This window comes from Jiangella gansuensis DSM 44835 (assembly GCF_000515395.1).
Taxonomy (GTDB): Bacteria; Actinomycetota; Actinomycetes; order Jiangellales; family Jiangellaceae; genus Jiangella; species Jiangella gansuensis.
The window spans coordinates 4,108,064-4,164,981 of record NZ_KI911782.1; the positions used below are offsets into that span (position 1 = coordinate 4,108,064).

The window sequence follows — 56,918 nt, forward strand, 5'->3', positions numbered from 1 at the left end:
CATCTTCGGCCGGTCCAAGCAGGTCCAGCCCAACCTCGACGCGCTGTTCGCACTGCCCACCGCCGCGCTGACGCTCGAGGCGTCCGCGCAGATGCACCCCACCGGCGTGGGTGCGGTGTGCTTCCGGCAGGTCGAGGGTGGCCCGTTCGCCCGGTTGAAGGCCGAGGTCACCACGCTGCTGGGCGGTTCGGAGCCGGAGGAGATCCACGACGACTACGGCTACACCTGGCTCGTGGTGCGGCGGGAGCCGGCGCAGATGTCGGAGCTGTGCACCGACCTGCATTCGGTGAACTCGACGCTCGAGGCGGCCGGTTTCGGACCGTCGCTGTTGTGCACCACCATCGGGCTGCGGTCGGACTCCGGGCGCGGGCTGGCGCTGGTGTACCTCTACAAGCGCGGCACGTTCTACCCGTTCGCGCCGGTCGACCCCCGGTCGCAGCAGCGGGACAACGCCCTGGAGCTGCAGGTTCGCGCGCTCGTCGGCGGCGACCTGCCCATCGAGTCCGACGTCAGCCGCTGGTTCCCCGTCTGGGGCGCTCCCGGCGTCTGACCCGTCCGATCCACCCCTCGGCCTGTACCCGCGGTCCCCGTTGATCTTGGAGTAATGGCGGTATCTCCGGGCGATTTGTCCGATTGATACCGCCAAAACTCCAAGATCAACTCGGTGGGCAGCTCCGAAGCGGCGGCCCAGGCGGCCCCGTCCGGGCGAGGCGGCGCTAGTTCTTGATCGCACCGCTGCCGGGCAGGGCGAGCATCCGGTCCAGCGCCACCCGGGCCCAGTGCGCGGTGTCGTCGTCGACGACGATGCGGTTGACCACCCGGCCGTCGACCAGGCTCTCCAGCGCCCACACCAGGTGCGGCAGGTCGATGCGGTTCATGGTGGCGCAGAAGCACACCGTCTTGTCCAGGAACACGACCGTCTTGTCGGGGTGCTCTGCGGCCAGCCGCTTCACCAGGTTGAGCTCGGTGCCGACCGCCCAGGCCGATCCGGCCGGCGCCGCGGAGATCATCTTGATGATGTACTCGGTGGAGCCCACGTAGTCGGCCGCGGTGACGACCTCGTGCTTGCACTCCGGGTGCACCAGCACGTTGACGCCGGGAATGCGCTCGCGGACGTCGGCCACGGAGTCGGCCGAGAAGCGGCCGTGCACCGAGCAGTGGCCCTTCCACAGCAGCATGGTGGCCGAGCGCAGCTCGTCGTCGGTGACGCCGAAGTCCGGCTTGTGCGGGTCGATGACCACGCAGTCGTCCAGCGACATGCCCAGCTGCAGGACCGCGGTGTTGCGGCCGAGGTGCTGGTCGGGCAGGAACAGCACCTTCTTGCCGCCGGCGCCCTCGGGCGAGAACGCCCAGTCCAGCGCCTGCCGGGCGTTGCTGGACGTGCAGACGGCGCCACCGTTGCGGCCGCAGAACGCCTTGATGTCGGCGGAGGAGTTCATGTACGTGATGGGGACGGTGTCCTCGGCGACGCCCGCGGCGGCGAGCCTGGCCCAGGCGTCCTCGACCTGCAGCAACCGCGCCATGTCGGCCATGGAGCAGCCGGCGGCGAGGTCGGGGAGAACCACCTGCTGGTGGTCGCCGGTCAGGATGTCCGCGGACTCGGCCATGAAGTGCACGCCGCAGAAGACGATGAACTCGGCATCCGGCCGGGCGGCGGCGTCGCGGGCGAGCTTGAAGGAGTCGCCGGTGACGTCCGCGAACTGGATGACCTCGTCACGCTGGTAGTGGTGGCCCAGGACGAACACGCGCTCGCCGAGGGCGTCGCGCGCCGCCCGGGCACGCTCGACCAGGTCGGGGTCGCTGGCGGCCGGGAGGTCGCCCGGACACTCGACTCCGCGTTCGCTGGTGGGGTCGGCGCCGCGGCCCAGCAGGAGCAGCGGCACGGGCGTCGACGGATTGTCGGTCACGGTCACGGCTGGTCAGCCCTTCCTCCGGCGCCCGGCGCACCCAACCCCGTCGTGGGCGTACGGTCGCGTCACCTCGGCGTAGTGTGCAACACACGCCATACCCACAATCGTCCCACGCCGTTAACCGAACGAGACGGACGGAATGTACGGTTCCGGCGGCCGCATGTGGCGCAGCGCCAGGTAGGCGTCCTGTCCGAGGCGGAGACCAGCGGCGAGACCGACGTCGATGGCCCACTCCTGGCCCGATGTGAGATTGCGCACGTCGATCGGCCGGCCCGGCTCCACCCGGGCGAGCGCGGCCCACAGCAGCCGCTGCGCCACCGCGCGGTTGGTGGCCGCCAGCGGCGCGACGCCCCACGGCATCAGGTAGGCGTAGCCGCTGCCGGTCAGCACGTCGCACACCAGCAGTGTCCCGAACTCCATCTGCAGCGCGTTGTCGGGACGGTGGGTGGCGCCGCGGACCCGCCGGTCGACGGAGTCGACGAGGTCCAGATCGGCGGCGGTGCCCGCGCGGACACCGTCGACGACCGGCAGCGCGGACCGGTCGACGGTTCCGTGCAGGCACATGGTCGGGTGTAGTGAGAAGCCGGCCCGGCGGTAGCGGCGCAGCGCGCCGTAATGCGGCCGCGAGGTCAGCATGCCGCGCAGGCAGCCGGCCCCGTAGCCGATCGCGGCGTCCAGCAGTGCCTGACCGATGCCGCGGCCCTGCTGACCGGGGTGGACGGCGTACGTGCTGAGCAGCCAGAGCAGGTCGCGACGCATGGAGACGGCGACGCCGACGACATCCGTGCCGCCGTCGTCGTCGGCCACCCAGCATCCGCCCGGGTCGGTGTCGATGACGTGCGCGATCTGCCGGCACCAGCGACGGCGGTGGTCCGCGGCCCGTTCGGTCTCGAAGGCGAGCGCGGTGAGCCGTTCGGCGGCCTCGACGTCGTCCGGTCGCATCGGGCGGATCCGCATGGGACTACTGCACCAGCATTCCGTGCACCACGCCAGGCCGGCGCCGGCCGGACCGGGATACGGCACACTCTGGGCCATGCGGATTCTGGTTGCCCCCGACAAGTTCGCCGGAACTCTCACCGCGGTCGAGGCCGCCGACGCCATCGCCGAAGGGTGGCGACGCAGCGCCCCGGCCGACGACGTCGTCACGGTCCCGATGGCCGATGGCGGGCCCGGTTTCGTCGATGTCCTGCACTCGTGCCTGGGCGGTGAACTGCTGGCCGCGACCGTCCACGGGCCTCTCGATGAGCCGGCGCCGGCGACGTTCCTGCTGGTGAACGGCACCGCATACATCGAGTCGGCGCAGGCGTGCGGGCTGGCGCTGCTGCCGGTCGGGCCGGACGGCCGGCTGCCCGAGCCCGGCGCGGCCGAGCGTGCCAGCACCTACGGCGTCGGCGAGCTCGTCGGGCACGCCGTCGACGCCGGCGCCACGCGCGTCGTCGTCGGTCTCGGCGGCTCCGGCACCAACGACGGCGGCGCCGGCCTGCTTGCGGCGCTGGGTGCGGTCGCGTCGCCGGACGGCGCACTCACCGGCGGCCCGCGGGCGTTGGCGCAGCTGACCGAACTCGACCTCGAACCGGCACGGCAGCGCACCGCCGGCGTGGAACTGGTGGCCGCCACCGACGTGGACAACCCGCTGCTCGGGCTGCGCGGCGCCACCAACTTGTTCGGACCGCAGAAGGGCATCGTCGCCGATGACGACCGTCTCGCCGCCGACGCGGCCCTGACCCGCTACGCCGAACTGGCCGACCGCCGCGTCGCCGACCACAAGGGCGCCGGGGCGGCCGGCGGGCTCGGCTACGCCCTGCTGTTGCTCGGCGGGCGGCGCGAGCTGGGATTCAGCACCGTCGCGGATGCCGTCGGACTGCCGCGCCTGGTCGCGGATGCCGACCTCGTCATCACGGGGGAGGGGAAGCTGGACTGGCAGTCCATGAGCGGCAAGGTCGTCTCCGGGCTGGCCGGGCTCGCCGGTCCCGCCCTGCGCCCGTGCATCGCCATGGCCGGCGCCGTGCAGGTGGGCAACCGCGAACTGCGCGCCAACGGTATCGAGGCCGCGTATGCGATGGTGGACATCGTGGGCACCGAGGAGTCCTTCGGCCGCCCGCGCGAGAGCCTCGCCGCCGTCGCCGAGCGGGTGGCCCGGACGTGGAGCCGCTGATGGGCGCGAGTGTGTCACCATGGGAGTGCGGGGAATGATGCTCGCAGGGTGCGTGTTGTAGGCACCGAGACGTAGTCGACCTGACGTGGGAGAACGAGATGACGGTTCAGGACCAGGTCACCGACGGTGTCGTGCTGACGGAAGGCGCGGCCTCGAAGGTGAAGGCGCTGCTCGACCAGGAGGGCCGCGACGACCTGCAGCTGCGCATCGCCGTTCAGCCGGGTGGCTGTTCCGGCCTTCGCTACCAGCTCTTCTTCGACGAGCGGTCCCTCGACGGCGACGTCGTCAAGGGCTTCGGTGGCGTGAACGTCGTGGTCGACCGGATGAGCGCGCCTTACCTCGGCGGCGCCACCATCGACTTCGTCGACACCATCGAGAAGCAGGGCTTCACCATCGACAACCCGAACGCCGGCGGTTCGTGCGCCTGCGGCGATTCGTTCCACTGATCTGACGCGTCCCGACGGGGTGCTGGCCAGCGCGGCCGGCACCCCGTCGTCGCGTTCACGGCCGGACTCGGTCGTCAGCGGCGGCGGCGTACCAGGTACGACGGTGCGCCCTCGACGTCGTCGCCGGGGCCGGCGTAATCGTGCCCGCGCATCCGGCACCACGCCGGGACGTCGGACGCGGCGGCGGGGTCGTCGGCCACCACCGCCACCAGCGCGCCCACCTCGACGTCTCCGATGCGGCGGGCCAGCTCGATGATGGGCAGCGGGCAGCGCATCCCGCGGCAGTCCAGCACCAGTGTGTTTCCGGTCACAGGTCCGCCAGCTCCGCACGCAGGCGCGTCACGACGTCGGCCGCGGCCGTCAGGAACCGGTCCACGTCGTCGCGGGTGGCCCCTCGGGTCAGCGACACCCGTACGTTGCCGTGGGTGAGCGCGCCCATCGCGGCCAGCACATGGCTGGGCCGCAGCGTGCTGGCCGTGCACGACGACCCGCTGGAGATCGCGAACCCGGCCCGGTCCAGCTCGGTGACCAGCGCCTCGCCCTCCACGTACAGGCACGAGAACGTCAGCAGGTGCGGCAGCCGCAGGGTGGGGTGGCCGACCACGTCGACGTCGGGGATCAGCTGCGGCACCCGGGCCCGGATGTGATCGACCAGCTCACCGTGGTGCGCCGCGAGCGTCGCGGACTCCTCCCAGCGCGCCCGCAGTGCGGCCGCGGCCGCCAGGATGCCCGGGACGTTCTCGAACCCCGGCGCCCTGCCACCCTCACGCTCGTCCTCCGGCAGCGGCGAGCGCCACCGCACACCCTTGCGCACGGCGAGCACGCCGACACCGGCCGGGCCGCCCCACTTGTGCGCGCTGGCCGTCAGCAGCGACCACCGCCGCGGCAACCCGACCCGGCCGACCGCCTGAGCGGCGTCGACCAGCAGCGGTACGTCGCCGACGTCGACCTCGTCGACCGGCTGCAGCGTTCCCACCTCGTGGTTGGCGGCCTGCAGGCACGCCAGCACGGCGCCGTCGCGCGCGGCCCGGCCGAACTCGACCGGATCGACCCTCCCGTGGCGGTCGACGCCCACCTGGCGGGTGGGCGCCGATCCCTCGCGCTCGAGGTGCGCCGCGGAATGCAACACCGAGGAGTGCTCGACAGCGGAGACGACGACGCGCGCGGGCCGTCCCGTGGCGGCCCGGACGGCTCCGAGCACACCGAGCTGGACGGCCTGGGTGCCGCTGGCGGTGAACGACACCTCGTCCGGCCGGCAGCCGATCACCGCGGCCACGATCTCGCGGGCGTTGTCGAGCAGCATCCTGGCCCGGCGGGCCGAGCCGTACAATCGCGCCGGGTCGGCCCAGCCTTCGTCCACCGCGGTGAGGAGCACCTCGCGTGCGGCGGGATGCAGCGGCTCGGTGGACGCGGCGTCGAAATAGCCGGTCGGCGGCGCACCCGGCGCCCCGTCCGGCGGGCCTTCCTCCAGGCCCTCTGGCAGGCCTCCAGGCTGCGGCGACACGCCGCGTGTGGTCATCGAGTACCTCCTGGAAGAACGGCGAAGGGCAACCGCTAGGGTTGTGCGCGACAGGAGAAGTTTGCTCTCGATGCCGCGCGGGTTGCCAATGGCCGGCCGCCCGGATGGGGAGCGGCCTAGGAGAAGGGCGCCTCGTGAGTCAGTCTGGCAGGGTCCGTCCGGCGCGTCGCCGGGCCAGGGCTGCCGCCGTTCTTCTCGGCGCGACGGTCGTGCTGAGTGGTTGCTCGGCCGAGCAGCGTGACGAGTGGTCGCGGCTGGCGCTACCGGAGCCGGCCGCCGCGGAGTCACCGCTGGTCGGCAACCTGTGGATCGGCGCGTGGATCGCGGCGTTCGCGGTCGGTGCGCTGGTCTGGGGGCTGATCCTGTGGGCGGTCATCGCCTACCGCAAGCGCAACGACGAACTGCCGAAACAGACCCGCTTCAACATCCCGATCGAGTTCCTCTACACGGTCGCGCCGCTGTTCGTCCTCGCCCCGCTCTTCTACTTCACCGCCGACCACCAGCAGCAGCTCACCGACACCTCGTCGGAGCCCGACATCGTCGTCAACGTCATCGGCCAGCAGTGGTCCTGGACGTTCAACTACGTCGACGAGGACGTCCACGAGATCGGCACCATCAACGAGCGCCCGACGCTGTACCTGCCGGTGGACCAGACGGTCCGGTTCGACCTGGAGTCGCCGGACGTCATCCACTCGTTCTGGATCCCGTCCTTCTACATGAAGCAGGACGTGATCCCGGGGCACCCGAACTCCTTCCAAGTGACACCCGACCGTGAGGGCACCTACGCCGGCCGATGTGCCGAGCTGTGCGGCGCGTACCACGCGTCGATGCTGTTCACCGTCGAGGTGGTGTCCGAAGAGGAATACCAGGACCAGATGGACCAACTGCGTGACGCGGGCCAGACCGGTCTCATCGACGCGCCTCTCCGCGGTGCTTACAGCGATGCGCCGCTCAACCAGACCGAGGGAGGCGAGCAGTGACCACGTATCTCGAGCGGACCACCGCCGCCACTCGCGTCGTCGCCCGGCCGAAGCGCAAGGGCAACGTTGTCGTCCGGTGGATGACTTCCACCGACCACAAGGTCATCGGGTACATGTATCTGATCGCCTCGTTCGGGTTCTTCCTGTTCGGCGGCGTGCTGGCACTGTTCATCCGGGCCGAGCTGTTCTCGCCGGGCCGGCAGGTCGTCAGCGACCAGATGTACAACCAGCTGTTCACCATGCACGGCACGATCATGCTGTTGCTGTTCGCAACGCCGTTGTTCATCGGCTTCGGCAACATCATCGTGCCGTTGCAGATCGGCGCGCCGGACGTGGCGTTCCCGCGGCTGAACATGTTCAGCTTCTATCTGTTCCTGTTCGGTGGGCTGATCGTCTGTGCCGGGTTCATCACGCCGGGCGGTGCCGCCGACTTCGGCTGGTTCGCCTACGCGCCGTTGCACGACACCGTCTACAGTCCCAACGTGGGTGGCGACCTGTGGGTCGCCGGCCTGGCGATGAGCGGTTTCGGCACCATCTTCGGCGCGGTCAACTTCATCACCACCATCGTGTGCATGCGCGCGCCGGGCATCACCATGTTCCGGATGCCGATCTTCACCTGGAACATCCTGGTCACCAGCATCCTGGTGCTGATCGCGTTCCCGCTGCTGGCCGCTGCCCTGTTCGGCATGCTGGCCGACCGCACCCTCGGAGCGCACATCTACGACCCGAGCGCCGGTGGTGCGGTCCTCTGGCAACACCTCTTCTGGTTCTTCGGCCATCCAGAGGTGTACATCATCGCCTTGCCCTTCTTCGGCATCATCACCGAGGTCATCCCGGTGTTCAGCCGCAAGCCGATCTTCGGCTACAAGGGCCTGGTGTTCGCGACGCTGGCCATCGCGGGCCTGTCGGTGGCGGTGTGGGCGCACCACATGTTCGTCACCGGAGCGGTGAACCTGCCGTTCTTCGCGGCCATGACCATGCTCATCGCCATTCCGACCGGGTTGAAGTTCTTCGCCTGGATCGGCACCATGTGGCGCGGCTCGCTGACGTTCGAGACCCCGATGCTGTTCGCCATCGGGTTCCTGGTGACCTTCCTGTTCGGTGGCCTGACCGGCATCATCCTGGCCTCGCCGCCGCTGGACTTCCACGTCTCGGACACGTACTTCGTGGTGGCGCACTTCCACTACGTCGTGTTCGGCACGGTCGTGTTCGCCATGTTCGCCGGCTTCTATTTCTGGTGGCCGAAGTTCACCGGGCGGATGCTGAACGAACGCATGGGCAAGATCCACTTCTGGCTGCTGTTCCTCGGCTTCCACGGCACGTTCATGGTGCAGCACTGGCTGGGTGTCGAGGGCTTCCCGCGGCGCTACTCCGACTACTACCCGGAGGACGGGTTCACCACGCTGAACCAGTTCTCGTCGGTGTTCGCCTTCGTGCTGGCCGCGTCCACGCTGCCGTTCCTGTGGAACGTGTGGCAGACCCGGCTGGCTCCGAAGGTCGAGGTCGACGACCCCTGGGGCTTCGGCGCATCGCTGGAGTGGGCCACGTCCTGCCCGCCGCCGCGGCACAACTTCACCTCGCTGCCACGGGTGCGCAGTGAGCGCCCGGCGTTCGACCTCAAGTACCCGGAGACAGCGGCCGTGGCCGAGGGCAAACCCGCGGACGCCGGTCCGCTCACCGAGACACTGGGTCCGCCGGACGTCCAGGAGGGCAAGCAGCAGTGAAGATCGAAGCCTTCATCTTCGCGATCGTCATGGTCTTCTGCGCGATCGTGACACCGATCTACTGGTTCATGTCCGAGGACCCGACCGGCACCACCGCGCTGGCGATGACCTTCGGTCTCGCGGCCATGGTCGCTTTCTACTTCTACCTGGTCGCCAGGCGCACCGGCCCGCGTCCGGAAGACCGCGGCGACGGCGAGATCGAGGAGCTCGCCGGCGAGTACGGCTTCTACAGCCCGCACTCCTGGTGGCCGCTGGCCGCCGCCGGGGCCGCGTCGGTGGTCTTCCTCGGCCTGGTGTTCGCCTGGTTCATCTTCATCATCGGTGTGGCCCTGGCCACGATCGCCGCTGTGGGCTGGGTCTTCGAGTACTACCGGGGCGAGTTCGCGCACTGACGCCGGGTTTCGCGTGAACGCGGCGGGCGGTTCGCCTCGGGGAGCCGCCCGCCGCGTCGTATGTCGACGTGTCGCGGCGATCTCGGCCCGAACGGGTTTCGGCCGACCCGGAGCGGGAACCGTCATGATGTGAGCTGCTCCCGATCTCGGCAGGAGGTCGCACCATGACTCAGCCGCCGAAAGGGCCGCTGAAGGCCAAGATCCGACGCGTCGACGACACACTTCACCGACTCGTCGAACGCCGCGACGAATGCGAGGATCCGGTGGAGGTCCTGCGCACGTCGGAATCGATCGACCGCTGGCTGGATGAGCGGATCGTCCTCATGAAGAACCGCGACGGCGACCTCGAGCTGGCCGGCAACGGCCCGAGCAACGGCTGACGCTCGGTTCTCGGTGGGCGAGCGTCAGGGTTCGCCTACCGGCCGGGCGATGTCATCGCACGTGACGTCGAGCGGGTCGCGACGAGCCGCCGCCTGGCCGGGTTCCTCCGGCCCGCGGTCGCGGTCGCGTGAGGTGGCGAGCACCGAGCCGACCAGGATCAGCCCGAACCCGACCGCCGTGACGGCGGTGACCCGCTCGTCGAGCACCATGACACCGAGCAGCAGTGCGACAGCCGGGTTGATGTACGTGATGACGGTGGCGCGGCTCGGGCCGACCTCCGCGATCAGCGCGAAGAACACCACGAACGCCGCGGCCGTACAGACCACGCCGAGGCCGAGCAGGCTGAGCAGCGCTTCCTCCGACGGTGTCTCGTCCGGCCATTGGAGGGTGCCGATAGGTGCGTACAGGAGGGCGGCCATGGTGAGCGACGCCGCCATGACCCCGAGCCCGGGCAGGTGGGAGAGCCAGCGGGACAGGATGATCGGCCCGACTGCGTAGCAGACGGCCACCCCCGCCACGGCCAGCACCGGTGCCGGGCTGCCGGCTTGCACGTCGAAGCCGACCAGCGCTGCCACCCCGGCGAAGCCGACCAGGAGGCCGGCGACTCGGCGCGGGCCGGGCCGCTCGGCACCGGTGCTCCACACCAGCACCGCGCCGACCAGCGGAACCGCCGCGATGAGCAGGCCGGTCAGAGAACTGGACAGATCCTGTTCGGCGTAGCCGAGGAGCAGCCAGGGAATGCACACCTCGATGAGCGTGAAGGCGAGCAGGGGCCGCCAGTGGGGGAGCAGCGGCCGCAGGTAGCCGCGCTTGGCGGCGAGGGGCAGGAGCAGCGCGGCGCCGACTGCGCATCGTGCCAGCACGATGGTCGAGGGCGACATCTCGTCGACCGCGACCTTGATCAGCATGTATGGGATGCCCCAGATGGCTCCCATGGCCAGGAAGAGGGTCCACCCTCGACGCGACAAGGCGCCTCCTCGATGTCAGGGCGCCGTGGCCGGCGCGTTGTGCACAGCTCCCGTTGACCGCCGACATTATCCACATTCGGGCGATCGGCGGTTGAGCCGGCACGTCGAGCGGGGGAGGGTCGCTTCCATGAACCTTCGTGAATCCTTCGTCCCCGCTGTCACCGCCACCAGCCCGGCTCAGGTGTTGTCCGCCGTGCCGTACCTGCTCGGGTTCCATCCGCGACAGAGCCTCGTCGTGCTCTGCCTGGACGCCGTGAACTCGTGGGTGCGCATGACGATGCGGATGGACCTACCCGACCCGTCATGGCATCGGAGGCTGGCCGACGAGGTCGCCATCCGTGTCGCCCGTGAGGGTCCGGGCTCCATCATCCTGCTCTGCTATGACGACAGCGGGCCCCCTGACGGCCAGGACGTCCACGACTGCCCCCTGCCGAGGCAGGATCTCGTCGACGCCATCGCGGAGAGGCTGGCCGACGGCCCGGTCGGGGTGCTCGACGCGGTGCTCGTGCGCGCCGGGCGCTGGTGGTCGTATCTGTGTGCCGACCCTGTCTGCTGCCCGCCGGACGGCGCCGCGCTCCCGGGCCCGGAGGACGGGTTGGCCGGCTGGCTGGCGGCTGAGGCCGCCGTGGGCGGGCGCCGGACGCTCGCGGCCAGAGAGGAGCTCGTGGCAGGCGTCGCCGGCCCCGTGGGGCCGTCCCTCGCGTCCGCCCGGGCGGCCTTCGCTCGCGCGGCCGCGCAGCTGATGGCCGATGCCGGCGGTCCGGAGACGACCCTTGCCGCAACCCTGGCCACGGTCGATTCGGTCGCCCAGCGGTATCTCGCCCAGGGCCACGAGATCGCGGACGACGAGGTGGCCCGCATCTGCCTCGGCCTGGCGGAGCCGCGCACCCGGGACGCCGTGATGAGTCTTCCTGTCGCCGAGCACCCCGGCTGGCCGGCGCTGCTGATCGACCTGGCCCGGCGCACCCCGGACGAGGACGCCGTCGCCATCTGCACGGTGTTGGCCTGGGCGGCGGCGGAGCGCGGCGACGGCGCTCTCGCGAATGTCGCGCTGGATCGCGCCCTCGCGGCCGATCCCGGCCATCTGCTGGCGCGGCTGCTGCGCTGCGGGCTGGACGCCCAACTGAGCCCCGAGGGCATCCGTTCGCTGTCGTCCCGCCGAGAGGGCTGGATGCCGCCCTGAGACCCTCCCAGGCGGCCGCTAGGGGCCGTAGAGTCGGAACGGTGAGGGAACGCCGCTACGCGCTCGGGTCCACATGGCGGGTAGCGGCACCGCTCGAGCGGACCTGGTCCTTCCTCACCGATCCTGGTCAGCGGTGGAGCGACTGGTGGCCCAGCCTCGAGTCCATCGAGGTGCGGCGAACACCGACACTGGCCGGAAGTACGGCCGCATGCCGGTGGCGCAGCCCCGTCGGTTACGCGCTGACCTTCAGCCTGACGCTCACCGGCGTCGATCCCAAGCGCCGGGTCGTTCTCGACATCGACGGCGACCTGTCCGGCCGGAGCGAGGTGCGCTTCGGGCCGGAGGGCACGGGGAGCCGTCTCGACATCGACCTACACGTCCGCACCACCCGGCCGTGGATGAACGTCGCCGGGGTGATGCTGCATCCGGTGTTCCGCTTGGGCCACGGGGTGGTGATGCGCCGCGGGGAGCGTGGCCTGGGTCGCGTCCTCGGCGTGCTCGTCGGCGGCGCCGCCCCGGACGCCCGGTCAGCCTGAGCCGCGTGCAGGGGGGCGGCTGGTCCGTGCCGGCCCGAGCGGGGTCCGCTCGCGCCCGTCGGAGCGAACGGGCAGGTGCACAGCGAAAACGCCCGGCTCAGGCAGCTCTATCGCTGCCGGAGCCGGGCGCTCAAGCCGGGGCCGTGAGTCCGGGTCAGTGCTGGCCGCCGCTGGTGATCTCGTCGCGGTGTCCGGCCTCGACGGCCTCGTGGTGACCGTTGTGGTGCGCCGCCTCGAGCTCTTCGCGCGTCGGCTTCTGGACGACGTCACCGAAGTAGAAGCGAGAGAGCTTCGCCTGGACGCGCTTGCTCCGGTAGTTCGGGTTCGGGATGCCGTTGGCGTCCGTCGCCGGGCCGGGGTCGGACGGCAACTGCCGCTCGTGCCAGGTGAGCTGGTAGGCGTCCCCGGGCGACAGCGGCGCGTGCAGTTCCGAGAACTCGCCGTCCGGGCTGACCATGACGATGCCCGTCTCGCGGCCGTGCATGACCTTGTCGCGGTCGCGCCGCTGCAATCCCAGGCAGATCCGCTTGGTCAGGATGAAGGCCAACGGTGGCAGCACGATGACGCCGACCTGGATGAACCGGGTGATCCAGTTGACCGGGATCTCCAGAACCGTGGCGAAGAAGTCGTTACCGCCGGCGATCCACAGCAGGATATAGAAGACGATGAACGCCACACCGATGCCGGTGCGCACCGGCACGTTGCGCGGCCGGTCCAGGACGTGGTGCTCCCGCCGGTCGCCGGTGGCCTTCTGCTCCAGCCACGGGTACAGCGCAAGCGGTGTCAGGATCAGGCCGGGCAGGATGATCGCTGGGATCAGCACGCTCATCGTGATCGGGTGACCGAAGACGTAGAACTCCCACGGTGGCATCACGCGCAGCGCACCGTCGAGGAATCCGACGTACCAGTCCGGCTGGGTACCGGCGCTCACCACCGACGGGTCGTACGGCCCCCAGAACCAGACCGGGTTGATCTGGATGGTGGCGGCCAGCAGGACGATGACGCCCATGACGATGAACTGGAAGCCACCGGCCTTCGCCACGTAGATCGGGAAGAACGGTGCGCCGGCGACGTTGGAGTTCGTCTTGCCCGGGCCGCCCCAGTGGGTGTGCTTCTGGTACCAGAGGATCATCAGGTGCGCGGTGACCAGCGCCAGGATGAGGCCCGGGATCAGCAGGATGTGCATCGGGTAGAGCCGCGCCACGATGTCGTCGCCGGGGTACTCGCCGCCGAACAGGAACGACGACAGGTACGTGCCGACGATCGGGATCGCCAGCATGCCGCCCTCGATGATGCGCAGCCCGGTACCGGACAGCAGGTCGTCGGGGAGCGAGTACCCGGTGAAGCCGGCGGCGACGCCGAGAAGCAGCAGAGTCACGCCGATCAGCCAGTTGATCTCACGCGGCTTGCGGAACGCGCCGGTGAAGAACACCCGCAGCATGTGCGCGGACATGGCGGCCAGGAAGACCAGTGCGCCCCAGTGGTGCACCTGACGCATCAACAGGCCGCCGCGAACCTCGAAGGAGATCTCGAGCGTGGATGCGTACGCCTCGGACATGCCGACACCCCGCAGCGGAATGTAGGCGCCCTCGTACGCGATGTGCGCCATCGATGGCTTGAACCACAGGGTCAGGAACACGCCGGACAGCAGGATGATGATGAAGCTGAACAGCGCGATCTCGCCGAGCAGGAACGACCAGTGGTCGGGGAAGACCTTGCGGATGTTCCGTTTCAGCCAGTTCGAGGCGGTGATCCGCTGGTCGACGAAGTCGACGACCTTGCCGGCACCGTTGACGATGGTGCTCATCGCGTGCGCTCCCAGTAGCTCGGCCCCACGGGCTCGGTGAAGTCGCTCTGCGCGATCAGGTAGCCCTCGTCGTCGACCGCGATCGGCAGCTGCGGCAGGGCACGCGTGGCCGGGCCGAAGATGACCTTGCCGTTGTCGGCGAGGTCGAAGGTCGACTGGTGGCACGGGCAGAGCATGTGGTGCGTCGTCTGCTCGTACAGGCTGATCGGGCAACCGACGTGGGTGCAGATCTTCGAGTAGGCGAGGATGCCGTCGACATGCCAGTTCTCCCGGCCTTCATCGACGTGGATCTCGTCGGGCAGCATCCGGACCAGCATGACCGGCGACTTGGCGCGCTCGTTGATGCGCTCCGGCCCGTGGTCGGGCAGGTCCTCGAAGGTGGCCGGCATGGCGTTGACCAGCTGGCCGATCTCCAGGTCCGAGGCCCGGATGGGCTGGAACGTCACGTCGGTGAGGATGCGCACCCCCTCGGCCCAAATGGTGTGCTCCTTGCGCTCGGCCGGGGTGCCTCCGGTGTTGGGGCCGAGGTCGCGCAGCAGGATGACCGCCGGCAGCGGCAGCAGCGCCAGGGCACCGAGCATCGAGTTGCGGATCATCTTGCGGCGGCCGAAGCCGGTCTCCTCGACGCCGGTGTTCCAGTCGTTCAGCGCAGCTTCGCGGATGTCGTCGTCCGGGCGCATGACGTGGCGCTCGTGGACGACCTCCGGCGAGGTCATGAGCGACCGGGCCCACTGCACCGCGCCGGCGCCCACGAGGAACAACGCCAGGCCCAGCGTGAGGCCCAGCGTCAGGTTCGACAGCTGGAGGTCGCCGACGTCGATACCGGCGTGAGGGTCGTCCGGGTGAATGCCGACCGCCACGTACGCGACGATGAATCCGACCATCAGGAGCGACGCCAGCGTGAACATGCCCGCGACCTGCCGCTCGGCGCGTTTGGCGGCCTTCGGGTCGACGTCGGTGAACCGCTCCGGCTCATGGTGGAGCCCGGGGTCGGGGAGCGGGTCGCCCGCTCCGGTGACGTCGGCGACCTCGTCCGACGCGCGCGGTGCGATGGCCTCGGACTCGCTGGGACCGTTCGTGTGCTCGTAGTTCGCGCTCATGCCTTCGACGACCTCGTCACGATCCAGGTGGCCATGCCGATCAGAAGCCCGATACCGACCAGCCAGGCCCACAAGCCCTCCGCGACCGGGCCGGCGCGGCCGATGCCGAGGCCGCCCGGGTCGGGCTCGTTCTCGATGGAGTCGAGGAAAGCGATGATGTCGCGCTTGTCCTCGGGCGTGACGGTCCGGTCGTTGAACACCGGCATGGCCTGCGGTCCGGTGAGCATGGCTTCGTAGATGTGCTTGGGCTCGACACCGGTCAGCGCCGGCGCGAACTGGCCCATCGTCAGCGCACCACCCTGCCCGGTGGTGTTGTGGCACTGTGCGCAGTTGGTGCGGAACAGCTCCCCACCGCGGGCGACGTCACCGGCGGACGGGTCGAGGTACTCCTCGTCCGGGACGTCGGGCCCGGGCGCGAGCGACGCGACGTACTCGGCCATCGCGTCGATCTGCTCCTGGCTGTAGGAGACCGGCTTCCGCTCGGCCTGCGCGGCCGGCGCGGCGAGCGGCATGCGGCCGGTGCCCACCTGGAAGTCGACGGAGGCCGCCCCGACGCCGATCAGCGACGGGCCGAGCACGTCGCCGTCGTCGTTGATCTGGCCCTCACCGTTCAGGCCGTGGCACGAGGAGCAACCGACGGCGAACAGCTGCCGGCCCTCCTCGATCTGCGTGCTGGACGCGGCCTGCACGTTCTGCGACGTCGACGGTGCCAGCGCGGCGTAGGCGCCGCCCGTGGTGAACAGGACGGCCACGAGCACGGCGATGGCGGCGAGCGGATGCCGTCGCCGGGTGGACAGCAGCCGCCCGATCCACGAGCCGCGGGACCGGCCGGGCAACGAACTGGGCACGTCTCTCCTCGTCACTTGACCACGTAGATGGTGAGGAACAGGGCGATCCAGACGACGTCGACGAAGTGCCAGTAGTAGGACACGACGATCGTGCTGGTGGCCTGCTCATGGGTGAACCGCCGCGTCATGAACGTCCGCCCGAGCAGGAACAGGAAGGCGATCAGGCCGAGCGTGACGTGCAGCCCGTGGAAGCCGGTGGCGAGGTAGAAGATGGAGCCGTACGGGTCACTGGACAGCGTCAGGCCCTCGTGCATCGCCAGCTCGGCGTACTCGAAGACCTGCCCGCCGATGAAGAACGCGCCCATCAGGAAGGTCAGCACGAACCACTCGCGCATGCCCCACTTGCCGACCTGGAAGATGTTGCCCAGGCGCCCGACCTGACCCCGCTCCGCGCGCAACACACCGAGCTGGCAGGTGACGGACGACAGCACCAGCACGCTCGTGTTGAACAACGCGAACGGCACGTTGAGCAGGGCTGATTGTTCGTCCCAGAGACCAGGGGCGTTGGAGCGGAGCGTGAAGTAGATCGCGAACAGGGCCGCGAAGAACATCAGCTCGCTGGACAGCCACACGATCACCCCGACGGCGACGATGTTGGGTCGCTCGGGTTGCCGCGTGTGGGCAGCGTCGACGGCGGTTGCGGAAGCCACGTAGCCATTATGTCGGTCCGCTCCGACGAGCACGACAGGACCCCGGGGTTCCTGGGCTCGGGCGTGTCAACGATATGGTGATCCATGAGCGGCAGGTAAAGCAAGCCTAACCTTCGAGGGCCCTGCCCCTCCGATGTTGGCAAATGCAAATGAATGATCACGTCCCCCATGGGTGTTCCCGCCCCGCCTTCCCGACGACGGGTCCGAGCCGCCGACGACTGGGCACCGGTACCATCGAGTCGACCACCGACCAGCCGACCCATGCCAGCGAGGTCCGCAAGGATGAGCAGCTCCGAGCAGACGATGACGATCCTCGTCTACAGCGACGACCGCACCACTCGTGAGAAGGTGCGCCTCGCGATCGGCCGCCGGCCCGCCGCCGACCTCCCGAAGGTCGAGTTCGTCGAGGTCGCGACGCACGCCGCCGTCATCAGGAGGCTGGACGCCGGCGGCATCCACATCGCGATCCTGGACGGCGAGGCCGTGCCGTCCGGCGGCATGGGCATCGCGCGCACCATCAAGGAAGAGATCTACGAGGCTCCGCCGGTGCTGGTCCTGATCGGCCGCCCGCAGGACGCGTGGCTGGCCACCTGGTCGCGCGCCGAGGCCGTCGTCTCGCATCCGCTCGACCCCATCGCGGTGGCGTCCGCGGTGGCCGACCTGATGCGCCGGCGCGCGTCCGGCGTCCCCGCGGCCTCATGAGCGAGGTCCGGCTGACCTGGCCAGCGGTGCTGACCACCCTGGTCAGCGGCCAGGACCTGCCCGCCGAGTCCACCGCGTGGGCGATGGGCGAGATCATGAGCGGCGAGGCCACCTCGGTGCAGATCGCCGGTTTTGCGGTCGCACTGCGGGCCAAGGGCGAGACGGTCACCGAGCTCGAGGGCCTGGTCGCCGCGATGTACGAGCACGCCACACCGTTCCCCGACGACGGCCCGTCACTGGACATCGTCGGCACCGGCGGTGACCGTGCGCACACCGTCAACATCTCCACCATGGCCGCCATCACCGCCGCGGGCGCCGGCGCCCGGGTCGTCAAGCACGGCAACCGGGCCGCGTCGTCGACGTGCGGCTCGGCCGATGTGCTGGAGGGGCTGGGTATCCGGCTCGACCTGCCGCCGCAGCGGGTGGTCGAGATCGTCGGCGAGGCGGGCATCACGTTCTGCTTCGCCCCGGCGTTCCACCCGTCGCTCCGCTTCGCGTCCACCGCGCGCAGCGAGCTGGGCATCCAGACCACGTTCAACATGCTGGGCCCCATGGCCAACCCGGCGCGGCCCACGGCGCAGGCGGTCGGAGTGGCCGACCCCCGCATCGCCGGGCTCATCGCCGGTGTCCTGGCCGGCCGCGGCGTGTCCGCACTGGTGTTCCGTGGCGACGACGGCCTGGACGAGCTCACCACGACGACGACCTCCCGGGTCTGGGTGGTGCGCGCCGGCGAGGTCGCCGAGGAGCGGTTCGACCCGGCCGACCTCGGCATCGCACCGGTGCCGCCGGAGGCACTGCGCGGTGGTGACGTCGCCTACAACGCCGATGTCGTGCGCCGGTTCCTCGGCGGGGAGAAAGGGCCGGTCCGTGACGCCGTCCTGCTCAACGCCGCCGCCGGCCTGGCCGCCTACGAGGGGTCGGACGCCCCGTTGACGGACCGCCTGGCCGCCGGGCTGACGAAAGCCGCCGACGCGGTCGACTCCGGCGCGGCCGCGGACCTGCTGGCCCGCTGGGTCGCCGCCGCCTCCACCTGACGCACCGCCCGCGGGGGAGCGGCTACGGGACGGACGGCGTCAGTCCTCGGCGCCGAGGGCGAACGCGGCCTCCAGGTCATGCTTGGAGAACGTGCGGAACGCGATGTGCGTCTCGGTGTTGAGTACGCCGTCGACCTTGTTGAGGCGATCGGCGACGACCTCCGCGATCGCGTCGTGGGTGCGTACCCGCACCAGTGCGACGAGATCGATCTCACCGGTGACCGAGTAGACCTCGCTGACGCCGTCGAGGGCCGCGATCTCCTCCGCGACCTCCGGAATGCGCGCGACGTCGGCCTGAATGAACACGATCGCAGTGATCATGTGATGTCTCCTCGGGGTGGAACCGCTTCGGCGCCGAGACTACCGGGGCGGCCGCGGCCTCTTGGGTCTGGGTGACGTCGTGGGCGTGAGTTCCGCCAGGCGCAGGACAACCGGTTCCGAGCGCGACTCAGACCCAGCACGTGGCGCAGACCCACCGCCCGGGGTCAGCGGAGAGGGCGCAGCGGACGGCGATCGGCGAACGGCCGCGCCGCCGTCTGGTCCTCGTCGCGGGCGTCGACGATGGCCGTGTACCGGGCGGCGGCCGGCCACGGTAGTGCCCACCGGCCGTCGACCCGCACCAGCCGCGTCCCCGAGGTCTCCAGCCACCGCAGCACGCACTCGGTCTCCTCGGCGGTGGCGGCCGGCAGCGGCACCGGAGCCGGCCGGACGGTCTCGGCGGTGGCCACCAGCGCGTCGACATAGGGACGGGGGTCGGCGCCTGGCGGCGACACCTCGGCCCCGGCGAGCCGGCCATGGCGCACCACGTGCAACTCCCAGCCGCCGGTCTCGCGCCGCCTCGCCGCGACCAGCTGAGGAACGGCGGCGAGCGCGGCCATCCGCTGGGAGCGGGCGGCCGAGCGGACCAGCGTGGAGAGGCGGTCGCGGCGGACGGCGGCCTCTTCGTACCGTTCCTGGCCGGCCAGGAGCGCGATGCGTTCCAGCAGTCGCGTCACGAGCGGGCCGGGGTCGCCGGTGAACGCGCGCCGGACCGCGTCGACGTGCACGGCGTACTGGTCGGCACTCTCCGCTCCGGTGCACGGCGCACCGCACCGGCCCATGTCGGCGAGGATGCACGCGGACGAGCGAGGCGTGGCCGACAGCCGCTGGGTGCACTGCCGGATCGGCACCGCCTCGTGCACGGCGGTCATGGCCGCCTCCGCCTGCCGGCGCGACCCGAACGGGCCCAGGTAGGTGGCGTCGTCGTCGCGGACCTGCCGCACCAGTGACAGTCGCGGAAACGCCTCGACGGTGATCTTGAGCCAGCTGCCCCGCTCGGGGAAGCGCGAGCGGCGGTTGTACCGGGGCTTGCGCTCGGCGATGAGCCGCAGCTCGCGAACCTCGGCCTCCAGCGGCGTCGCGCATTCGATCCCGGTGACGCCGGTGGCGATGGAGACCATCTCGGTCATCCGCGGGCGCGTTTCCGACGCGGTGAAATAGGTGCGCACGCGGGTGCGCATGTCCTTGCTCTTGCCGACGTAGAGCACCTCGCCGTCGGGCGCGGTGAACATGTAGACGCCGGGCGCGTGCGGCAGCTGCTCGGACAGGTGGCGCTTCTGCCGCTGTGCCGGGGTGACCTTGCTCTGCCACAGGGACAGTTCCTCGACGGTGTGGACGCCGACGTTGCCCAGCCGCTCGAGCAGGCCGTGCAGGACGTCGACGGTGGCGCGCGCGTCGGCCAGCGCCCGGTGGTTGGGCGTGGTGGTGGCCCGGAACAGCCGGGCCAGCGTGGACAGCTTGCAGTCGCGGGCTTCGTCGCGTGACAGCACCCGGCGGGCCAGCCGGGCGGTGTCGAGGACGTGGAACGACGGCCAACGCGCACCGGTGAGGTCGCACGCCGCCCGCAGGAAGCCGACGTCGAAGGGCGCGTTGTGCGCCACCAGGACGCTGCCGCGGGCGAACTCGAGGAACGACGGGAGGGCCGAGGTGATGCGCGGCGCACTGGCGACCATGAGGTCGGTGATGCCCGTGAGCACCGCGATGAACGGTGGGATCGAGGACCCGGGACGAACCAGAGTGGAGAACTCGCCCAGGACCTCGCCGCCGCGGACCTTCACCGCCCCGATCTCGGTGATCTCCGACCCGCTGGGCGCGCCGCCGGTGGTCTCGAGGTCGACGACGACGAACGTCGTGGACGCCAGGGGCATGCCGATCTCGTCGAGCGTGCCCTGGATCGCCACGGCCGTCATGCCCCACCTCCCGCGCCTCGAGCCGAACCGAGCGGCTGTCCCTGCTCCGCACAGTAGGCACGGCCACCGACAACCTCGGGGAACGACCCGCAGGGCAAGGCCGTGAGCAGCGAGAACGCCAGCGATCGGGAGCGGTGGGCGGCTGAGCGCCTACGCTGGGCACGTCAACGATCCATGCGCGCAGAGGAGGAGCACATGCCCGTTCCCCAGCCGTCCGAGACCACTCGGTGGCGCTGCGCGCAGTGCGGCAACCTGACCCGGTTTGACGTGGTGCGCTCCAGCCGGGTGCGCGAGTTCGTCCATGTCAACCTCGCCGGCGCGGCGAAGATCGAGGAGACCGACGTGCTCGCGGAGTCGGTCGAGCGGGTGGTCTGCCGGTGGTGCGGCGGGGACGGCACCGTGGAGCTCGTCGCGCGGCCAGACTCGGCGTGAACGTCCTGCCCGACGCCGCCCGGGCCCGTGTCGTGACCCTCGCTGCGGACGTGCTCGGCGGGCTACCCGCCGCCGACGTCCCCGGCGTGCTGAAGCGCATCGCGCGGTTCGCCGCCGCGAAGCGAGCCCGGCTCGGCGGCAACGCGATCGCCAGCGCACTCGACACCGATGCCGTCTTCCGCCGGCGCGTGCTCGACGCGGCCACGGCCGCCGATCCCGCGCTGGCCAAAGCCCTGGACGAGGGCACCCCACCGGCCGCCGCCGACCCCGTCGACATCGCCGTCATGGCCTACCTGCTCCGCCCGGAGGGCTGGGAAGGGCTGATCGAGGCCGCGGCCACGACGCTGCGCCGCGACGACGACGACGCCCGGCGGGCCCGTGAGGCCGCCGCGACCGAGCGCATCCGCGAGCAACTCGATGCCGCTCGAGCGTCGGCGCGGGAGATGCGCTCGTCGATGCGCGCCGAGATCGACCGGCTCAAAGCCGAGAACACCACGCTGCGCCGCCGGGTTCAGGAGACTCGCGAGAAGTTGAGCGACGCCCGGCGGCAGGACCGCGACGAGCACGAGACGGCCGTGCGGGAGCTTGCCGAGGCGCGCACGGCACTGCGCGCGGCCGAGGCGGAGACGCGGCGGCTGCGCGGCCGGCTGGCCGACGCGGAGGGCGCCCTCGAGGCGATGCGGCGCAGCGGGCGGGCCGAGCGCAGCCTCGAGACCGCGCGGCTGGCGCTGCTCCTGGACACCCTCGCCGAGGCTGCCGCCGGGTTGCGCCGCGAGCTGGCGCTGCCGGCCTCGACGCTGCAACCGGCCGACACCGTCGACGCCGTCGTGCCGGCCGACCCGGCCACCGGGGGCGGCGCCGTCCGTGCCCGCGGCTCGGACGAGCCGGGATACCTCGACGAGCTGCTGGCGATGCCCCGCGTGCACATGATCGTCGACGGGTACAACGTCACCAAGACCGCCTGGCCGACGATGCCGCTGGAAGCGCAGCGCTCCCGGCTGGTGCAGGGGCTAGCCGCGGTCGCCGCCCGCACCGGAACCGAGGTGACCTGCGTGTTCGACGGCGCCGACGTGACGGTGCCGCCACCGGTGGCGTCCGCGCAAGGCGTCCGCGTCCGCTTCAGCGCCACCGGGCAGACCGCGGACGAGCTCATCCGGCGCATGGTGCGGGCCGAACCGGAAGGGCGGGCGGTGGTCGTGGTGTCGTCGGACCGCGAGGTGGCCGAGGGCGTGCGCCGGCCGGGGGTGCGCAGCGTGGAGGCGGTGGCCCTGGTCGGGTTGTTGTCCCGCTGACGACGATTCCCCTGAGATCCGCCGTCCGCCCCCAGGCGTCTTCCCGCGGCACTTGGCAAGCATGCCTGGTGCGGCGGGTACACCCATGCCGGACGTGATCATTTCCGGTTGGTGCGCGGGACCTTGTCGGACCCTGGCCCTAGCGTCGATGTCGGCGGGCAGGGGGCTCGCCATCGAAGCGTGAGGGGACGGTTGATCATGCACATCGACTGCGACCGCTGTGAGATGCGAGGTCTGGCGTGCACCGACTGCGTCGTGTCCGTGCTGCTCGGGCCGCTCGACACGGAGCTCGGTGGCGAGGAACGCGACGCCATCGGGGTACTCGCCGACGCTGGGCTGGTGCCACCGCTGCGTTTGCTGGTGACCGACGGTGACACCGAGCATGCCGAACGGAAAAACCCGCGAGAAACACCGCCGGGGGATTTGCGGCAGGCACGCTCGGCTGGCTAGGCTCCCGGCCCAGGTGCCTGATTTCCGCCCGAAGGAAGGACCAGAGTGCCTGAGCAAGGTGGTCAGTCGCGTCGCTCTCGTCGTGTGCTCATTGCGCTGTGCACGGCAGCGGTCAGTGTCACCGGAGGTTTGACGCTGACGACGTCGGGGCACGCAGATCCGGAGCCCACCATCGCCGAGGTCCGCGAACAGGTGGACGCGCTCTACCACCAGGCCGAACAGGCCACCGAGCGGTACAACGCCGCCACCGACGAACTCGCCGAGGTGCAGCGGCGCATCGAGCGCGCGGAGGCGTCGCTGGCGCGTCAGGAAGAGGCGGTCGAGGCGGTCCGCTCGCAGGTCGCCGGGTTCGCCGCGGCCAGCTATCGCTCCGGCGGCGGCTTCGACCCGACGCTGCGGGCGCTGCTCGCCGACAGCCCGGAGGACTTCCTCGCCCAGGCTTCCGTCGTCAACGCCTACGCCGGCCAGCAGGCCGACAGCCTCGCCGTCGCGGCCGAGGTGAGCCGCGCCTTCGAGCAGGCGCGGATGCTCGCCGACGAGGAACTGCTCCGCCAGCAGGCCATCGAGGCCACGCTGGACACCGAGCGTGAGACGGTCGAGACCCTCCTGGACGACGCCCAGGCCATCCTCGATCAGCTGGAGGCCGAGGAACTGGCCCGGCTGGAGCAGGAGCGCGAGGAGAACGCCGAGGAGCCGAGCCGCGGCGAGGACGAGGAAGAGGACGAGGACGAGGCGCGCCCCGAGGTCCCCGTGTCCGGTCGCGCCGGTGCCGTGGTCGACTTCGCGATGTCACAGCTGGGCGACCCGTACTGCTGGGGCGGCAACGGTCCGGACTGCTGGGACTGTTCCGGCCTGACCGCCGCGGCATGGGCCGAGGCCGGCGTGAGCCTGCCGCGCTCGTCCGGTTCGCAGATCAACTCCGGCACCAGGGTGTCCAAGAGCCAGCTGCAGCCAGGTGACCTGGTGTTCTACTACAGCCCGATCAGCCACGTCGGTATCTACATCGGTGGCGGGAAGATCGTGCACGCCACGCACCCGGGCGATGTGGTCAGCGTCGACGACGTCGACCTGATGCCGTTCTCCGGCGCCACCCGGCCGGGCTGACCGGCCGCGGGTCCGGCGCATCGAATAGAACGCCCAGGCCCAGCTCACACCGACCGCCCCCCGGGCGGACGGTGTGCGTGACGGTTCTCGGCGGTCGGCACTCGCGGGGCCGGCCGTACGACTGCATCCGTCACGCCAACCGCCCCATGGCCGTCGGCCGAGCTGACTCAGCCGACGCTGATGGCGTTGCTGAGCTGCCAGCTGATGAACCACGTTCCGGCCAGGATGACCGCAACGATGGCCAAGCGCATGAGCGCGCTCTCGACGCGCACGGTATTCCGCTGTCGCAGAACCTCACGCATGGTCGATCACCCCCGGACCCTTCGGATCTGCTGGCAGGTCAGTACCAGCTACCTCAAGCATGAGGTCAGATCACTTCGGGGTCGATGGAGCGAGCGGTTACTTACGTATCATCTGAACGGGGGAGCTCTGTCACACTAGGTGATCGAGCGTCACCCAGTGTCACAGCTGGATACTGCGTGTCACCAGAATCGTCACCGGTGTCACACTACCCCGGTTGGGCGTCCTCACCGCGGCTCAACAGACCAGCTCGTACCGCCGCCATGATGGCCTGGGCGCGGTTGGAGGCGTTGAGCTTGTCGTAGAGCTTCGATACGTGCGTTTTCGTGGTGGATTCGCTGATGTAGAGCTTGCGGGCGATGCTCGAGACGCCGAGGCCGTCGGCCAGCAGGTCCAGCACTTCGCGCTCACGACGGGTGAGCTGCGGCCCGGTCGGGTGTAACCGGCGCTGCATGGCCTCGGCCAGGCCGTCGGCGATGAACGCGGACGGGGTGGCGGCGGCGTGCCGGGCGGCGGCGACGACCTCGTCGCTGGGCGAGCTCTTGGGCACGAACGCCGAGGCGCCGGCATCGAGGGCGCCGAACAGGTGGTCGTCGCCGGCGTACATGGTGAGGATGACCAGGCCGATGTCGGCACGGGCCTGACGCAACTTCTGCGCCAGCTCCAGGCCGCTGCCGTCGGGCAGCCGGACGTCGATGACCGCCACCGCGGGCTGCGTGGTCTCGGCGACCTTGTTCGCCTCGGCGACGGTTGCCGCCTCGCCGACCACGGTGAAGTCCACGTCGCGCTCGAATGCTCGGCGCAGGCCTTGGCGGATGAGCTCGTGGTCGTCCACGAGCATGACCGACATGGGCACGGTTGTTACCCCTCTCCATCGATGGTGCCGAGGGATACGTCGACGACCGTACCGCTCTCGGGTCTGTCTTCGATGACGAGTGTCGCCCCCACCCGTCGGGCCCGCTCGGCCATGATCTCCAGACCGTACCGTCCGCGCGGCTGGTCCCGCATGCCCGTTCCGTCATCGACCACCCGAATCTGGGCGTTGGGCGGACTGACGGACACCGTGACCCAGAGGTTCTTGGCCTTGGCGTGTTTGCGGACGTTGGTGATGGCCTCCTGGCCGATGCGCAGCAACTCGGCTTCGATCTCCGGCCGCAGCCGGTCGTGCTCCTCCTGGTGCACCAGGTGGACCTTGAGGCCGGCCTGAGCGCCGACCTGGCGGGCGTAGGCCGACAGTGACGAGCCGAGCCCGCCGTCGTGGTCGAGATCGCTGCGCAGGTCGAAGATCGAGTGCCGCAGGTTCGACAGGATGCGGGTCAGCTCCTGGCGCAACGTCGTGGACAACGACTTGGCGTCGGCGTCGGTGGTGCGGGCGATGAGGTCGTCGACGAGATACCCCAGCGACGTCAGCTCCTGGGCGATGCCGTCGTGGATCTCGCGGGCCAGCCGCCGGCGCTCCTCGCGGGTGGCCAGTTCGCGTACCTCGTCGAAGAGCAGTGCCGTCTCCAGCCGCAGAGCCCCTTCGTCGGTGGAGCTCACCAGGGTCTGGAGTTCGTCGGAGGACACCTGGTCGGGCACGTCGGCGACGATGACGCCCATGGTGCGCGACCCGACCCGCAGCGGCAGCACCACGCGGTAGCCGCGCCGCCCCAGCGGGGTCCAGGCCGGTGTCTCGCTGCTCCACGCCTCCAGGACGACGGGGTCGCGCTCGGCTCCGAGCAGCCATCCGTCGTCCTCACCGCGATGGGCGAGCGGGAACAGGTTGCCGCCCTCGCGCCGCACCAGCAGCGCCGCCCGGCGCACTGCCAGCGGGCGGGCGATCTGGTCGAGCAGGCCCTCGGCGAGGGTGCCGGGGTCGAGCCCGACCGACAGTCGCCGCGACACCACCCGCAGCTCCGACAGCAGCCGGTACGCGGCGGCGTAGCGGCCGCCGTCGGCGATCTGGATGCTGTCCAGGCGCAGCACCCAGGCACCGATGGCGCCGGTGGCGAAGATGATGACCACCCAGACCGAGACGCTGCCGAAGGTGGGCAGCGCGATGAGGTTGCCGCCGGCGAGGATGTTGCCGATGGCCAGACCGATGGCGCCGGTCAGGGTGGTGATGGCGGTGCCCATGATGCTGCCGGCCAGGCCCGCGGCGAACGCCGGCACCAGCAGGTAGGGGAGCGCGAGGTAGGCCTCGGGCAGGCCGAGTCCGACGATGATGGACGCCAGCGCCATCTCCGCGGCCACCCGCACGCGGGTGCGCGGCAGGATGCGTTCGGAGATGGCCGCGGCCAGGGCCACCAGCGCCAGCGCGCCCAGCCACCACCAGTCGGTGACGACGCTACGGGCAGAGCCGGTCAGGGCGATGACGAGCGCGAGCATGCCGGGCCTGGCGACGGCCACTCCATGCCAATGACGCTGGACGGAATCGGGAGCCCACACACTCACAGGGGGCAGTTTGCCGTAAAAAGTCTTCTGGCGAGTTCTGAAAACGGCCCGTGCCCGCACTTCGAGACGCGGGGTTGATCAACGCCCTGGCCTGGAACCGATTACGGGCAGTGACGGTGGCCGGAACTCACTGTGACGCTGTGACACGGGTCTGGCTTCGGGTCGCGCGCCCGCCCGAAATGCGTTATGAGCGCGGGTCGGTGGCAGTCCGGCAGACCGCCCGGCGGCTCACGGCACGCCACCGTGCGAGGCGCGGCGGAACTGTTCGAGGTACCGGGCGACGGGCCCGGCGGTGAGCACGCCGCTGCCGGCCCCGGCCAGCTCGCGCGCCGCCGGCGCCAGCACCGTGCCGGCGCGCCGGATCAGCGCGGTGTCGCCCACGGCCACCGCGGCGCGGCCCGTGAGGCACCACTTCGCCTCGAAGAGCAGGTCGCGCGGTGGTTCCGGAATCCGGTGCAGCGCGGCCGCGGCGTCGCCGGGCCGGTCGCGTGCCAGCAGGACCAGCGGCCGGGCCCACGGCGCGTACGGACCCCAGTCGGTGTCGTCGTCGACGTCGGCGGGCACGTCGCGCCAGACCCGCAGGCACAACAGGGCGAGCGGCAGGAGACCACGCTCGAGGCCCGGCATCCCGGCTCCCTCGAGTCGCGCCGCCGCGTCGCGATAGGCCGCCTCGGCGTCGTCCAGGGGTGCCCCCGTCGCCACGTGCCGCAGTGCGCGGTACCAGCGCGTGATGACGTCGACGAGCGGGCGCTCCTGCTGCGCGGCGAGCCGGTCGGCCGCCGCCGCGTGCTCGTCGGCCGCGGCGAAGTCGGCGAGCGCGCCGCGGGCCTGCATGCGGATCAGGTGGCCGAGGATCTCGAACGTGGCCAGACCGTGCCGCGCGGCCAGGCCGACCAGTTCGGCGCCGATCCGGTCGCGCTCCGGTGCCAGGCCGGCGCGTTGGAAGGTCTGCATGAACACGCCGTTCAGGGCGAACGCCAGCAGCGCGGGATCGCCCAGGCGGCGGGCGATGCGCTCGGCCTCGGCGGCGGCCCGCGGACCGCGGTCGCCCCGCGTCCCGCGCGACTCCATCGCGATGGTGGCCAGCAACCGGGCACGGGCCGCGTCGTCGGGCCCCGGCGCCAGCGCGGTCAGCGTGCGCTCCGCCGCCGCGACCACGCGCGCCGCCCGCTCCGGGTGGTCCGAGCGGGTCCAGCTGCCCGGTACGTCGTACATCCCGATCACCCGGGCGGTGAGCTCGGGGTCGCCGAGCTGCTCGGCCGCGGCGACGGCGGCCACCCGCTGCTGCTGGGCAGCCGCGAGCCCCTGGCCTCCGGTCAGGGCGAGTATGCGCAACAGGCCCACTGTCGATTCCAGACGGCCGCGTGCGTTCTCCGCCACCGTCTGGTCGTAGGCCGCGGTGGCGTCGGCCCAGACGCGCCCGACGGCGTCGGCCGGCAGGTCGCCGGACTGTCGGAGGATGTCGGTCTCCAGCCGGCGCAGGCGCGGCCCGGGTTCCACTCCGAGCCGTTCGACCAGCAGTCCGCGGGCGCGGCGCAGCACCGCGAGAGCGTCACCCTGGCGCCCGTCGCGGTACAGCGCGAGCGCCAGCAGCCGCCAGGCCTCCTCCCGCCACGGGTGCTCGGCGACGTGGGCGTCCAGGTCCGGAACGGCATCGGCGGCGTGGCCGAGCTCGAGGCGTGCCTCGGCCCGGCGCTCGACGGCGCTCAGCCGCAGCTCTTCCAGCCGCGACCGCTCGGCACGCGCCCACGACGCGTCCTCGAAGTCCGCGTAGGCGGGGCCCCGCCAGCCGGCCAGCGCCTCGTCCAGCCGGTTCAGGGCCCGGGCCGGGGGTTCGGCCGACGCGGCGGCCACCGCGTCTTCGAACCGCCAGGCGTCCACGGAATCCCGCGGCACCCGCAGCGCGTAGCCCGGCCCTTCGGTGACCAGCAGCCTGGCCGGCTGACGCGGCGCGCGGTCCGGCTCCACCGCCCGGCGCAGTGCGGCGACGAAGGTGCGGACGGCGACGACCGCGCCGTCCGGCGGGTCGTCCCAGAGATCGTAGACGAGCCGGCTCACGGGAACGACCCGGCCGCGCGCCACGATCAGCCGGGCCAGCACCTCCCGGTGCCGCGGTCCCTTGAGGTCGACGGCCTGGCCGGCGCCGTTCCAGGCCCGCACCGGCCCGAGTACTCCGAACCGCATCCACCGATCACCCCCGTCCTCAGCACACGGTACGGCGCTCATCGAACGCTCATCCGGTGGTCCCAGGCTGGAACAGAAACAGGCACCTCGAAACAGGAGCATCCATGACACTGTCCATCGACGGCTTCGACCAGCGGCGCATCCCGGTGAACGGCGGTGTCGGGCTCAACGCCGCTGTCGGCGGCGCCGGTCCCGCCGTGGTGCTGCTGCACGGGTTCCCGCAGACCCATCTCATGTGGCGACACGTCGCGGTGGAGCTGGCCGCCGACTTCACCGTGATCTGCCCGGATCTGCGCGGTTACGGCGCGAGTGACAAGCCACCGGAGCGTGACGCCGGCACGTACTCGAAGCGGACCATGGCCTCGGACGTGCTCACGCTCGCCGAGCGGCTCGGTCACGAGCGGGTCGCGGTGGCCGGCCACGACCGCGGCGCGCTGGTGGCGTTCCGCGCCGGCCTGGACTACCCGGACCGCGTCAGCCACCTGGCGGTACTGGACGTCCTGCCTACGGTGGACATGTGGGACGTCCTGCACGGCGCCGACGCGGCCGTCGCCTTTCACCTCTATCTCATGGCGCAGCCACCCGGCCTGCCGGAACGGATGATCGCGGCCAGCGCCGACGCCTTCCACGGCCACTTCCTCGACCTGTGGGCGCGGCGCCCGGACGCCATCCCGGCGGACGTGCGCGCCGAGTACCTGCGGGCCTGCGCGGCGGCCGTCCCGTCGATCGTCGCCGACTACCGGGCCTCCGCGGGCATCGACGTCGAGCACGACCGGGCCGACCGGGCCGCGGGTCGCCGGCTGACCATGCCGGTGGCCGTCGTCCAGCAGGACTGGGGCGCCGCGCTCGGGTACGACGCCGCCGCGTTGTGGCGGCACTGGGCGCCGGACCTGCGGCACACCACGACGTCGGCGGGCCATTTCATGGCCGAGGAGGCGCCGGACGAGGTCGTCACGGAACTGCGCGCCCTGCTGGCCCGCTAGGGGGTCTCGTGGACAGCGGTCAGCCGCGCGGGTCGGTGACCGAGCCGAGGAAGAGGATGGTGCCGGTCTCACGGTCGGAGATGGTGAAGGCGAACGGCCGGTCCACCCGGAACTCCATTCCCGCCGACTGTGCCATCACCCCGCCGGTGACGGCCGCCGCCTCGGTGCCTTTCTCGTCGACCCGCAGATAGGTCTTGTGCGCCACAACGTCCAGCCACGGATTGGACGGTGACATCGGGCGGAAGTCGCCGCCCCCGAACGCCAGGCCCATGCCGAGCGCGGTCAGCGCGTCGTCGAGCGTCGCCTCCCACTCCAGTTCGAAGCGGGGGAGCGCGAGGGTCGAGATCTTCTGCTCGCCGAGGCCGGCGACGGCGTCGGCCCACTCGGCGGCGTCGAGCCGGCTGAGCAGGTCCGGCAGCCCGGCGGGATCGTCAGGCACCAGGATCTCCATGCCGTAGCGCTCGTCCTCGCCGTAGGGCAGCCGCAGCATGCGATACCCGTCGCGGGTGCTCAGCTCCAGGTACGTATCGCTCTGGTGCATGAGCGGAACCGTGACGACCTCGCCGTCGGGCAGGGTGAAGTCGGCGTCGCGGGTCTCGGCCGCATCGAACGGGGTGGTCCAGCCGCCGAGGAAGTAGACGGCGTTCAGCAGCACCAGGACGGCGTTCGCGTTGGGCAACTCGAGCTCCTCGGCGATGCCGTCGATGCGGTCCTCGGTGTGCTCGCGGACCCAGGCGTCGATCTCGTCCGCGGTGTCCTGCGAACCGAGCTCGGCCTCCTCGGCGGTGGCGCCGAACACGTCGCGGACGAACGTCAGGTAGTCCTCCTCGAACGGGTGGTCCTCCTGCGCCCACAGCGCGTTGGCGACCGAGAGCGTGACGTCGTCGGTGTCGGCCAACTGGTCCAGCAGGGCGCCGACCCGCACGTCACGGGCGTCGTCGAGGTGCAGGACGTCGGCCATGGCGGTCGCGGTGTCGCCACCGGCCCCGGCCAACACCATGGCCAGCAGTGCGGCGACGGACACAGGGGAGGTGACGGTGTTCTCGTCGCCGGCGGTGAGCTGGCCGAGCAGGTCGAATCCGAACGCGTTCACGGCGGAGCCGACGGCGCCGGCGTCGGCCGGCGCGAGATCCGAGACGACCTGCACCCGGGCGGTGTCCGGCGATGCGGGGGCGGACGGCGAGCCCTCGCCGTCGACGGCGGCGGTTCCGCAGGCCGCGACCAGCAGGCTGCCGGCGACGGCGGCGGTCCAGCGTGTGAGCGACATGCGTACCCCCAGGTTGGTCGGGCTCAGCCGCGCGGGTCGGTCACCGTCCCGAGGAAGACGACGGTGCCGGTCTCGCGGTCGGAGATGGTGAAGGCGAACGGCCGGTCTGCGCGGAAGCTCTCACCGGCCGACGTACGCGTCATGCCGCCGGTGACGGCGGCGGCCTCGGTGCCGGCCTCGTCGACCCGGATGTAGGTCTTGTGCACGACGGTGTCCAGCGTCTGGCCGTGCGGCGACATGGGCCGGAAGTCGCCGCCCTGGAACGCCGGTCCCATGCCCAGCGCCGTCAGGGCGGCGGTCAGCTCGGCGTCCCACGCCAGTTCGAACCGGGGCAGCACGACGGTGCCGAGCTCCTGCGGCGCCAGGCCGGCGACGGCGTCGGCCCACTCGGCGGCGTCGAGCGTGGCCAGCAGCTGCGGCAGGGTGGAGTCGGCGTCGGGCAGCAGGATCTCCATGCCGTAGCGGCCGTCCTGGCCGTAGGGGAGGCGCAGCATGCGGTACCCGTCGCGCTGGACGAGTTCGAGTTCCTGGTCGCGCAGGTACATGAGCGGGACGTCGGCGGTGCTGTCGTCGGCCAGGGTGAACGCTTCGTCCTGGGTGGCGGCGGGGTCGAACTCGGTGGTCCAGGTGCCGAGGAAATAGACCGCGTTGAGCAGGACGACCGCGGCCTGCGGATCCGGAAGGCCGAGGTCGGCCGCGATGCCGTCGATGCGCTCCTCGGTGTGCTCGCGGACCCAGGCGTCGATGTCGTCCGCGGTGTCCTGCGCGCCGAGGTCCGCCTCCTCGGCCGTCGCCCCGAACGAGTCGCGGACGAACGAGAGGTAGCCGTCCTCGAGCTGGAAGCCCTCACGAGCCCAGATGGCGTTGGCGGTGGAGAGGGTGACGTCGTCGGTGTCGGCCAGCCGGTCGAGCAGCGCGCCGACACGAACGTCGCGGGCGTCGTCGAGGTGCAGGACGCCGGCCATGGCGGCGGCGGTGTCGCCACCGGCGCCCGCGAGCACCATGGCCAGCAGCGACGCCACCGAGACCGGCGACGTGACGGTGTTCTGCGAGCCGTCGGCGAGCTGGCCGAGCAGGTCGAAGCCGAACGCGTTGACCGCGGCGCCGACGCTGCCGGCGTCGGCCGGCGCGAGGTCGGCGACGACGTCGATGCGCGGCGCCGGACCGGCGTCGGCCGGCGGCGTCGTGGTCTCGGGGCCTGCCGTGGCGGTGGAGCCCGCGCCGGGACCGTCGGTGTCGCTGCCGCAGCCGGCCAGCAGCAGACAGCCCGCGAGCAGGGCAGCGGCCAGGCGAGGCAGGGACATGAGCACACCTTCCATCGGCTCCGGCGGTTCCGGCGACGAGTCAACCACGCTCCTACTCCCTTGGACGGGACCGGCGCCCGTTCGGTTGCGCGGATCCGGCGCCCTACGCCACCGGGGCGCGCTCGTCGGACTCCGTCGGCCTGTGGTCGTCGGGCGCCGCCGGGACCCGGACGACGTCGCCGAAGAAGAAGCGGGAGAACCGGGCGCGGCGCCGATCCGCCCGGTACCGCGGGTTCAGCACACCGTTCGCGTCGGCCTCGGCGCCCGGGTCGGTCGGCGCCCACTCCAGGTGCGGCGTCCGCAGCGCCGCCTCCGGCGCGGTGAGCGGCCGGTGCAGTTCGCTGAACCCGCCCTCGGGGCTGACCATGACGACACCGGTCGCGTGCCCGTGCTCCAGCTCGTCGCGGTCGCGGAGCTGCAGGCCCAGGCAGATCCGCTTCGCCGCCCAGAACGCCAGCGGCGGCATGACGACGACAGCCACCTGCAGCGCCCGGGTGAGTCCGTTCAGCGGAACGTGCAGCAGGGTGGCGACGACGTCGTTCCCACCGGCGATCCACAGGATCAGGTAGAAGGCGACGAACGCGGCGACCAGACCGGTGCGCACCGGCAGGTCGCGCGGCCGGTCCAGCACCGCGGGGTCGCGCCGGTCGCCCGTCGCCCACTGCTCGAACCACGGGTAGAGCGCCAGCGTCGCCAGCATCACTCCGGGCAGCACCATGACCGGGATCACCACGCTGAGCGTGAGCTCGTGCCCGAAGACGCCGATCTCCCACGGCGGCATGAGCCGCACGGCACCGTCGAGGAACCCCAGGTACCACGGCGGCCGGCTGCCGGCGGGCGCCTGGGCCGGGTCGAACGGACCCCAGAGCCAGACCGGGTTGACCTGGATCGTGGCGGCCATGAGAACGATGACACCGCTGACCGTCAGCAGCAGGCCGGCCATCCGCGCCGCGTAGGCGGAGACCGGCGGCGCGCCCGCCGTCGTCGCCGGCGCCCTCCCGCGCGGACGCTGCCGGTACATCAGCAGCAGGTACAGGGCGAACAACGCGACGGTGACCGCCGGCAGCAGGTACACGTGCGCGGTGTTCAGCCGCCCGATGATGTCCTCGCCGGGGAAGTCGCCGCCGAACACCACCCACGCCATCCACGTGCCGATCACCGGGGTGGCCAGCAGGTAGCCCTCGGTGACCCGCAACCCGGTTCCCGACTGCAGGTCGTCGGGCAGGGAGTGCCCGAGGTACGCCTCCGCGATGCTCACCACGAGCAGGGCGAGCAGGATCAGCCAGCCGTACCGCCGCGGCCCCCGGAACGCGCCGGCGAGGAAGACCCGGAGCAAATGCGCCGACAACGCGGCGATGAACACCAGCGACGCCCAGTGGTGAATCTGCCGGACCAGCAGACCGCCCTTGACCTCCATCGAGATGTCCAGCGTTGACGCGTACGCCTCGGACATCCGCACGCCTCGCAACGGCGCGTAGTCGCCGTCGTAGACGATCTGCGTCATCGACGGCTGGAACCAGAACGTGAGCACGACGCCGGTCACCAGCACGAGGACGAAACTGCAGACCGCCATGGGGCCGAGCAGGTCCGGCCACCGCGCCGGGGCGGCGACCCCGCGCCGGTCCGGCCGGCGGACTCCGCCACCGCGCCGGTCGGCCAGGTCCGTCAGCCGCGTGGCCAGGCTCGCGACGCGGGCGATCGGTCCGTGGTTCGTCAGGTCAGGCATGTCGCACTCCCGGAATTCGCTCCTGTACTCAAGACCCCGTCCGGGTGGGTGGTTGTGACATGAGATGGGTCACGCTCGCGACCCGGGATGCGGGACTGTCAGCCGTCACCGCGCTCGGAAGAAGGATCAGGTGGACGATCGCGCCGGAGTGCCGCGCCGAGGTCACCTGATCGTTTCGTGTCCACATGCTGGAGACGAGCAGGTGCACAAACCTCGCGTCCCGGGACGCCGTCGTCACCTGATCATCGCCACCCGACCGATCAGGTGGCACATCGACGATCAGGTGACGTCCCGCGAGCACGCGACGCCCGCGGCGGCGGCCAGCATCGGTACCGGCCCCTAGGCTGACCGGGTGACGCCGTCGATCGACCTCATGGACGACACGTTCGTCGTCGCCGACCGCGCCGAGCTGGCCGCGTACTTCCGGGACCCGGACACCTGCCGGGCGTGGTGGCCGCGGCTGCGGCTCACCGTCGACGAGGATCGCGGACTGAAGGGCGTGCGGTGGGTCGTGGCCGGCGAGCTGGCCGGGACCGCGGAGATCTGGCTGGAACGGTGGCGCGACGGCGCCGTCGTGCACTGGTTCCTGCGCGCGGACCCGTCCGGGGCCGCCCGCTCTCCCGGCCGGCTGCGGCTGCGCTACACCCGCGAGTACAAGGCCCGGGTGCACGAGTTGAAGGACCGCCTGGAGCACGGCCGGGCAGCCGGCGTGCCGCGGCTGCCGCCGGCTCGATAGTCTCCGCCCCAGCCGGTGTCTCCGCGCCTGCCGGCGTCACCGCAGCAGCCGGCGCGGAGCCGGCCGCGGGAGATGGCACACTTCAGTCATGGCAGCGCAGACCACGTCGAGCATCGTCGTCGCGGCGAACCCGGCCGACATCATGGCCGTCATCGCCGACCTCGAGTTCTACCCCGAGTGGACCGCGTCGGTACGCGAGGTCGAGGTACTGACGACCGAGCCGGCCAGCGGGCGGCCGGCCACGGCGAAGTTCGTCCTCGACGCCGGCCCGATCAAGGACCGCTACACGCTCTCCTACGAGTGGGACGGCGACGACGAGGTGCGCTGGAACCTGGTCGAGGGCGGCCTGATCAAGCAGCTCGAGGGGTCCTACGCACTGCGCGCCGGTGCCGGCGGCGGCACCGAGGTGACCTACCAACTGACGGTCGACGTGGCCATCCCGATGCTCGGGCTGATGAAACGCAAGGCCGAGAAGGTCATCATCGACACGGCGCTGAAAGAACTGAAGAAGCGGGTCGAGGACGGAGTGGACGAGTGAGCCTGACCATCGGGGTGGACGTCGGCGGCACCAAGATCGCGGCTGGGATCGTCGACGAGAAGGGCGTCATCGGGGCGCGGGCCCGGCGGGAGACGCCGTCGCAGGACCCTGCGGCTATCGTCGAGACGATCATCGAGGTCTCCCGGGAACTGGCCGCCCAGCAGGAGGTCGAGGCCGTGGGCGTCGGCTCGGCCGGCTTCGTCGACTCCGCCCGCTCGCGCGTGTTGTTCGCCCCCAATCTGGCGTGGCGAGACGTCGCGGTCCGCGACCAGGTGGCCGAGGCCACCGGCCTGCCCACGGTCGTCGAGAACGACGCCAATGCGGCGGCCTGGGGCGAGTTCCGCTTCGGCGCGGCCGAGGACGTCGACGACATGATCCTGCTCACCATCGGCACCGGTGTCGGCGGCGGGTTGGTCCTTGACGGGCAGATCTACCGGGGCGCCCACGGTGTGGCCGCCGAGGTGGGCCACATGCGGGTGGTGCCGGACGGCCAGCTGTGCGGGTGCGGCCTGCGCGGCTGCCTGGAGGCCTACGCCAGTGGCACCGCCCTGGTGCGGGAGGCACGGGCCGCGGCCACCCTGCCGTCCGCGGAGCGGCTGCTCGAGATGGCAGCCGGTGACCCGCAGCGCATCACCGGGCCGATGGTCACCGCGGCGGCAGCCGAGGGCGACGAGCTGGCCATCGTGCTGATCGCTCAGCTCGGCCGATGGCTCGGTGAGGCGATGGGCTCCTTCGTCGCGCTCTTCGACCCGGCCGTGTTCGTCATCGGCGGTGGCGTTTCCGAGGCCGGCGACCTGCTGTTGCGCCCGGCCGACGAGGCACTGCGCAAGCAGATCACCGGTGGCGGGCACCGTCCGGAGCCGGAGGTCCGGCTCGCCACGCTCGGCAACGACGCCGGCGTCATCGGCGCGGCCGACCTCGCCCGGGTGTGAGCGGCGCCAGCCCGGCGGTCCCGTTGCGGGTCGTCTCGTACAACGTGCGCGGGTTGCGTGCCGGGGCGCCGGCCGTGGCGCGGGTGCTGCGCGACCTGGACGCCGACGTCGTCCTGCTGCAGGAGATCCCGCGGGTGCTGAACTGGCGCGGCCGGTGCGCCGCGCTGGCGCGCCGGGCGGACCTGCTCTACGCCGCCGGCGGCGGCACCACCGGCGGGACCGCGCTGTTCACGTCGATCCGGGTGGACGTCCGTGACGTCGAGGAACACCGGTTGCGGCCGACGCCGGGGTTGCGCCGCCGTGGCCTGGTGCTGGCCCGGCTGGCCAAGGACGGCGTGGCGTTCGGGGCGGCGTCGATCCACCTGGGCGACGACGCGGGGGAGCGGGCCCGGCACCTGACCGACATCACCGCGCTGGTCAACCGGTTCGGGCTCGCCAGCATGGTGGTCGGCGGCGACGTCAACGAGGAACCCGGCGCGCCGACCTGGACCCGTCTGGCCTCGCACTACGCCGACGCCGGCGCGGCCGTCAGCGCCCCGACGTTCCCGGTGACGGACCCGCGGCGACGCGTCGACGGCGTCTTCGTCCGCGGGCCCGTGGCCGTGGAGTCCTACGGGGTCGCGGACACCGCGCAGGTACAAAAGGCCAGTGACCACCGCCCGGTCGTGGCGGACCTGACGCTCACCCCCTAGAGCACGGCGCCGTCGTCGGGGTCGCCCGGGTGGTGCCCGCGCATCCGGGCGATCAGCGTGACGAAGCCGGTGACGAACGCCGCCACCGCGAACAGCACCATCTCGTCCGGTGGCCGCCACGACATCACGGCAACGATGATCAGCGCGATGGGCGGCGCGATGACGCCGGCCCAGGCCAGCCGGGTGACACGGTCGCCACGCGGGATGGGCGCCGGCGGCGGCGGGACGAAGTGGTCGCTCACCTCGGAGCCGTCGACGGCGACGTCCTCGTTGGGGATCTCGTCATGCCCGGGGCGTCCGCCGGGACCGACGGCGGCCAGCGGCCCGAGCGTCAACGAGGCGTCCCGGTAGTCGCCGGCCGGCGGGCCGTCCGGCTGCTCACCGTCGCCGGGCTGGGCGCTCTCGCCGCCGTCCGGCCCGCCAGCGTCCGGACGGGCGGTCCCGTCGGCTCGCAGCCGCTCCACGAGGTCGTCGGGGAGGTCGTCGAGCTGGTCGTCGGGCCCGAGCTGCTCGGCCGCCGGCCACGGCTGGTCGCCACCGGAGGACGGCGAAGCGTGAAACGTGTCGACCAGGTCGGCCCAGGTCTTGTCGTCGTCGCGGCTCATGGCGTCAGGCCCCGGTTCTTCTTGGCGACTCGTTCGGCGAACGCCGCCGACCCCTCGAGGATGGTCGGTGCGTCGTAGTCGAGGGTGGCGACGTGGTAGCTGCGCTGCAGCAGGACCTCGGTGACGTCGGTGGACGAGACGCCGGAGAGGATGACCGGGGCGCTGGTGGCGTCCACGACGTGATCGTTGACGCTGCGGTACAGCAGCACCGGCTGGGTGATCATGGCGAGGTCGCGGCGCACCAGTTCCCACAGTTTCGTCTGCGAGTACAGGGCCTGCAGCGGCGTGCGGTCGTAGGCCCGCTCGTCCTGCCCGGGCATGGCGATGTCGCCGGACAGCCCGGCCGCCGACGGACGCAGCAGCCGCAGCAACGGCAGCGCCTTCAGCCGTCGGTCCGCGCTCGTCACCACCGGATTGACCAGCACCAAACCCTGTACCAGCGGGCCGTGCTCCTGGGCGAGCCGCAGTGCCAGGCAACCACCCATGGACAGCCCGGCGACGATGACCTGCGGACACCGCTCAGCCAGGTCGAGCAGCGAGCGCTCGACCCGCCGGTACCAGTCGGGCCAGCCGGTGAGGTTGAGGTCCTGCCAGCTGGTGGCGTGGCCGGGCAGCCGGGGGAGTTCGACGCTGTAGTCCAGAGCCGCCAGGTGTTCGGCCCAGGGGCGAAGCGCGGCCGGCGAGCCGGTGAACCCGTGGCACAGCAGAACGCCGACAGGGCCGCCGTCGTGGCGGAACGGTTCCGTCGACCGGATCGTCTCGCCCTCAGAGAGCATCGCGTCCCCTCCCGTCCTCGCCTCGGCCGTCGTGGTCGGCTCGAAGAAGCATCGTCGCATGCGTCCGATCCGTCCGAGTGAGCGAGGGCATCGGGTTCGCAGCCGGCGACCGACTGAGGCGGTAGTGTTCCGACGTGTTCTACTGGCTGATGAAGAGCGTCTTCCTCGGGCCGATCCTGCGGCTGATCTATCGGCCGTGGGCCGAAGGGGTGGAGAACGTTCCAGAGCGCGGCGGCGCCATTCTCGCAGGTAACCACCTCACCGTGGTCGACTCCTTCTTCATGCCGCTGGTGCTCGACCGGAAAGTGAGCTTCCTGGCCAAGAGCGACTATTTCACCGAACGGGGCATCAAGGGGTGGTTCAAGCGCCTCTTCTTCGGCGGCACTGGGCAGGTGCCCATCGACCGCACCGGCGGGCGCGCCAGCGAGCAGGCACTACGCACCGCCACCCGAATCCTGCGGCAGGGTGACCTGCTGGGCATCTACCCCGAGGGCACCCGCTCGCCCGACGGGCGGCTCTACCGCGGCAAGACCGGCGTGGCCCGGATGGCGCTGGAGGCCGGCGTCCCGGTCGTCCCGGTGGCGATGATCGGCACCGCCGAGATGCAGCCGGCCGGGCGCGTCATCCCCAAGGTCATGCGGCCGGGCATCCGGTTCGGCAAACCCCTGGACTTCAGCCGCTACGAGGGCATGGAGAACGACCGGCACGTGCTGCGGTCGGTCACCGACGAGATCATGTACGCGCTGATGGAGCTGTCCGGCCAGGAGTACGTCGACGTGTACGCCGCCAGCGTCAAGGCCGCCAAGCCCGCCGAGCCGCCGTCGGCGTGACGGCACCCGCCCCCGCCCCCCCGGAATGATCACGTCCACCATGGTTCCTCCCGCGTCACCATGCATGCGTGCCTGGTGATGCGGGCGCACCCATGGTGGACGTGATCATTCCGGGGCGGGTCAGCGGTCAGTGGCGGCCGGGGTAGCGCTCCGGCTCCGGCTCGGCCGGCTGGACGCTGTGGCTCGGGAAGTCCTCCAGCGCGCCGGTGGGCTGGTCGTCCCACTCGCTGAACGTCAGCGGGCTGGACAGGTACGCCGTCAGCAACTGTGCGGTGTACCGGATACTGTCCAGGTGGGTGCGCTCGTGGCCGTGGCTGGAATCCACGCCGAACCCGATCAGCGCGGTGCGGCACTCCAGCCCGGACTCCACCGCCGGGGCGGCGTCGGATCGGTAGAAGCGGTAGACGTCGCGGCGGAACGGCAGGTCGTTCTTCTCGCACAGGGCGATGAGCCTGCGGGTCAGGTGGTAGTCGAACGGGCCGGTGGAGTCGAGCATGCCGATGTTGACGGTGTCCTCGCGGGACGCCTGGCCCTCGCTGACCACGCCGTTGTCGACGGCGACCAGTTCCGCGACGTCGTCGTCGAGACCGTGCGTGGCGCCGATGCCGACCTCCTCGCCGATGGTCACCAGCAGGTGGGCGGTCACCGGAAGGCTGCCGCCGTCGTCGATGATCGCCTTGACCGCGGCCAGGCAGGCGGCGAGGCCGGCCTTGTCGTCGAGGTGACGCGCTTTCACGTAGCCGTTCGGGGTGATCTGCGGCGCGGCGTCGAGCGCCACGAAGTCGCCGATGGACACGCCGAGGTCGATGAGGTCCTGTCGGGTCTCGACCGGCTCGTCGAGGCGGACCTCGACCTGGTGCCAGCCGACACCCTGGGTGTCGACGGCGTCGCCGAAGTTGTGGCCGCTGGACATCAGCGGCAGCACGGTGCCGGTGTGGATGCGGGTGAGGTCGTCGGTGAACAACGTCACGTGGGCGCCCTCGGCGAACCGGGCGCTGTGGGTGCCGATCGGGACGACCTCGACGCGGCCGTTGTCCTTCAGCCGCTTCACCATGCAGCCGATGGTGTCGGCGTGGACGACGACGGCGCGGCTGCTGTCCGAGGTGACACCGGCCAGGGTGGCGCGCAGCACACCGCGCCGGGTCAGTCGGATCGGGACCCCGAGTTCTTGCAGGTGATCGCCGATGATCTGCATGACAGCGTCGGTCCGTCCGGACGGGCTCGGCGTACGGAGCAACTCGAGCAGGACGTCACGCAGGTATTCGTCGTCGATGGGCAGGCACGTCATGACCACAGCCTCGCATGGCCACACCCCCGCAGCCGGACCAGGGCACGGTGTCCAAGGTCACCTGTGCCGTTCACCCTGTCTCGGCGCCGGACACCTCCTCCGAGGAACTGGGCGGCGCGGGATTCCAGGCCCGCGGCGGTGTCTTCGTCGCCGGGAAGAGCAGGTCGATGAAGCGCGCGGCGGTGGGCTGCGGCTCGTGGTTGGCCAGGCCCGGCCGCTCGTTCGCCTCGATCAGGACGTACTCGCTCTCCGATGGGCTGGTGACGATCATGTCCAGGCCGGTCACCGGGATGTCGATGGCCTTGCTCGCGGCCACCGCCGCCCGCGCCAGCGCCGGATGCAGCTCGGCCGTGACATCGTGGATGGTGCCGCCCGTGTGCAGGTTGGCGGTCCGGCGAACCCGTAGCGCCACGCCCTCCGGCAGCACGTCGTCCAGTTCGTAGCCCGCCGCCCGGACGGTGTCGATGGTGGTGTCGTCCAGCGGCACCCGCGACTCGCCGCCGGTCGCCGCCGCCCGGCGCCGGCTGTGCGCCTCGATCAGCTGGGCGACGCTGTGCTGTCCGGTGCCGTACACCGTCGCCGGACGACGGACGGCGGCGGCCACCACCTCGTGGCCGATGACGACGATGCGCAGGTCCTCGCCGGTCACGCACTCCTCGATGAGCACCTCGGGGCAGAAGGTCGTGGCGTGCTCGACGGCCCGGGCCAGCGCATCCGGGTCCGTGACCCCGACGGTGATACCGCGGCCCTGCTCGCCCCGGGTGGGCTTGACCACGACCTCGCCGACCTCGGCCAGGAAGGCGTCGTCGCCGGACCTGTCACCGGCCAGCCGGCCGCGGGCGACGGCGAGCCCGGCCCGCTGGAAGATGCGCCGGGTGGCGAGCTTGTCGTCACAGCGGCTCATCGCGACCGCGGTGGTGAGCTCGGACAACGACTCGCGGGTCACGACCCGCCGAGCGCCGTGGGTGAGCCGCAGCTCGCCGCTCTCCACGTCGGTGGTCTCGACCTTGATGCCGCGCCGCCGGGCCTCGTCGGCGATGATGCGCGCGTACGGGTTCAGCTCGGCGAACTCTTGCGGACCCGCCACGTAGAGCGGCTCATTGATGGGGTTCTTGCGCTTGACCGCGAAGACCGGAACGCGGCGGAAGCCCAGCTTCGTGTACAGCCTGATGGCCGGGTCGTTGTCGTGCAGGACCGACAGGTCGAGGTGGTCACGGCCGCGGCCGATGTACCGCTCGACCAGGACCCGCACCAGCGCCTCACCGACACCCGGGATGGTCGACTGCGGGTCCACCGCCAGGCTCCACAGGCTGCAGCCGCTGTCCGGATCGTCGAACGCCACCGCGTGGTCGATGCCGGTGACCGTGCCGACGATCTGCCCGGTGCGCTCGTCCTGCGCCACCAGGTACGTGAACGTCGGCGTGCGCTGATTGGCCCACATCAGCTCGGTGTCTCCGGTGACCATGCCGTGCGCCGCGTAGATGCGGTTGATCTCGTCGGCGTCGGCCAGCTCGCTCATCTTCCGGACGAAGACGCCCGGCACGACGTTGCGTCGCGGCCGGTAGCGGTGCAGCTCGAGCCGGTACGTCAGGGACGGGTCGATGAACAGCTCGTCCGGGGCATGCGACACCAGGACGTGCGGGTCGGCGACGTACATGGCGATGTCGCGTCGGCCGGCTTCCTCCGTCCCCAGCAGGTCGATGATCTCCTGTGGGTCGTCGAAGGTCTGCGCGAACACCAGCCGGCCCCAGCCGCAGTTGAGCGCGACGTTGCGCTTCATGCCGCGGACGAAGTGCTCCGGCGCCTCCTTCCACGGGCGGCTCCACAGCGACTGACCCTGCGCCGGCTGACCGCGGCGGCGCGACTCCGCCCGGGGCGGGACCCGCGGGCCGTCCTCTGCGTGTTCCTCGACCTGATCGGCGTGCTTGCGGTCGCCTTCGGTCACCGGGGTCAGGCCTCCCTGGGCAGGTGAGTCTGCAGCCACAGTTCGAGCAGGCCGAGCTGCCACAGCCGGTTGCCGCGCAGCGGCGTCAGCTCGGCGTTGGGGTCGGCGAGCAGCCGGTCGACGTACTCGGGACGGAACAGCCCGCGGTCGCGAGCGGCGGCCGAGTGCAGGGCGTCGTCGACGAGCTCCAGGTACCGTCCCTGCAGGTACTTCAGCGCCGGCACCGGGAAGTAGCCCTTCGGCCGGTCGATGACGCCGTGCGGGATGACCCGGCGGCCGGCCTCCTTGAGCACGCCCTTGCCCTCCTGGGCGAGCTTCAGCTCCGGCGGGCACTGCGCCGCCAACTCCACCAGCTCGTGGTCGAGGAACGGCACCCGCGCCTCGAGGCCCCACGCCATGGTCATGTTGTCCACCCGCTTGACCGGGTCGTCGGTCAGCATGATCTGGGTGTCCAGCCGCAACGCCGCGTCCACGGCCGTCTCGGCGCCCGGCCGTGTCATGTGTGCCCGGACGAAGTCGAGGCTGGCCGGGTGGCCGGGCAGGTACTCCGGCGAGACCACCTCGGCCATGCCTGCGTGGTCACGGTCGAAGAACGCCTTCGCGTAGGTGTCGACGGCGTCGGCGCGGCCGGCCCCGGCCAGCGGCGGGTACCAGTGGTAGCCGGCGAACACCTCGTCGGCGCCCTGGCCGGACTGCACCACCTTGACGTGCCGGCTGACCTCCTTGCTCAGCAGGAAGAAGCCGACCGCGTCGTGGCTCACCATCGGCTCGCTCATCGCGGCGACGGCGTCCTGCAGCGCCGGGAGCATGAGATCGGCGCCGATCCGGATCTGGTGGTGCTCGGTGGCGAACTCGCGGGCGATGATGTCGGAGTACTTGAACTCGTCGCCCTCCTCGCCGCCGACGGCCTCGAAGCCGATGCTGAACGTGTTGAGGCCGTGCTGGCCCTCCTCGGCGAGCAGACCGACCACCAGGCTCGAGTCCAGGCCGCCGGAGAGCAGGACGCCCACCGGCACGTCGGCCACCAGGCGACGACGGACAGCGACACGGAGGGCTTCCAAGACCGCGTCCTCCCAGTCGGTGGCCGACCAGTCGGCCTTCGCGGGGTCGCGGACGAACGGCGGGTCCCAGAAGACCCGCTCGCGGGTGGCGCCGTCGGGCTCGATGACCCGGATGGTGGCCGGCGGCAGCTTGCGGACGCCGTTGAGGATCGTGTGCGGCGCCGGTACGACGGCGTGCCAGGACAGGTAGTGATGCAGCGCCACCGGGTCGATGCTGGTGTCGACGTCGCCGGAACGCAGCAGCGCCGGCAGCGAGCTGGCGAACCGCAGCCTGCCGGACGTCTCGGCGAGGTAGAGCGGCTTGATGCCGAGGCGGTCGCGGGCCAGGACGAGCCGGCCGGAGTCACGTTCGTGGACGGCGACGGCGAACATGCCGATCAGGTGGTCCACGAAGTCCTCGCCCCAGTGGTGGTACGCCTTGGCGATGACCTCGGTGTCGGAGGTGGAGAAGAACCGGTACCCGTGCCCGGCCAGCTGTTCGCGCAGCTCGCGGTAGTTGTAGATGCAGCCGTTGAAGACGACGGCCAGGCCCAGCTCGGCGTCGATCATGGGCTGGTGGCCGTGCGGGGAGAGGTCGATGATGGACAGGCGCCGGTGACCGAGCGCGAGCGAACCATGGGCGTAGGCGCCGGAGTCATCCGGCCCCCGCGCCACCATGGCGTCGCACATACGACCCACCGCTGCGATGTCGGCGGGCCGATTGTCGAACCTGTATTCGCCGGAGAGACCGCACATACGTTTCGACCCTACACGGGCTGACGCGCTGCTCGGGGATGGTCCGTATCACCTGGTGGACGAGCGCGGTGGTGCAGGCGGGCCTGGCCGCGGCGCGCGCTGCGCCGCGATCGGGTGCTCCACCAGGTGATCTCCCGCCTCAGCAGGCAAGCATTCCCGGTGAAGCGGGTGTAGCCATGCCGAACGTGATCATTTGGGACGGGCGGAACGTGCTTCGGCGGTGGCGCACGTCACGTCGTGCGCCACCGCCGAAGGGTGGATCTATGGTGCTGCGGCCGTCAGCCGCGGGTGCTCACCTCAGACGGCGGAACCCGCGCTGCGCCGGCGAGCGGCGAAGGCCAGACCGGCACCGCCGGCCACGAGCAGCAGGGCCAGCGCGGCGCCGGTCGTGGTGCTCGAGCCGGTGTCGGGCAGCTCCTCGTCACCGTTCTCGTCGCCCGGGTCCTCGGTGGGCTCCTCCGACGGCGTCTCCGTCGGAGTCGGCTCCTCGGTCGGCTCGTCCGTCGGCTCGTCCGTCGGCGTCGGCGTCGGGGTCGGCTCCTCGGTCGGCTCCGCCTCGCCGGCGACCGTGATGGTCACGACGCCGATCTCGGAGTCCGTGTGACCGTCGTTGGCCAGGAACTGGAAGGTGTCCTCGCCCTCGAAGCCCTCGGCCGGCGTGTAGATGACCGTGGCCAGCGTCTCCGGGTCCTCGGTCGTCAGGGTGCCGGTCTCGGCGTCGCTCACCTTGAAGCTCAGCTCGTCGCCCTCGGCGTCGTCCGCGACCAGCGCGATCTCGACCGGGGTGTCGATGGTGGTCTCGACCTCGATGGCCTGCGGGACAGCCGGGGTGTTCTCACCGGTGGCCACGGCCGCGATGCTGTCGGTGAAGGTGCTCAGCTGGGTGTAGATGCCCGGGTAACCGGCCTGGGCGCAGCCCTCGCCCCAGCTGACGATGCCGACCTGGACCAGCTCGCCACCGTCGTCCTCGCGGAAGATCGGGCCACCGGAGTCGCCCTGGCAGGCGTCGATGCCGCCGTCCTCCAGGTCACCGGCGCACAGCTCGGCGTCCGGGGTGAACGAGTCGCCGTAGGCCGCCGCGCAGTCCTCGTCGCTGACGAACGGAACGGTGACCTCGAGCATCACGTCACTGGCCGAGCCGCCCTCGGAGGTGGCGCCCCAGCCGGCGACGGTGAGGTCGCCGTTGTCGTAGGCGTCGTCGGTGACGACCGGCAGCGGGTCGATGCCCTCGACCGGCTCGGTCAGCTTGACCAGCGCCCAGTCGTTCGGGATGCCGCTGATGTTGGCCGAGTACACGTACTCGGACTGGTAGCCGGTCATGTCCGGGCTGTTGATGTCGTTCGACCCGAAGTAGACCGTGATGTTGGTGTCGGGGCCGGTGCCGTTGACGCAGTGCGCCGCGGTCAGCACGAGGTCCTCGGCGTAGAGCGAGCCGCCACAGGCGAAGGTGCCCTCGGGGGTCGCGATCTCGACGAAGCCGATGAACGGGTACTCGCCCTCGGGGACCTCGGTCCCGCCGACGATGCGGGTCTGGTAGTCGCTGGGGGAGTCCTGCGTGATGAGGGCCTGCTGGGGCACCTCTTCGGCGGCGGCGGTGCCAGCGGTGCTGATCACCGTGGCACTGGTCACCATGGCCGCGAGCAGCGCGCCCGCGACGCGGGCCCGCCTGCGGAGGAAGGTGGTCACACTGTCTCCAATTCACATTACGTATGCATCATGAATCCGGACCCCTCGTCCGCCACGGGACCGTGACTTAGAGAGAGGCCCGAAATGCTGAGGATCGTACACGAGGCGGCAATCGACGGGAACCAACAGGAAGCGAACGGCGTCTAAAGCCGCCGGACACCCCGCTGGATCGGCGCTACTCGCTGCTCCGCGGTGCCGGTGCACCCTCCTGCGGGCGTGCATACCCGCAGGTCAGCATGGGTGAGCCGGGCAGGGTGAGCCACCGGGATGATCAGCCCTGCAGGAAGCAGGATGTCATGGATCGTGCCGGTGCCGGGCGTATCGCCGCGACGTGTCCGGGGCGAAAATCGGCGCGAGCCGGCCGGGGGCGCGCCGCTAGGCTCGACCGGGTGACCGACACCATCCGATCAGGGCCTGCCATCCCCGCCAAACCGACCGTCGACGGCCTGGCGGAGGTATGGGCGGCGCGCTGGGAGCGCGACGGTGTCTACCGCTTCGACCGGACCCGGCCGCGCGCCGAGGTCTTCTCCATCGACACCCCGCCGCCGACGGTGAGCGGCTCGCTGCACGTCGGGCACGTCTTCTCCTACACCCACACCGACGTCATCGCCCGGTACCAGCGGATGCGGGGCAAGGCGGTGTTCTACCCGATGGGGTGGGACGACAACGGCCTGCCCACCGAGCGCCGGGTCGAGAACCACTTCGGCGTGCGCTGCGACCCGTCGCTGCCCTACGAGCCTGACTTCCAGCCGCCGTCGCGGCCCGGCAAGCAGCGCGTACCGGTGTCGCGGCGCAACTTCATCGAGCTGTGCGCCGAGCTCACGGTCGAGGACGAGAAGGTGTTCGAGGAGCTGTGGCGGCGGCTCGGTCTGTCCGTCGACTGGTCGCACACCTACCAGACCATCGACGCTGCCGCCCGCCGCGCGTCGCAGCGGGCCTTCCTGCGCAACCTCGCCCGAGGTGAGGCGTACCTGGCCGAAGCCCCGACGCTCTGGGACGTCACCTTCCGCACCGCCGTGGCGCAGGCCGAGCTGGAGGACCGCGACCGTCCGGGGACCTTTCACGACCTCGCCTTCGCGCGGCCAGGCGGCGGCGAGCCCCTGGTGGTCGTCACCACCAGGCCGGAGCTGCTGCCCGCGTGTGTCGCCGTCGTCGTGCATCCGGACGACCATCGGTACGCCGCCCTGGCCGGGTCGACGGTGCGCACGCCGCTGTTCGGCGTCGACGTCCCCGTCGTGACGCATCGTCTGGCCGACCCGGAGAAGAGGACCGGCGCCGCGATGATCTGCACCTTCGGCGACACCACGGACGTCACCTGGTGGCGCGAGCTGGCGCTGCCCACCCGCCCGGTCGTCGGGCGTGACGGCCGGTTCCTGCGTGACGCGCCGCCCTGGCTCGACGCCGCGGCCGGCCGGGCGGCCTACGAGCGGTTGGCCGGTGCCACCGTGCACACCGCGCGCGAGCGGGTGGTCGAACTGCTGCGCGGAACCGGCGAGCTGGTCGGCGAGCCGCGACCCGTCGTGCACCCGGTCAAGTTCTACGAGAAGGGCGACCGGCCGCTGGAGATCGTGACGACCCGGCAGTGGTACATCCGCAACGGCGGCCGCGACGAAGGGCTTCGGGAAGCGCTGCTGGCGCGCGGGAGCGAACTGTCCTGGCACCCGGAGCACATGCGGGTGCGGTACGACAACTGGGTCGGCGGGCTCAACGGCGACTGGCTGATCAGCAGGCAGCGGTACTTCGGCGTCCCGATCCCGGTCTGGTACCCGCTGGACGACTCCGGCCGGCCGCGGTACGACGCGCCCGTTCTGCCGGCCGAGGCGGACCTGCCGGTGGACCCGTCGTCGGACGTCCCGCCCGGGTATTCGGCGTCCCAGCGGGGCGAGCCGGGTGGGTTCGCCGGTGACCCCGACGTCATGGATACCTGGGCGACGTCGTCGCTGTCACCGCAGATCGCCGGCGGATGGGGCCGCGACGACGACCTCTACGGCCGGGTGTACCCGATGGACCTGCGGCCCCAGGCGCACGAGATCATCCGCACCTGGCTGTTCGCGACCGTCGTGCGGGCCCACCTCGAGGACGGTGTGCTGCCGTGGCGGCACGCGGCCATCTCCGGCTGGATCCTCGACCCGGACCGCAAGAAGATGTCGAAGTCGGTGGGGAACGTCGTCACGCCGATGGGACTGCTGGAGCAGTACGGCTCCGACGCGGTGCGTTATTGGGCGGCCAGCGGGCGGCCCGGCGCGGACACCGCCTTCGACACCGGGCAGATGAAGGTCGGCCGGCGGTTGGCCACGAAGATCCTCAACGTCAGTAAGTTCGTCCTCGGGCTCGACGCGGTGGACGACGACGCCCCGGCCACCCGCCCCCTGGACCAGGCGATGCTGGCCGCGCTCGACCGGACGGTGCGGACGGCCACCGGTGCGCTGGACGGCTACGACTACACCCGCGCGCTGGAGGCGACCGAGCGGTTCTTTTGGGACTTCTGCGACGACTACGTCGAGCTGGTGAAGGACCGCGCCTACGGTGCGCCGGACGACCCGGGCGCGGTCTCGGCGCGCGCGGCGTTGCGGCGGGCGCTGACCGCGCAGCTGCGGCTGTTCGCGCCGTTCCTGCCGTTCGTGACCGAGGAGGTGTGGTCGTGGTGGCGCTCCGGGTCGGTGCACCGGGCAGCGTGGCCGGCCGCGGCCGAGGCGTCGGCGGACGGCGACGCGGACCTGTTCGCGACGGCGTCGGCGCTCATCGGTGCGGTGCGCCGGGCCAAGGCCGAGGCCGGGCTGTCGATGCGCACCGAGGTGCCGCGGGCGGTGCTGCGCCTCCGGGCGGACGACACCGACGCGGTCCAGGCCGTGCTCGACGACGTCCGCGCGGCCGGTCGCGTGGTCACCGTCGAGCTCGTCCCCGCCGACACCGCCGACGAGGCGTTCGAGGTGACGCTGGCGTGAGGCGCGTCTGAGGCCGGGTACGTCACCTGATCGCCGATGTGTCACCTGATCGTCCCGCCGCAAACGATCAGGTGAATCGCAGGCGGGAAGCTCCGGGTGCTCGCGGCCGGTGGTCGCCTGATCGCCTCCAGCATGCGGACGGGGAACGATCAGGTGACAGAAGCGCGCCGGACGCCACGGAGGTGACACCTGATCGTCCAGCCGGGTGCGGTAAGCCACGTCCCAGCCGGGAGTGCAGGAATACCCCTGGGGGGTACCCTGGTTGTGTGGTCTGAACCGACGGAGAGGTGAGCGACCATGGAACGGCACGACACCGAACAGAGGCACGGACCCCACGATGACCCCGCCGCACCGGGCGATCACACCGGGAGCCACACGGACCACGCCGGGCACCACCAGCACGACGCCGGGCACCACCAGCAGGCCGCCGGCCACGCCGGACACCACGACAAGCATGCTGGGCACGGCGACGGCAGCATGTTCCGCGACAAGTTCTGGGTGAGCCTGGTCCTGGCCGTACCCGTCGTGGGCTTCAGCGACATGTTCGCCGGCCTGGTCGGCTACGACGTGCCGGGCTGGGGCACGTGGATCCCGCCGGTCCTCGGCACCGTCCTGTTCTTCTACGGCGGCTGGCCCTTCCTGGCCGGAGCGGTCGCGGAGCTGCGCAACCGGCAGCCCGGCATGATGACGCTGATCTCGCTGGCCATCACCGTGGCGTTCGTCGCCAGTGGGCTGACAACGCTGGAGCTCGGCGGGTTCGACCTGGACTTCTGGTGGGAGCTGGCGCTGCTGATCGTGGTCATGCTGCTCGGGCACTGGCTGGAGATGCGCGCGCTCGGGCAGGCGTCGGGCGCGTTGCAGGCGCTGGCCGAACTGTTGCCGGACACCGCGGAGCGGGTCGGTCCGGGCGGTGATCTCCAGGAGGTGTCGCTGGCTGAGCTGGCCGTCGACGACGTCGTCCTGGTGCGTTCGGGTGGCCGGGTGCCGGCCGACGGCGTCGTGGCCGACGGGACTGCGGAGCTGGATGAGTCCACCGTCACGGGTGAGTCGGTGACGGTGTCACGCGGCCCCGGCGACCGTGTCGTGGCCGGAACCGTCGCCACCGACACCGCGATCCGGGTCCGGGTGACTGCGGTCGGCGAGGACACCGCACTGGCCGGCATCCAGCGGCTGGTGGCCGACGCGCAGGCGTCCAGCTCGCGGGCGCAGGTGCTGGCCGACCGGGCCGCGGCGTACCTGTTCTGGTTCGCGTTGGGCGTCGGCGGGCTGACGTTCGTCGTGTGGGTGGCGCTCGGCGAGGCGTCGGCCGCGGTGGAGCGCACCGTGACGGTGCTGGTGATCGCCTGCCCCCATGCTCTGGGGCTCGCCATTCCGCTGGTGATCGCGATCTCGACGGCGATGTCGGCGCGGGCGGGCATCCTGGTGAAGGACCGGCTGGCGCTGGAGCGGATGCGTCAGGTCGACGCCGTGCTGTTCGACAAGACCGGCACGCTCACGATGGGCCGCCCGGCCGTGGCGGGGGTGGCGGCGGTGTCGCCGGCCGGCGACGACGAGCTCCTGGCGCTGGCCGCGGCGGCCGAGCGCGACTCCGAGCACCCGCTGGCCACGGCGATCGTGACGGCCGCGGGGGAGCGCGGCGAGATCCCGGCCGCGTCCGGCTTCCGCTCGCTGACCGGCAAGGGCGTTCGCGCCGTCGTCGACGGGGCCGACGTCGCGGTCGGCGGTCCCGGGCTGTTGCGGGAGCTGGGGCTGGAGTCGCCGGCCGAGCTGGCGACGTCGGTCGACACCTGGACCAAGGCGGGTTCCACCGTCCTGTATGTGATCCGTGACGGCGCCGTGGCCGGCGCGGCGGCGCTGGCCGACGAGATCCGGCCGGAGTCGCGGCACGCGGTCGACGCCCTGCACGCCGAAGGCGTCCACGTGGTGATGATCACCGGTGACGCCCGCAACGTGGCGGACTCCGTCGCCGCGGAGCTGGGTGTCGACGAGGTGTTCGCCGAGGTGCTGCCGGCCGACAAGGACGCCGCGGTGACCACGCTGCAGGAGCGTGGGCTGAAGGTGGCCATGGTCGGCGACGGCGTGAACGACGCGCCCGCGCTGGCCCGCGCCGACGTCGGCCTGGCCATCGGCGCCGGGACGGATGTCGCGGTCGAGTCGGCCGGGGTGGTACTGGCTTCGGACGATCCGCGGGGTGTCATCGCGACGCGGCGGCTGTCGCAGGCCAGCTACCGCAAGATGGTGCAGAACCTGGTGTGGGCGACGGGGTACAACCTGCTGTCGGTGCCGCTGGCCGCCGGTGTGCTGGCGCCGATCGGGTTCGTGCTCCCGCCGGCTGCCGCGGCGGTGGCGATGACGGCGTCGACGGTGATCGTGGCGCTCAACGCGCAGCTGCTGCGCCGCCTGGACCTCCGGCCCGGCGAGCTGGCCCGCTGACGGCCCGCTGACCCCAAAATGATCACGTGGACCATGCGTTCTCCCGCTTCACCGTGCGTGCTTGCCTGGTGAAGCGAACAGACCCATGGTCCACGTGATCATTTCCGGGCCGAAGTGCCCGCGCGGTGCCGGCGGACCGCCGACCGGTTGGCGCACCGGGGCGAGCAGTACCGCTGCCGCCCATTGCGGGTGACGTCGGCGAACGTGCGGGTGCAGTCGTCGGCGGCGCAGCGGGCGAAGCGGTGCAGGCCGCGCTGTGTCAGGAACCATGCCAGCCCGAACGCGGTGATGGCCGCCAGTTGCCGCGCCACGGACACGCCGTCGGGCCGGAAGTGCACGTGCGGCGCGCTGCCGTCGTGTGTGCTGATGCTCGGGTGCGACGTCCCGCGCGCCAGCAGCCGGTTCAGCGCCGCGACCCGCTCGTCGTGGGTCACCGCGTCGACGACCTCGGTGAGCGGCGCCTGCCACTCGTGCAGGCCGGTGACGTCCGCCGGCGACGGACGGCGCTCCAGGAGCACGTCGTGCTCGGCGGCGAGCCGGGCGACGTCGGCGGGGGAGTCCAGTCGCCGGTCCACCAGCGCCGCGGCCAGCTGGGCGCCCTCGTCGCTGTAATGGTTGAAATACACAATGCCATTACAGCACGGTGGACGCATGAGATGGGAAATCATGCGGTCGTGCGGCCGGTGCGAGGCCGCCGCCGGGCAGGTCCAGGTGGTCTCGTGGCACCGCGCCGCCGACGGGTTCGTCGGCTATGCCCGCTGTACATGCGGAGGCTGGCTGATCGTCCGGCCGCGTTGACGCCGGCGTTGCCCGGCCCCTGTGACGTCGCGCCGCTCAGAGCCGCAGGACGTCCACCGCGGCACGGGCGGCACGCCCGATCGCCCGATCCGCTTCCGGCTGACTGCGGGCCGGGACGGTGGACGCGGTGAACGCCGCAACCGCGATGCGGTCCTTCGTCGACGTCTCGACCACGCCCGCCTCGAGCCGCAGGTTGAGGAACGTACCGGTCTTACTGCGCACCGTGACCGCGTCGGAGGCGAGTTCGGAGACCATCCGCTGCCGGTTGACCTGGTGTCCCATCAGCTCGCGCAGGCGACCGGTGGCCGCCGGCACGCTGACCGCGTCGGTCCATACCCGCGCGAGCAGCCCCACCATGCCGGCGGCGGTGCCGCTGGTGGCCGCCGCGACGTCCAGGGTCGGCAGCACGTGCCCGCCGCCCTCGGTGGTGGCGCGGACGGCGAGCTCGAGGGCGAGCACCGGGTCGTCCGGCGCCACCGCGGCGACGGCGTCGTAGAGCCGGCGCATCGGATGCCGCACCACGATGCCCTCGCACCCCCACGCCTGCAGCGTCCGGGTGACCTCCTCGGGCGGGACGAGCTCGAACAGTGCGTCGGCGGCGGCATTGTCGCTGACGGCGAGCGTGAGGTAGAGCAAGTCCTCCAGCGCCACCCGGGTGGGGTGCCGGAACACCGATACGCCGGTCGGCCCTGGGGTCCGCGTCTCCGGTCGCAGTTCGAGCTGCTCCGCCAGGTCCAGCCGGCCGCGTGCCGCCAGGTCCAGGACAACCAGCGCGAGCGGCACCTTGCTGACCGACGCCAGCACGTACGGCACGTGCGCGTCGAAGCCGAGGTCCTCGCCGGTGTCGATGTTGAGCGCGTACAGCGACCCGCGCAGGCCGGTGCCAGCCCAGTCACGCTCGATCTCGTGCGCGGTGCGTACCGCCTCTCCCGAGAAGCCGAACGCCGCCGACGGGGTGGTCACGATGCCTCCGATCTGCTCCGCGGTTCCAGTCCGGCCGCGAGGGCCAGCACCGGCAGCAGGCTGCGGACCAGCTCGCGCGCCGGGTGCGGCCGGCTGGCCACCGTATAGGACCGGCGGACGGCGACCCCGCCGAGGTGGCGCCACCGAAGCTGCCGGGCGGCGGCCCATTCGCGCGTGCACAGCAGCACATCGCCGTATTCGAGGGCACACGTCAGCGCCTCGATGCTGGGAGTGCCGACCCGCACCTGGTGATCGCGCAGGCCGGCGGCCCGGGCGGCCCGATGCACGGGGTCACGCACCCACGGCACGTCGTCCTCGGCGTCGACGTGCAGCTCGCGTGGCCGGCCGTCGTCGCCGGCACTGCGTCGTAGCTGGTCCAGGTGCACCCGCCGGCCGCGCAGGGTGCCGACGGCGACGGCGTCGGGGCCGCCGGCGGCGTCGGGCTCGGCAGTCGCCGCGCCGAGTTCGGTGCCGAGCTCTTCCTCGTCCGGCGGGCACGGCAACAGCGCCACGTCCAAACGGCCCAGCCGGACCAGGCTGGCGCGCTCGGCGCGCGGCTGCTCGGCGAACGTCAGCGTGACGCCGTGGTCGGCGGCGGCCCGGCGGGCGGCGACGAGCGCACGAGGGGACGGCCCGGGCGGGATGCCGACGTTGAGGCCGGCTACCCGCGCGGCCGCGGCCAGGTTGTGGAAATGCCCGGCCCGGGCGACCAGATCGGCGGCGTGCGGCAGGAGGGTCCGGCCGGCGTTGGTCAGCTCGACCCGCCGGGATGTGCGGTGTAGTAGGGCGGTGCCGAGGTGCCGTTCGAGGGCGGAGATGCGGCGGCTCACGACCGGCTGCGGCGTCCCGCACGCCTCGGCCCCCTTGGTGAAGCTGCGTGCCTCCGCGACCGCGACGAACGCTTCGAGGTGCCCGATCAGGTCCACACCAGGGACCATACAGTTTTGGCATCGATCGTTGACGAGTGCGTCTTGGACATTGGTCGGCCTCCGTTGCGAGGGTGAGCGCCAGCCGACAAGAGCACCAGGAGGAGTGATGGACAGGCGATCGACCCCGATCACCGGGCGGCAACCGAGCCGGCGCAACGTGCTGCGGCTGGGTCTGGCGACACCGCTGGCGCTGTCGGGCCTGGCCGCCGCGGCCGCCCCCGCGACGGCGACTGCGCCTGCTACGGCGGCCGCACCCGCCGCGGCGCCGACTCGGACGGCTCGAGCCGTGGGCACGATGTCCGGCAGCGACGACGCCGTGTCGGCGTTGGAGCAGGCCTACGACACGACCATCGGCCTGGCGGCCCGCAACCTCGACACAGGTGCCCGGCTGATCCACCGGGCCGCCGACCGCTTCCCGATGCTGTCGGTGTTCAAGACGCTTGCCGTGGCGGCCGTGCTGCGCGATCACGACGAGCACGGGGAGACCCTGCGCCGCCGCGTGTGGTATCCGCCGGCGGACGTGCTGGAGTACGCCCCCGTCGCCGCCGAGCACGTCGACACCGGCATGACCGTGGCCGAACTGTGCGACGCCACTCTGCGCCTCAGCGACAACACCGCCGCCAACCTGCTGCTGCGGGAGATCGGCGGCCCGCGCGGGCTGACTGCATTCATCCGGTCCATCGGCGACCACGTCACCCGGCTGGACCGCTGGGAACCGGACCTCAACACCGCGGTCCCCGGCGACGAACGCGACACCACGACGCCGGCGGCGATTGCCCGCGCGTACGCCGGACTGCTGACGGGGACCACGCTGTCCCGCCCCGACCGGAACCGGCTCACTTCCTGGATGCTGGACAACCAGACGTCGGACACCCGGTTCCGGGCCGGTCTGCCACGTGGCTGGCGACTGGCCGACAAGACCGGCTCCGGCGCCTACGGCACCAACAACGACGTCGGCGTCGCCTGGAGCCCGGACGGCACGCCTGTCGTCATCGCCGCGCTCAGCCGCCGCGACCGCCCGGACGCGACCGGGAACGACGAGGTCCTCGCCGAGCTGGCTAGGCTCGTCGTCGACCGGATCGGCTGAGCCGGCGGACCTGCCCGAATGACCAGATCACCGGAACGGGGTGCAATGACCAGCAAGGACGTGCTGCGGCGAGCGACGACGGCGGCTCTCGGGGGCGTGCTGGTGGCGGCCGCGGCCGGGTGCAGCTCCACACCGGACGCCGAACCCGTGGCGCAGGCGCTGGCCGAAGCGGTGGCCAGCGGCGACTTCTCCGACGTGCCCTTGAGCGGCACGACGCCCGAGGAGGCCGCCGCAGCGGTGGAGGAGCTGACCGCCGGCATGGGTTCTGCTGCCCGCACGATCGAGGTCGCCGACATCGAGCAGACCGACGACGAGGACAGCCGGCAGGTCACGCTCGACGTCAGCTGGGACCTCGACGCCGTCGCCGCTCCCGAGCAGCCGGAGGAGACCGGCGACGCCACCGCCGACTCGGCCACCCCGGCGGCCGATCCCACCGAGCCGGCCGGGACCGACACCGACGCCGACGCCGACGCCGGGGACTGGACCTACCAGACCACGGCCGTGCTGGTGGCGGCCGACACCGACGCCGGCTGGGAGGTCGAGTGGGCGCCGAGCGTGGTGCACCCGGAACTCACCGACGGCGCCTCGCTCGGGTTGCGCCGTCAGCAGGCCGACCGGGCCGACATCCTCGGCGCGGGCGGTGAGGTCATCGTCACCGAGCGACCCGTGTACCGGGTCGGCATCGACAAGACCCAGGTGGATGCGGCCGCGGCGCCGGCGTCGGCCACCGCACTGGCCGAACTGGTCGGCGTCGACGCCGCCGCGTTCGCCGGCCGGGTCGAAGCGGCAGGCGAGCGGGCGTACGTCGAGGCGATCACACTGCGCGAGGCGGACGCGGCGCCGTTCCTGCCCGGCATCGAGCAGATCGAGGGCGCCGCCGCGCTCAGCGACACCCAGGCGCTCGCGCCGACCCGCGAGTTCGCCCGGCCCATCCTGGGCACCGTCGGCGAAGCCACCGCGGAGATCGTCGAAGAGTCGGCCGGGCGGGTCGTCGCCGGTGACGTGGTCGGGCTGTCCGGGCTCCAGGCGCAGTACGACGCGCAACTGGCGGGGACACCGGGGCTCACGGTCGAGCTGACTCCCGCCGAGGGTGACGCCCAGGTTCTCTTCGAACGCGAAGCGGTCGGGGGGTCGCCGGTCACCACGACCCTCGACCTCGAACTGCAGGCGCGGGCCGAGGGACTTCTCGCCGACGTCGGGCCGGCCAGCGGCATCGTCGCCGTCCAGCCGTCGACGGGGTCGGTGCTCGCCGCGGCCAGCGGCCCCGGCGGAGAGGGCTACTCGACGGCCACGCTGGGCCAGTACGCTCCCGGCTCGACGTTCAAGATCGCGACCGCGCTCGCTCTGCTGCGCGCGGGCCTCACGCCCGACTCCACGGTCACCTGCTCGCCGACCGTGACGGTCGACGGCCGCTCGTTCGAGAACTACAGCGATTACCCGTCCGGCGCGATCGGCGACATCACGCTGCGCTCGGCTATCGCGAACTCCTGCAACACCGCGCTGATCGGCCAGAACCAGACCGTCGACCAGGCTGCGCTGGCCGAAGCGGCCGCGTCGCTCGGGCTCGGAGCCGAGCACGCCACCGGTGCGCCGGCGTTCCTCGGCTCGGTACCCGCCGAGGCGGACGGCACCGCTCACGCCGCGTCCATGATCGGCCAGGGTGAGGTGTTGGCGTCGCCGCTGGCCATGGCGACCATGGCCGCGTCGGTGGTGGCCGGGCAGACGGTGGCGCCGGTACTGGTCGAGGGGGCAGCCGGGGAGGCACCCGCGAGCACGCTGACGCCGGAGGAAGCGCAGACCCTGCGGGACCTCATGCTCGCCGTGGTCGAGGACGGCAGTGGCGCGTTCCTGGGCGACGTCCCGGGCGACCCCGTCGGCGCGAAGACCGGCACCGCGGAGTA

52 protein-coding genes (2 of these 52 running past the window's edge) are annotated in these 56,918 nt (G+C 71.6%); 25 read left to right on the forward strand and 27 right to left on the reverse strand.

What is annotated here, in order from left to right; all coding sequences use genetic code 11:
- Positions 1-550, forward strand: partial view of a PspA-associated protein PspAB gene (gene pspAB, locus JIAGA_RS0119285; RefSeq protein WP_026876936.1) — the 3' portion only. The gene continues 17 nt to the left of window position 1, outside the view; the window shows 550 of its 567 coding nt (coding positions 18-567); its start codon lies off the left edge, out of view; the stop codon is at positions 548-550.
- A 166-nt stretch (positions 551-716) separates the two neighbouring features.
- Here pspAB and nadA read toward each other — a convergent pair whose 3' ends face one another.
- The gene (nadA, locus tag JIAGA_RS0119290; RefSeq protein ID WP_026876937.1) at positions 717-1,913 is read right to left on the reverse strand and encodes a quinolinate synthase NadA; all 1,197 of its coding nucleotides are present in this window, start codon (positions 1,911-1,913) and stop codon (positions 717-719) included.
- 114 nt (positions 1,914-2,027) lie between these two features.
- Positions 2,028-2,867, reverse strand: a complete 840-nt coding sequence (locus JIAGA_RS0119295) for a GNAT family N-acetyltransferase (RefSeq protein WP_026876938.1) — start codon at positions 2,865-2,867, stop codon at positions 2,028-2,030.
- A gap of 76 nt (positions 2,868-2,943) precedes the next feature.
- On the opposite strand from JIAGA_RS0119295, the gene JIAGA_RS0119300 reads away from it, so the two are divergent.
- Together JIAGA_RS0119300 and JIAGA_RS0119305 are read left to right on the forward strand one after the other, a co-directional pair.
- Positions 2,944-4,065: a glycerate kinase family protein gene (locus tag JIAGA_RS0119300; protein ID WP_026876939.1), complete on the forward strand. Its 1,122-nt coding sequence runs from the start codon at positions 2,944-2,946 to the stop codon at positions 4,063-4,065.
- A 98-nt stretch (positions 4,066-4,163) separates the two neighbouring features.
- Positions 4,164-4,511: a HesB/IscA family protein gene (locus JIAGA_RS0119305; protein WP_026876940.1), complete on the forward strand. Its 348-nt coding sequence runs from the start codon at positions 4,164-4,166 to the stop codon at positions 4,509-4,511.
- 74 nt (positions 4,512-4,585) lie between these two features.
- On the opposite strand, the gene JIAGA_RS0119310 is transcribed toward JIAGA_RS0119305, so the two are convergent.
- Positions 4,586-4,786: a sulfurtransferase TusA family protein gene (locus JIAGA_RS0119310; RefSeq protein ID WP_035814697.1), complete on the reverse strand. Its 201-nt coding sequence runs from the start codon at positions 4,784-4,786 to the stop codon at positions 4,586-4,588.
- 32 nt (positions 4,787-4,818) lie between these two features.
- Positions 4,819-6,030, reverse strand: a complete 1,212-nt coding sequence (locus JIAGA_RS30910) for a cysteine desulfurase family protein (protein WP_084469804.1) — start codon at positions 6,028-6,030, stop codon at positions 4,819-4,821.
- A gap of 134 nt (positions 6,031-6,164) precedes the next feature.
- On the opposite strand from JIAGA_RS30910, the gene ctaC reads away from it, so the two are divergent.
- The 4 genes from ctaC to JIAGA_RS0119335 all read left to right on the forward strand — a co-directional run bounded on the left by ctaC (position 6,165) and on the right by JIAGA_RS0119335 (position 9,506).
- The gene (gene ctaC / locus JIAGA_RS30915; protein ID WP_211239736.1) at positions 6,165-7,010 is read left to right on the forward strand and encodes an aa3-type cytochrome oxidase subunit II; all 846 of its coding nucleotides are present in this window, start codon (positions 6,165-6,167) and stop codon (positions 7,008-7,010) included.
- The gene (gene ctaD, locus JIAGA_RS0119325; protein WP_026876943.1) at positions 7,007-8,734 is read left to right on the forward strand and encodes an aa3-type cytochrome oxidase subunit I; all 1,728 of its coding nucleotides are present in this window, start codon (positions 7,007-7,009) and stop codon (positions 8,732-8,734) included. Before ctaC ends, ctaD begins: the two co-directional genes overlap by 4 nt.
- Positions 8,731-9,126, forward strand: coding sequence for a cytochrome c oxidase subunit 4 (locus JIAGA_RS0119330; RefSeq protein WP_026876944.1), 396 nt, complete (start codon positions 8,731-8,733; stop codon positions 9,124-9,126). Before ctaD ends, JIAGA_RS0119330 begins: the two co-directional genes overlap by 4 nt.
- A gap of 164 nt (positions 9,127-9,290) precedes the next feature.
- Positions 9,291-9,506, forward strand: a complete 216-nt coding sequence (locus JIAGA_RS0119335; protein WP_026876945.1) for a hypothetical protein — start codon at positions 9,291-9,293, stop codon at positions 9,504-9,506.
- Between the two features lie 24 nt (positions 9,507-9,530).
- Here JIAGA_RS0119335 and JIAGA_RS30920 read toward each other — a convergent pair whose 3' ends face one another.
- On the reverse strand, positions 9,531-10,475 hold the full coding sequence (locus tag JIAGA_RS30920; RefSeq protein WP_035812723.1) for a DMT family transporter: 945 nt from the start codon (positions 10,473-10,475) through the stop codon (positions 9,531-9,533).
- Between the two features lie 127 nt (positions 10,476-10,602).
- Between JIAGA_RS30920 and JIAGA_RS0119345 the strand changes: the two genes are divergently transcribed.
- Together JIAGA_RS0119345 and JIAGA_RS30925 are read left to right on the forward strand one after the other, a co-directional pair.
- Positions 10,603-11,658 carry a DUF4192 domain-containing protein gene (locus JIAGA_RS0119345; protein ID WP_026876946.1) on the forward strand — a complete coding sequence of 352 codons (1,056 nt, stop codon included), beginning with the start codon at positions 10,603-10,605 and terminating at the stop codon, positions 11,656-11,658.
- 41 nt (positions 11,659-11,699) lie between these two features.
- A complete protein-coding gene (locus JIAGA_RS30925; RefSeq protein WP_051426274.1) occupies positions 11,700-12,194 on the forward strand; it encodes an SRPBCC family protein in 495 nt (164 codons plus the stop codon).
- A gap of 154 nt (positions 12,195-12,348) precedes the next feature.
- On the opposite strand, the gene qcrB (JIAGA_RS0119355) is transcribed toward JIAGA_RS30925, so the two are convergent.
- From qcrB (JIAGA_RS0119355) to ctaE, 4 genes are read right to left on the reverse strand one after another with little or no spacing between them, the layout of a single operon-like run.
- Positions 12,349-14,001, reverse strand: a complete 1,653-nt coding sequence (gene qcrB, locus JIAGA_RS0119355) for a cytochrome bc1 complex cytochrome b subunit (protein ID WP_026876947.1) — start codon at positions 13,999-14,001, stop codon at positions 12,349-12,351.
- Positions 13,998-15,101, reverse strand: a complete 1,104-nt coding sequence (qcrA, locus tag JIAGA_RS0119360; RefSeq protein ID WP_084469807.1) for a cytochrome bc1 complex Rieske iron-sulfur subunit — start codon at positions 15,099-15,101, stop codon at positions 13,998-14,000. Before qcrA ends, qcrB (JIAGA_RS0119355) begins: the two co-directional genes overlap by 4 nt.
- Positions 15,098-15,949 (reverse strand): cytochrome bc1 complex diheme cytochrome c subunit, encoded by an 852-nt coding sequence (gene qcrC, locus JIAGA_RS0119365; protein WP_245597209.1) that lies wholly within the window; start codon positions 15,947-15,949, stop codon positions 15,098-15,100. Before qcrC ends, qcrA begins: the two co-directional genes overlap by 4 nt.
- Before the next feature lie 11 nt (positions 15,950-15,960).
- The gene (gene ctaE, locus JIAGA_RS0119370) at positions 15,961-16,599 is read right to left on the reverse strand and encodes an aa3-type cytochrome oxidase subunit III (protein ID WP_026876950.1); all 639 of its coding nucleotides are present in this window, start codon (positions 16,597-16,599) and stop codon (positions 15,961-15,963) included.
- Between the two features lie 282 nt (positions 16,600-16,881).
- On the opposite strand from ctaE, the gene JIAGA_RS0119375 reads away from it, so the two are divergent.
- Together JIAGA_RS0119375 and trpD are read left to right on the forward strand one after the other, a co-directional pair.
- The gene (locus tag JIAGA_RS0119375) at positions 16,882-17,301 is read left to right on the forward strand and encodes a response regulator (protein ID WP_026876951.1); all 420 of its coding nucleotides are present in this window, start codon (positions 16,882-16,884) and stop codon (positions 17,299-17,301) included.
- Entirely contained in the window at positions 17,298-18,335 is a 1,038-nt protein-coding gene (gene trpD / locus JIAGA_RS0119380) for an anthranilate phosphoribosyltransferase (protein WP_026876952.1), read from the forward strand. Before JIAGA_RS0119375 ends, trpD begins: the two co-directional genes overlap by 4 nt.
- A 39-nt stretch (positions 18,336-18,374) precedes the next feature.
- Here trpD and JIAGA_RS0119385 read toward each other — a convergent pair whose 3' ends face one another.
- Together JIAGA_RS0119385 and JIAGA_RS0119390 are read right to left on the reverse strand one after the other, a co-directional pair.
- Positions 18,375-18,656 carry an Lrp/AsnC family transcriptional regulator gene (locus tag JIAGA_RS0119385; RefSeq protein ID WP_026876953.1) on the reverse strand — a complete coding sequence of 94 codons (282 nt, stop codon included), beginning with the start codon at positions 18,654-18,656 and terminating at the stop codon, positions 18,375-18,377.
- 164 nt (positions 18,657-18,820) lie between these two features.
- Positions 18,821-20,563 carry a DEDD exonuclease domain-containing protein gene (locus JIAGA_RS0119390; RefSeq protein WP_026876954.1) on the reverse strand — a complete coding sequence of 581 codons (1,743 nt, stop codon included), beginning with the start codon at positions 20,561-20,563 and terminating at the stop codon, positions 18,821-18,823.
- A gap of 195 nt (positions 20,564-20,758) precedes the next feature.
- On the opposite strand from JIAGA_RS0119390, the gene JIAGA_RS0119395 reads away from it, so the two are divergent.
- The 4 genes from JIAGA_RS0119395 (at position 20,759) to JIAGA_RS0119410 (ending at position 23,841) form a co-directional block, all read left to right on the forward strand.
- The gene (locus JIAGA_RS0119395; RefSeq protein WP_026876955.1) at positions 20,759-20,995 is read left to right on the forward strand and encodes a hypothetical protein; all 237 of its coding nucleotides are present in this window, start codon (positions 20,759-20,761) and stop codon (positions 20,993-20,995) included.
- Positions 20,992-22,287: an NYN domain-containing protein gene (locus JIAGA_RS0119400; RefSeq protein WP_026876956.1), complete on the forward strand. Its 1,296-nt coding sequence runs from the start codon at positions 20,992-20,994 to the stop codon at positions 22,285-22,287. The genes JIAGA_RS0119395 and JIAGA_RS0119400 overlap by 4 nt, the downstream gene beginning before the upstream one ends.
- A gap of 255 nt (positions 22,288-22,542) precedes the next feature.
- The gene (locus JIAGA_RS30930; RefSeq protein ID WP_169738780.1) at positions 22,543-22,737 is read left to right on the forward strand and encodes a hypothetical protein; all 195 of its coding nucleotides are present in this window, start codon (positions 22,543-22,545) and stop codon (positions 22,735-22,737) included.
- A gap of 129 nt (positions 22,738-22,866) precedes the next feature.
- On the forward strand, positions 22,867-23,841 hold the full coding sequence (locus tag JIAGA_RS0119410; RefSeq protein WP_157553333.1) for a C40 family peptidase: 975 nt from the start codon (positions 22,867-22,869) through the stop codon (positions 23,839-23,841).
- Between the two features lie 167 nt (positions 23,842-24,008).
- On the opposite strand, the gene JIAGA_RS35995 is transcribed toward JIAGA_RS0119410, so the two are convergent.
- The 4 genes from JIAGA_RS35995 to JIAGA_RS0119430 all read right to left on the reverse strand — a co-directional run bounded on the left by JIAGA_RS35995 (position 24,009) and on the right by JIAGA_RS0119430 (position 28,758).
- Positions 24,009-24,143, reverse strand: coding sequence for a hypothetical protein (locus JIAGA_RS35995; protein WP_281172714.1), 135 nt, complete (start codon positions 24,141-24,143; stop codon positions 24,009-24,011).
- A gap of 206 nt (positions 24,144-24,349) precedes the next feature.
- Positions 24,350-24,991: a response regulator transcription factor gene (locus JIAGA_RS36000; protein ID WP_035812728.1), complete on the reverse strand. Its 642-nt coding sequence runs from the start codon at positions 24,989-24,991 to the stop codon at positions 24,350-24,352.
- Positions 24,992-25,002: 11 nt separating this feature from the next.
- Positions 25,003-26,529, reverse strand: a complete 1,527-nt coding sequence (locus tag JIAGA_RS30935) for a GAF domain-containing sensor histidine kinase (protein ID WP_157553335.1) — start codon at positions 26,527-26,529, stop codon at positions 25,003-25,005.
- A gap of 273 nt (positions 26,530-26,802) precedes the next feature.
- A complete protein-coding gene (locus JIAGA_RS0119430; RefSeq protein ID WP_026876959.1) occupies positions 26,803-28,758 on the reverse strand; it encodes an AfsR/SARP family transcriptional regulator in 1,956 nt (651 codons plus the stop codon).
- Between the two features lie 104 nt (positions 28,759-28,862).
- Between JIAGA_RS0119430 and JIAGA_RS0119435 the strand changes: the two genes are divergently transcribed.
- Positions 28,863-29,741 carry an alpha/beta fold hydrolase gene (locus JIAGA_RS0119435; protein ID WP_026876960.1) on the forward strand — a complete coding sequence of 293 codons (879 nt, stop codon included), beginning with the start codon at positions 28,863-28,865 and terminating at the stop codon, positions 29,739-29,741.
- A gap of 19 nt (positions 29,742-29,760) precedes the next feature.
- Here the strand turns inward: JIAGA_RS0119435 and JIAGA_RS0119440 are convergent, their stop codons facing one another.
- From JIAGA_RS0119440 to qcrB (JIAGA_RS0119450), 3 genes are all read right to left on the reverse strand, one after another.
- Positions 29,761-31,008: a serpin family protein gene (locus JIAGA_RS0119440; RefSeq protein ID WP_026876961.1), complete on the reverse strand. Its 1,248-nt coding sequence runs from the start codon at positions 31,006-31,008 to the stop codon at positions 29,761-29,763.
- Positions 31,009-31,031: 23 nt separating this feature from the next.
- Complete coding sequence (locus JIAGA_RS0119445; RefSeq protein ID WP_169738895.1) at positions 31,032-32,312, reverse strand: serpin family protein; 1,281 nt, start codon at positions 32,310-32,312, stop codon at positions 31,032-31,034.
- Positions 32,313-32,415: 103 nt separating this feature from the next.
- The gene (qcrB, locus tag JIAGA_RS0119450) at positions 32,416-34,038 is read right to left on the reverse strand and encodes a cytochrome bc1 complex cytochrome b subunit (RefSeq protein ID WP_026876963.1); all 1,623 of its coding nucleotides are present in this window, start codon (positions 34,036-34,038) and stop codon (positions 32,416-32,418) included.
- Between the two features lie 352 nt (positions 34,039-34,390).
- Here qcrB (JIAGA_RS0119450) and JIAGA_RS0119460 point away from each other — a divergent pair, with 352 nt between their 5' ends.
- The 4 genes from JIAGA_RS0119460 (at position 34,391) to JIAGA_RS0119475 (ending at position 36,936) form a co-directional block, all read left to right on the forward strand.
- Positions 34,391-34,774: a hypothetical protein gene (locus JIAGA_RS0119460; protein ID WP_026876964.1), complete on the forward strand. Its 384-nt coding sequence runs from the start codon at positions 34,391-34,393 to the stop codon at positions 34,772-34,774.
- Between the two features lie 88 nt (positions 34,775-34,862).
- Positions 34,863-35,312: an SRPBCC family protein gene (locus JIAGA_RS0119465; protein WP_026876965.1), complete on the forward strand. Its 450-nt coding sequence runs from the start codon at positions 34,863-34,865 to the stop codon at positions 35,310-35,312.
- Positions 35,309-36,244 carry an ROK family glucokinase gene (locus tag JIAGA_RS0119470; RefSeq protein ID WP_026876966.1) on the forward strand — a complete coding sequence of 312 codons (936 nt, stop codon included), beginning with the start codon at positions 35,309-35,311 and terminating at the stop codon, positions 36,242-36,244. The genes JIAGA_RS0119465 and JIAGA_RS0119470 overlap by 4 nt, the downstream gene beginning before the upstream one ends.
- Positions 36,241-36,936, forward strand: a complete 696-nt coding sequence (locus JIAGA_RS0119475) for an endonuclease/exonuclease/phosphatase family protein (RefSeq protein ID WP_026876967.1) — start codon at positions 36,241-36,243, stop codon at positions 36,934-36,936. Before JIAGA_RS0119470 ends, JIAGA_RS0119475 begins: the two co-directional genes overlap by 4 nt.
- Here the strand turns inward: JIAGA_RS0119475 and JIAGA_RS0119480 are convergent.
- Both JIAGA_RS0119480 and JIAGA_RS0119485 read right to left on the reverse strand, forming a co-directional pair.
- Positions 36,933-37,541, reverse strand: a complete 609-nt coding sequence (locus JIAGA_RS0119480) for a hypothetical protein (RefSeq protein ID WP_026876968.1) — start codon at positions 37,539-37,541, stop codon at positions 36,933-36,935. The genes JIAGA_RS0119475 and JIAGA_RS0119480 overlap by 4 nt on opposite strands.
- Positions 37,538-38,317: an alpha/beta hydrolase gene (locus JIAGA_RS0119485; RefSeq protein ID WP_035812731.1), complete on the reverse strand. Its 780-nt coding sequence runs from the start codon at positions 38,315-38,317 to the stop codon at positions 37,538-37,540. Before JIAGA_RS0119485 ends, JIAGA_RS0119480 begins: the two co-directional genes overlap by 4 nt.
- Before the next feature lie 134 nt (positions 38,318-38,451).
- Between JIAGA_RS0119485 and JIAGA_RS30940 the strand changes: the two genes are divergently transcribed.
- Complete coding sequence (locus JIAGA_RS30940) at positions 38,452-39,147, forward strand: lysophospholipid acyltransferase family protein (protein ID WP_035812733.1); 696 nt, start codon at positions 38,452-38,454, stop codon at positions 39,145-39,147.
- Positions 39,148-39,274: 127 nt separating this feature from the next.
- On the opposite strand, the gene JIAGA_RS0119495 is transcribed toward JIAGA_RS30940, so the two are convergent.
- From JIAGA_RS0119495 to JIAGA_RS33310, 4 genes are all read right to left on the reverse strand, one after another.
- Complete coding sequence (locus JIAGA_RS0119495; protein ID WP_026876970.1) at positions 39,275-40,435, reverse strand: osmoprotectant NAGGN system M42 family peptidase; 1,161 nt, start codon at positions 40,433-40,435, stop codon at positions 39,275-39,277.
- A gap of 70 nt (positions 40,436-40,505) precedes the next feature.
- Positions 40,506-42,380, reverse strand: coding sequence for an N-acetylglutaminylglutamine synthetase (gene ngg / locus JIAGA_RS30945; RefSeq protein WP_245597210.1), 1,875 nt, complete (start codon positions 42,378-42,380; stop codon positions 40,506-40,508).
- A 5-nt stretch (positions 42,381-42,385) separates the two neighbouring features.
- Positions 42,386-44,176: an N-acetylglutaminylglutamine amidotransferase gene (locus JIAGA_RS0119505; RefSeq protein ID WP_026876971.1), complete on the reverse strand. Its 1,791-nt coding sequence runs from the start codon at positions 44,174-44,176 to the stop codon at positions 42,386-42,388.
- A 297-nt stretch (positions 44,177-44,473) separates the two neighbouring features.
- The gene (locus tag JIAGA_RS33310) at positions 44,474-45,862 is read right to left on the reverse strand and encodes a trypsin-like serine protease (protein WP_051426278.1); all 1,389 of its coding nucleotides are present in this window, start codon (positions 45,860-45,862) and stop codon (positions 44,474-44,476) included.
- 389 nt (positions 45,863-46,251) lie between these two features.
- Here JIAGA_RS33310 and valS point away from each other — a divergent pair, with 389 nt between their 5' ends.
- Together valS and JIAGA_RS30955 are read left to right on the forward strand one after the other, a co-directional pair.
- The gene (valS, locus tag JIAGA_RS0119515; RefSeq protein ID WP_026876972.1) at positions 46,252-48,807 is read left to right on the forward strand and encodes a valine--tRNA ligase; all 2,556 of its coding nucleotides are present in this window, start codon (positions 46,252-46,254) and stop codon (positions 48,805-48,807) included.
- A 297-nt stretch (positions 48,808-49,104) separates the two neighbouring features.
- A complete protein-coding gene (locus JIAGA_RS30955) occupies positions 49,105-51,240 on the forward strand; it encodes a heavy metal translocating P-type ATPase (protein WP_035812736.1) in 2,136 nt (711 codons plus the stop codon).
- 98 nt (positions 51,241-51,338) lie between these two features.
- Here the strand turns inward: JIAGA_RS30955 and JIAGA_RS0119525 are convergent, their stop codons facing one another.
- From JIAGA_RS0119525 to JIAGA_RS30965, 3 genes are all read right to left on the reverse strand, one after another.
- A complete protein-coding gene (locus JIAGA_RS0119525) occupies positions 51,339-51,866 on the reverse strand; it encodes a CGNR zinc finger domain-containing protein (RefSeq protein ID WP_026876973.1) in 528 nt (175 codons plus the stop codon).
- 208 nt (positions 51,867-52,074) lie between these two features.
- Positions 52,075-53,001 carry a serine hydrolase gene (locus JIAGA_RS30960; RefSeq protein ID WP_051426279.1) on the reverse strand — a complete coding sequence of 309 codons (927 nt, stop codon included), beginning with the start codon at positions 52,999-53,001 and terminating at the stop codon, positions 52,075-52,077.
- Entirely contained in the window at positions 52,998-53,927 is a 930-nt protein-coding gene (locus JIAGA_RS30965; protein WP_051426280.1) for a LysR family transcriptional regulator, read from the reverse strand. Before JIAGA_RS30965 ends, JIAGA_RS30960 begins: the two co-directional genes overlap by 4 nt.
- A 109-nt stretch (positions 53,928-54,036) precedes the next feature.
- Here JIAGA_RS30965 and bla point away from each other — a divergent pair, with 109 nt between their 5' ends.
- A complete protein-coding gene (gene bla / locus JIAGA_RS0119545; protein ID WP_026876974.1) occupies positions 54,037-55,017 on the forward strand; it encodes a class A beta-lactamase in 981 nt (326 codons plus the stop codon).
- A 45-nt stretch (positions 55,018-55,062) separates the two neighbouring features.
- Positions 55,063-56,918, forward strand: the 5' portion of a protein-coding gene (locus JIAGA_RS0119550) for a penicillin-binding transpeptidase domain-containing protein (RefSeq protein WP_051426281.1). It continues 139 nt past the right edge of the window; only the first 1,856 of its 1,995 coding nucleotides appear in the window; the start codon lies at positions 55,063-55,065; its stop codon lies beyond the right edge, outside the window.

Coding starts and splice junctions, on each gene's coding strand:
- JIAGA_RS0119440 (WP_026876961.1), bottom strand. CDS start 31,008: ATGTCGCTCACACGCTGGACCGCCGCCGTCGCCGGCAGCCTGCTGGTC.
- JIAGA_RS0119345 (WP_026876946.1), top strand. CDS start 10,603: ATGAACCTTCGTGAATCCTTCGTCCCCGCTGTCACCGCCACCAGCCCG.
- JIAGA_RS35995 (WP_281172714.1), bottom strand. CDS start 24,143: ATGCGTGAGGTTCTGCGACAGCGGAATACCGTGCGCGTCGAGAGCGCG.
- JIAGA_RS0119465 (WP_026876965.1), top strand. CDS start 34,863: ATGGCAGCGCAGACCACGTCGAGCATCGTCGTCGCGGCGAACCCGGCC.
- JIAGA_RS0119300 (WP_026876939.1), top strand. CDS start 2,944: ATGCGGATTCTGGTTGCCCCCGACAAGTTCGCCGGAACTCTCACCGCG.
- JIAGA_RS0119295 (WP_026876938.1), bottom strand. CDS start 2,867: ATGCGGATCCGCCCGATGCGACCGGACGACGTCGAGGCCGCCGAACGG.
- bla (WP_026876974.1), top strand. CDS start 54,037: ATGGACAGGCGATCGACCCCGATCACCGGGCGGCAACCGAGCCGGCGC.
- JIAGA_RS0119445 (WP_169738895.1), bottom strand. CDS start 32,312: ATGTCCCTGCCTCGCCTGGCCGCTGCCCTGCTCGCGGGCTGTCTGCTG.
- JIAGA_RS0119335 (WP_026876945.1), top strand. CDS start 9,291: ATGACTCAGCCGCCGAAAGGGCCGCTGAAGGCCAAGATCCGACGCGTC.
- JIAGA_RS0119485 (WP_035812731.1), bottom strand. CDS start 38,317: ATGCTCTCTGAGGGCGAGACGATCCGGTCGACGGAACCGTTCCGCCAC.
- JIAGA_RS0119430 (WP_026876959.1), bottom strand. CDS start 28,758: ATGCGGTTCGGAGTACTCGGGCCGGTGCGGGCCTGGAACGGCGCCGGC.
- JIAGA_RS30910 (WP_084469804.1), bottom strand. CDS start 6,030: ATGACCACACGCGGCGTGTCGCCGCAGCCTGGAGGCCTGCCAGAGGGC.
- JIAGA_RS0119305 (WP_026876940.1), top strand. CDS start 4,164: ATGACGGTTCAGGACCAGGTCACCGACGGTGTCGTGCTGACGGAAGGC.
- JIAGA_RS30955 (WP_035812736.1), top strand. CDS start 49,105: ATGGAACGGCACGACACCGAACAGAGGCACGGACCCCACGATGACCCC.
- JIAGA_RS0119390 (WP_026876954.1), bottom strand. CDS start 20,563: ATGACGGCCGTGGCGATCCAGGGCACGCTCGACGAGATCGGCATGCCC.
- trpD (WP_026876952.1), top strand. CDS start 17,298: ATGAGCGAGGTCCGGCTGACCTGGCCAGCGGTGCTGACCACCCTGGTC.
- qcrB (WP_026876947.1), bottom strand. CDS start 14,001: ATGAGCACCATCGTCAACGGTGCCGGCAAGGTCGTCGACTTCGTCGAC.
- JIAGA_RS0119495 (WP_026876970.1), bottom strand. CDS start 40,435: ATGACGTGCCTGCCCATCGACGACGAATACCTGCGTGACGTCCTGCTC.
- JIAGA_RS0119310 (WP_035814697.1), bottom strand. CDS start 4,786: ATGCGCTGCCCGCTGCCCATCATCGAGCTGGCCCGCCGCATCGGAGAC.
- qcrA (WP_084469807.1), bottom strand. CDS start 15,101: ATGAGCGCGAACTACGAGCACACGAACGGTCCCAGCGAGTCCGAGGCC.
- JIAGA_RS0119480 (WP_026876968.1), bottom strand. CDS start 37,541: ATGAGCCGCGACGACGACAAGACCTGGGCCGACCTGGTCGACACGTTT.
- qcrB (WP_026876963.1), bottom strand. CDS start 34,038: ATGCCTGACCTGACGAACCACGGACCGATCGCCCGCGTCGCGAGCCTG.
- JIAGA_RS0119435 (WP_026876960.1), top strand. CDS start 28,863: ATGACACTGTCCATCGACGGCTTCGACCAGCGGCGCATCCCGGTGAAC.
- JIAGA_RS36000 (WP_035812728.1), bottom strand. CDS start 24,991: ATGTCGGTCATGCTCGTGGACGACCACGAGCTCATCCGCCAAGGCCTG.
- JIAGA_RS0119375 (WP_026876951.1), top strand. CDS start 16,882: ATGAGCAGCTCCGAGCAGACGATGACGATCCTCGTCTACAGCGACGAC.
- JIAGA_RS0119505 (WP_026876971.1), bottom strand. CDS start 44,176: ATGTGCGGTCTCTCCGGCGAATACAGGTTCGACAATCGGCCCGCCGAC.
- JIAGA_RS0119395 (WP_026876955.1), top strand. CDS start 20,759: ATGCCCGTTCCCCAGCCGTCCGAGACCACTCGGTGGCGCTGCGCGCAG.
- JIAGA_RS0119385 (WP_026876953.1), bottom strand. CDS start 18,656: ATGATCACTGCGATCGTGTTCATTCAGGCCGACGTCGCGCGCATTCCG.